We start from the raw sequence: 57,671 nt of genomic DNA, 5'->3' as shown, positions 1-57,671 counted from the left end.
AAGCGGCTATTTTGTCGGCCATGGTTGTGGAGAGATCGCGCTGGGCAGAACGCCTCCGGGGTCTTGATGACGCTTTTCCGGAAGGGCAATTGCGCTTGACTGCTATTCTGATGGAAACGAGCCATTCCGGCGGCGCCTTGCTGCTGGCGGGGGAGAGCAGCAGTCTCAGAGCGGTCGGTGACTTTATGGATAAGCTGAAGCGGCTGACCGGTTTTACAGAAGTAATGCTATTAGACGGAACCTACGGGCACAAAGGAGAAGTTCGCTTCCAAATTATGTGCCGGTTGCCCGTTAACCTGTCCCTCGCTGAATTTGCCAGCCCTTCAGACGAAGGCAGATAGGGGAAGGGAGGCTTTTTCGATGGGGGGACTTCTTAACTGGTTTGAAAAAAGAACTCGCCGCGAGCAGGTTCTCCTGCATATTACGCTGCTGACTGTTCTCACTGCTTCTGCCTACACGCTTTTTTGGGAGTCTCTGTGGCGGCAATACCAGGTGAACGCGGAACGGTTGAAGTCGGCGCAGGCGATGACAGAGCGGTTTCGTATGTCTCATGAAGAATCGGAGCGAGCAAAACACAAATCTGATTCCATTGGAGTGGATTCGCTCCGGACGATTACCGATTCGAATGATGCAAAGCAAGTGACAGCCATCGCCGAGGCGGCAGAGGCAACCGGGGTGACGATCCGCCGGGTTCGTGGCGAAGGCATCAAAGACCAGGCAGGGGCGAGCCGATTGCGCAAGGGTGGAATTACGGTTGTTATCGAAGGGGATTATCAGAAACTAAGCGACTTCTTGAGTGACTTGGAGAAAAGAGAACCCGGTCTTTTTGTAGAGTCCTTTGTCTGGCTTTCTCCCGAAGGAATTCGGCAAGAAGCGTTAGGCGCCGAGGGGCGCGGCGGCCAGTTGGGTAAGGCGCACGGGGCGGAGGCGGCAGCGCTGCTGCAGTTGTTGAGAGAGCACAGTCGAGATAAAGAAACAGCCTTTAACGGAAGCCTCGAAAGCGTCCCCGTAGACAGCGTCTCAGCAGATAGCTCGGCGCCGCCGGCGATGCTTGCCGGACTGCGGCTGTTTTTTTTCACGTTCAGCGACCGACAGGGATATGCCGCGACGAAAAATATACTGCAAGATTCAGGTCAAAAAACGATAAGGAACGTTGGCCATGAGTAAAGGCCTAACGATGACGGAAAAGGGAAGCATCTTAGCGGAGACGCTGATCGCCCTGTTGCTGCTGAGTATGACCGCCCTTCCCCTCTATGGCGTCATGACCGTGGCGGAACGGTTGGAGCGCCGGAGCGAACGGTTTGCCCAGATGATGATGCTGGCGCAACAGGTGCTCGAATCCAAACGAGCGCAGATCAAGGCGGATCCGACGCAGTGCAACAGCAGTCTCCCCCAGGGGTTGACCATATCGGAAGGCTTTCGCTGCGACCTGACGGTCCGGGATGCGATTGAGCCGGCAGAGCTGCATCTTAAGGAGGTATCTGTGATCCTATGGGATCAGGCGAGTTTCCCACAGGGAGAAGTGAGCGAAGGAACGGGGACCATGCTGCCGGAATCGCCGTCGCTAAAGGCGGCAGGAGCAAAGTGCGCCCTTGCGACACTGGTGGCGCTTCCGGCCAAGGGGAAGTAGGTTCCGGGTTGATCTATCTTTTTTTCATCATTGCCGCACTGGCGATGATGGCCGCGACGGTTACGGCGATGGGAAACCACGCATGGTCTTCTGTCCGGACACAGGCGCGGGCCGAACAGGTCCTCTACTGCGCCGAGTCGGGCATCGAGGCGGCTCTGGCTGTCACGGGAGAGTGGCTGCGCACCCGCCCGTCGCCGGAAGACCAACCGGCGCTTGTAAACCGGCCCGCGCTCGAAAACCAGGGTGAAAGCCGAAGCGACAGCCAGCCGGATGTGGAAGAGATGGTCAGCCATTTGGCCTCCAGGCTCCCGGGTCTTTCCCTGGGTGACGGGAGGGTCAAACTCACCTATCGAAGCGTACCGGAACGCCCCTTTGCCCTGGACATCATCTCGGCGGCGGAGGGGGACGGGGGGCGTTTCGTCATGATGGCCCGCGTAGATATAGAGAAATCGCCCGACGGTCCTTGGAAGATAGCCCTACTGGAAAGGGCGTCCCTTTTAAGCGGGTCCCGAGTTCCGTGACTGCTGTTGAAGTAATGGGGTACGTCATGCGGTAAATCATGGGGCAATCATGGGTATCAGTGAGGCGAGTCAGTGGTGAATGAGGAATAACGTTAGGAAGTCATGCTTATGGTAAGTCCATTCAAGCGGTGGATGTGCGCCGGCGAAACAAAAGAGGCGCTGGGGGTGTCAAAGGGGTCGGCAACGTTGATCGCGTTGCGGGAGTCCCATGGCGGCTACACACTCGTTGAGATCAGCTTGGTCCTTGCGCTGCTCGGCTTCCTACTGCTGGCAACCGGTCCTATTTTAAGCCGCTGGCATGGGCAGTTATCGCTGGAATCGGCAGCGCGTCAGGTGCAGGTCGATCTGCTGTCCGCCAGGGACAAAGCGGTGCTGGAACAACGGACTGTCGCTGTGGCCTTCACCATGAATAGCCCACAATACCGCATCACCTACAGCGATGATGAACGGACGAACGACTGGCGGTCCTTGCCGGGCGGCGTTGTTATTCAATCGACCAGCTTCAACCTGAGCTCTCTCTATTATAGAAACACCTTTATTTTTACCACCGACGGCAAGTCCGGCATGCCAACCATGGGGGGGACGGTCATGCTGCGGGGGATGAATGGACGTTGCCGCTATGTCATCGTATCCCGGAACGGTCGGGTGCGCATCGATTCGATGCCGCCGCCGAGCAGCGAGGTTCCATCATGAACACCGGCAGGACAGCGAAGATGACAGGTAAGGGTCCTTGCCGGGAGTTATGGGAGATTATCACGTAGGTTCGGTGAAAGGTCTGCCGGCTGAAGTGTTGGCGGGAAGGGGAAGCGAAGTGCCGTCGATTAGGGATGCGAAGCGTTTGCGAATAGGAGAGACGAAGCGTTGGCTGATAGGGGGGACGAAGCATTTGCAAAAGGGGGATGCGGGGATGACGCTGGTCGAGGTGGCGCTGGCCATGACCATCGCGGGCATCCTGCTCCTGATGGGCCAGCGCTTGCTCAACACGGGTATGTCTGTCGTCAGTGTGGAGAGCCATCGCATGGAGGGGAACAGCGGTGTTCGCTGGGTCTTGTCCTGGATGGCCAGGGATTTGCGCTACGGGCGCAACATCCGCATCTACGACGGCGGCAGTAGCGTGGACTGCCAGGTCTTCGTGGAGAAAAGTTCAGGGGGCTTTTTATGGAATGATGTGCGCTACACCCTGGAGGCGGGCACGATCCAGCGACGGGAAGGAGCCGACAAGAAGCCGCTCGCTTCGGGAATCGAAAGTTTGCGCGTCACACGGCTGACGGCATCTCCCGGTTCGGTCGAAGCGCCCATTCAAATAATGGTAAAGCAGGCCGGCCACAGGAGGAACTCTCGTTCCTTCGTCGAACTTTCTACCGTAGTCGTCCCTCGCGGCGTTGTTCCATAAGTTCCATAACGATTGAGCGAGCATCCCCAAAGAGCCCATCGCGGGCCCCGTTTTTGTGATTGCCCATACGATTTCCGGTGTGACCGGGGGAGGTACACGATGATTCACAATCTCATGGAAGGCGTCGTCGAAAACTTTCTTGACGATCTGCTGGCCCAGCATCCTGAAGTCTGCCGCTGCAGCCAATGCCGGATGGATATCATGGCAGCGGCATTGAACCGCCTCCCGCCACGGTATGTCGTCACCACCAAAGGGGAAGTCTATTCCAAGATCAATATGCTGGTCAATCAGTTCCGTGTCGATGTCATCGGCGCCATTGCCCATGGAATGATGCTCGTCGCCCAGAACCCCCGTCATCCGAGACCGGAGATCACCCTGGAGGCGGAGGAACGGCCCCGTGCGGGTGGCGACGAATAGGACTGGAGGGGGAAGCCCTTTGATTCATCGACCCGCTGTCGACGATCTGCGGGATGTGCTTCAGATCGCCCTGCGCCAGGGCGCTGATTTTGCCGATGTCTTCATCGAGAAGAAGTCGGTCAATGGGATCGGCTGCGAGGACAACAAGATTGAGCGGATCAATTCGGGAACCGATATCGGCGCCGGCATCCGCGTCATCGCCGGGGAGTCGACGGCCTACGCCTACACGAACGACCTCAGCCTGGAGGGCCTCAGCCATGCGGCCAAGGTGGCAAGTCACGCCGCACGCGGCGGGGCGGCGTCCCGTTCCATCGACCTGACGCGGCGAACATCACCGGTGGACCTGGTCATCGAATCGCGTCCCGATCAGGTGGCGATCGAAGACAAGGTGGAGCAGGTGATGCGGGCCAACCGCCATGCCCGCAACATCGATGACCGGATCAAACAGGTGACCGTCGGTTACGGCGATGTGGTCCAGCAGGTGACCATCGCCAACTCGGAGGGCGACTACATCGAGGATGAGCGGATCCGCACCCGCTTTGTCGTCCACGCCGTGGCGGCAGACGGGGCCGTCATCCAGACGGGCTATGAGGCCTTGGGCGGCGCGAAGGGTTTTGAGATTTTCAAGGAGCGCGATCCGGAGGCGTTGGCCCAGGCGGCCGTAGACCGGGCGTTGTTGATGCTGACGGCCAAACCGGCCCCGTCAGGGAAGATGCCGGTCGTCATGTCCAGCGCCGCCGGGGGCACCATGGTCCATGAGGCTTGCGGCCACGGCTTGGAGGCCGACCTAGTCCAGAAGGGGCTCTCTGTTTATGCCGGCAAAGAGGGGCAGGCGGTGGCGTCGCCGCTGGTGACGGTCATCGACGACGGCACCATCGCCGGCAAGTATGGAACCCTCCGTTTTGACGACGAGGGGACGCCGGGACAGAAGAACGTGCTCATCGAAAAGGGCATTCTCAAGGGGTTCATGCACGACCGCTTTACGGCGGGGAAGGATAAGCGTCCCCCTACGGGCAACGGCCGTCGCGAGTCCTACCAGCACAAGCCCCTGCCGCGCATGACCAACACCCTGATCGCTTCCGGCGACGAAATCCCGGAAAAGATCATCAAGGATACGAAGCGGGGTCTCTTCGTCAAGAAGATGGGCGGCGGCCAGGTGAATACGACCAACGGCGATTTCGTTTTCGATGTGGCGGAAGGCTATCTGATTGAAAACGGCGAGATCGCTGCGGCTGTGCGCGGCGCCACCCTGACCGGCAACGGGCCGGAGGTGTTGCGGCGGATCGACCGGGTCGGCAACGACCTCGGCTTCGCCATCGGCACCTGCGGCAAAGACGGCCAAGGGGCGCCTGTCTCGGACGCCCAGCCGACGCTGCGCATCACCTCCCTGATCGTTGGGGGAACGGGCGCTACGGAGCGCGACGATGACGATGGGCAGGCGGACGTGCCGGTCGGCGCGGGCGGCAACAGCGCCAATGGAGGTGGTGGCGCCGGTGGCGAACTGCGTCGCCTTTCCGCCTCGGAACTGCTGAACAATCCTAACGGCCGGATCCGGCGCCTGTAACACCCATGGGGCCATGCCCGTTTTCTGCGGGTGTGGCTTTTTTGCCGGGATGGCAAGGGATTTGCCCGAGTGGGCAAACTGACAACGGGGAGGTGTGGCGGTGAGTCAAGTTGCGATGCGGGAACTGGCCCGCCAGATGGTCGAAAAGGCCCAGGCGAAGGGCGCCAACCAGTCGGAAGCCTACGGCCTTGACTCCAAAGAACTGTCCATCGATGTCTCCAAAGGCATCGTGGAAACGATGAAGCTGGCCGAGGATCGCGGCATCGGCATCCGCGTCTTCCAGGGCGGCAAGATGGGCTACTCCTTTACGTCCGACCTTTCGGATAAGGCGCTGGAGGCGACGGTCGACCGGGCGCTGGCCAATGCCCGCTGGACTGCGGAGGATCGCTTCCGGGAGCTCCCCGGCAAGGCGGGCCAATATCCGGATGTTAGAACCTACGACCCGGCCATCGCCGGGATCCCGGTGGAGCAAAAGATCGAACTGGCCAAAACGATAGAGGCGACAGCCAAGGCCGTCGACCCCCGGATCAAGATCATCGAGCGTTCCAGCTACGCCGATGCGGAGTACACGGTGACGATCATTAACTCGCAGGGCGTCGACGTGGCGTACCAGGGCGCCTACTGCGGCGGATATGCCTACCTAGTGGCAGAGGAGAACGGCGAGAGCCAGACGGGCTTTTCCCTCTCCTACGGTTTGAGCTTCGACGGCATCGATCCCCAGAAGATCGGCAAGGAGGCGGCCGAAAAGGCGCTGCGCATGCTCGGCGCCAAGCCCGTGTCGTCACGGCGCGCGCCAGTCGTCTTCGACCCTTACGTGGCCACTCAGTTTCTCGGCGTATTGGCGCCCTCGCTGACAGCCGAGGCCGTCCAGAAAGGGAAGTCGCTCTTTGCTGGGAAAAAGGGACAGCCGATCGCATCCGCCGAGGTGACCGTCATCGATGACGGCCGCATGGAAGGGCGGATCCTCTCGGCGCCTTTTGACGGCGAAGGCGTCCCCACCTCGCGAACGGTCTTGATCGACAAGGGCACCCTCCAGGGCTACCTGCACAACACCTACACGGCGGCCAAAGAGGGGGCGGCGTCGACGGGCAACGGATCGAGAGGTTCTTTCCGGGGAACGCCCGAAGTGGGGACGACCAACTTTTACCTGCAGGCCGGCGACCGCCCGCCCAGCGAACTGATCGGCGAGATCGAGTCCGGATTCTACGTCACCGAGGTGATGGGCATGCACACGGCCAACCCCATCTCGGGCGATTTTTCTGTCGGCGCCGCCGGTCTCTTGATCGAGCAGGGCCAGTTAACCCGGCCGGTCCGGGGCGTGGCCATCGCCGGCAACCTCCTCGACTGGCTGGGGGGTATCGACGGCGTGGGCAGCGATCTGACCTTCTTCATCGGCAAGGGGGCGCCGACGCTGCGCGCCAAAGAAATGGCCATCAGCGGCGCGTAACTCGTTGTTGCGGCCGGGGCTTTTGTGGTAAAATGCTGAAGGAAATGGGGGATCTCGCCTGAACGCGCGCATTTTGCTGCTCAACGGTCCGAACCTGAATCTGTTGGGTCGCCGCGAGCCGGCCCAGTATGGTACGACGACGCTGGCGGAGATCGAGGATGCCGTCAGCGCCCTCGGCCGGAGTTGGGGCTGGGAGGTTGTCTGTTTTCAGTCGAATCATGAAGGCGCATTGATTGACTGCATCCACAACGCCTTTGGGCGGGTCGATCTGATCATCATCAACCCCGGCGCCTACACCCATACCTCCATCGCGTTGCGGGACGCCCTCACCGGCGTCGCCATCCCGGTGATTGAGGTGCACCTCAGCAACATCCACGCCAGGGAAGAGTTTCGTCACCACTCCTTCATCGCCCCCATCGCCATCGGGCAGCTCGCCGGTTTCGGCGCTGACGGCTACCGGCTGGCCATGGAGGCGGCTCGCCATTACCTGACGGTCCGGAAGGGGGCCACGGCGTGACTCGCGACGAGCGGTCCCTGTGTGAGCGGCCCCTTGAAGCACAACCGTTTAAAGAGCGTTCTCTTCAACAAGACTGCCTGGAGCAACGCCAAGAATCGCAGGAGCGGGATGCCCAGTCCAGGATCACGCGACTGCGCCAGCGCTGGGATGACGGCATCGACGCCCTGCTGATCCTTTCACCAGTAAACCGCCGTTATCTCTCCGGCTTCACGGGAACGGCCGGCTTTTTGCTCGTCGACCGGGAGGGACAGTGGCTGGCCACGGATTTTCGTTACTGGGAGCAGGCGAGCAAGCAAACGCCGGATTGGACGCTCATCCGGCAAAAAGGCGCTTGGACGGAGGCGCTCCAGGAGGCTGTCGCCGACCGCGGCTGGCGAAACATCGCCGTCGAGAGCGACGTGGTCACCCTCGAACAGCAGCAGAAGCTGGAGACAGCGTTGCCTGCGATCCGCTGGGTTCCCCGTAAGGGGATGGTGGAGTCGCTCCGGGCCGTGAAAGACGAAGGGGAACAGGCGGCGATCGCCCGTGCGGCGGCGTTGGCCGACCGGGGGTTTCAACATATTCTGGGCTGCATGCGGCCGGGGATGGCCGAGCGGGATGTGGCACTGGAACTGGAGTTTTTTCTCCGTCGCGAGGGCGCCCAGGGTGTCTCCTTCGAGTTCATCGTCGCGTCGGGCGAACGGTCGGCGCTGCCCCATGGGGTCGCTTCCGACAAGACCATCGGGACGGGGGAACTGATCACCCTGGACTTCGGCTGCATCCTGGACGGCTACTGTTCCGATATGACCCGGACGGTGATCTTCGGCCAGCCGTCGGCAGAGCAGCGCAAGGTCTATGAGACGGTCCTCGAAGCCCAGGAACGGGCGCTGGCCGCCATCGCGCCGGGAAAGAGCGGGCGGGACATCGACCGGATCGCCCGCGATGTGATCGACCAGGCCGGTTACGGCGACCGCTTCGGTCACGGCCTCGGTCACGGCGTTGGGCTGGTCGTCCATGAAAACCCGCGCCTGTCCATCCTATCTGAGGATATCCTCGAACCGGGCCACGCGGTCACGGTGGAACCGGGGATTTACATTCCCGGTTGGGGCGGCGTCCGCATTGAAGACCTGGTCATCGTCACGTCCGGCGGCAACCGCAACCTGACGACGTCGCCGAAGGAACTGCTCGTCCTGTAAAGCGGTTTTTCATCTACAACGGTTTATATCTACAAAGGTTTTTTCGAAAAAAAGCTTTTTCCAATAAGAGGAGTTAAGAGGTCTTTTTCCAAAAGGAAAGTTGCCTGCAGCGGGAGCGTCTGCAAGACCGCTCCGGCGCGCAAGCTTTCATGATCATACATCATCCGACTGCCAGATTCGGCATCTAACAAGGGGAAGGAGCATTTTTCGTCCATGATCTCATCTAACGATTTCCGGACGGGTTCGACGATCGAATTGGACGGCGACGCCTTTGTCGTCATCGAATTCCAGCACGTCAAGCCTGGCAAAGGCGCCGCCTTCGTGCGGACGAAGCTGAAAAACATCAAGACCGGTTCCGTGGTGGAACGCACCTTCCGGGCCGGTGAAAAAGTGCCCAAGGCCCGCCTCGAACGCCGTCAGATGCAGTATCTCTACAGCGATGCCGACGAGTCCTACACCTTCATGGATGTAGAGAACTTCGAGCAGATCACCCTGCAGCGCAACCAGATCGAAGAGCAACTGCGCTTCCTGAAGGAAAACATGAACGTCCATGTGCTCACCTGGAACGGCAACCTGATGGGCGTCGAACTGCCCAACTCGGTCGAACTGAAAGTCGTCGCCACCGAACCGGGTATCCGCGGCGATACCGCCACCGGCGGCAGCAAGCCGGCCACTCTGGAAACGGGCGCCATCGTTCAGGTTCCTTTCTTCATCAACGAAGGGGAAATGCTGATCATCGACACCCGGACGGGGGCTTACGTTTCCCGCGCCTAAGAGAGTCAAATCGTGCCTAAGATCGATCCCTCCCGGAGATACTACGGATAGCCGATGGCAATCCGAAGGATCCGGGAGGGATTTTGTTTTGCAAAAGTTACGCCAGCGCATCTCCTACCTGCAAGGTTTGGCAGAGGGCATGAACGTGGGGGCCAGTTCCCGGGAAGGGCGCTTGCTCACCGAAATGTTGCAGGTGCTCGGCGACATGGCCGACACCATCGACACGCTGAAAGCCGAACAAGAACGCCTCGACGAGATTGTGGAGAGCATGGACGACGACCTCTTCCAACTGGAGCAGGACATTTACGAAGATGACGACGATGAGGATGATGAGGACATCGTCGAGATCGCCTGCCCGTCCTGCCAGGAAAACGTCTGTTTCGACGCCGAACTGCTCGATGACGACGACTACCTGGAGGTGACCTGCCCCTCCTGCCGTCAGGTGATCTTCGTCCAGGAAGGCGACGAGGATATGGAAGAACGGATTTTGACGGGCGGGGAAGAGGAATGCGGCTGCGACTGTGATGATGCGGCCCACCACCCGCACACCCATTAATCGCCACCCATTAATCGCACAACCATTAATCGCGCAGTATCCTGATATGAAAAGAGAAGGCCTCGCCGGATAAGGGCAGAGGCCTTCTCTTTTTGCATAATCCTGGCAGGAGGGCATATGTTTTTGTAGGGAAAGGGGGGACAAGAATGCGTTGGCGCCTTACGAGCGGTTCCGATGGTGTGGCTGTCCTTGATGAAAGGGGCTCCCGCAGGACGCTGCCGGATATGGTCGTTCCAGACAAGGCGGAAACGATGACGCTCGGGCCAAGCACGCCGAGTTTGCCGAATGCCCCGGGGGTTGATGCAAACTGGACGACCCGGCTGCTGCCCTACTTGGCGCCATCGCTCCGTTCCCTCCTGACTGAGTTATTGGTCGCCCAACCCAGGCTGATCGATGAGATAACGGAAATCCGGCTTCGCGCCGGGCGACCGCTGGCCCTCTGCGGCAGGACAGGCGATCAACTGTTGCGATCCGTCACCGAGGAAGAATTGATTCAGACGATTCATCTCATCGCCCATTGTTCCGTCTATGCGCTGGAACAGGAGTTCCGGCAGGGATTTTTAACGCTGCCAGGCGGACACCGGGTGGGACTGGCCGGCCGGGTGATCCTCGATGGGGGACGGGTGAAAACGATCCACCCTGTTTCCTCCTTAAATATCCGCATCGCCCGCCAGTTTCCCGGTGTGGCCGATCCCCTGTTGCCCCAACTGCTTGCCGCCGGCGAGGGGGTCTTTTATTCCACGTTGATCATCTCGCCGCCCAGCGGGGGGAAAACGACACTGCTGCGGGACATTATCCGGCAGATCAGCGCGGGACGACCGGAAATCGGTCTACCGGGCATGACCGTCGGATTGGTGGACGAGCGTTCCGAGGTGGCCGCCTGTTATCGCGGCTGTCCCCAAAATGACGTGGGTCCCCGGACCGATGTGCTGGACGGCTGCCCGAAGGCGGAAGGGCTATTGCGGCTGCTTCGTTCGATGGGACCGCAGGTGCTGGCCACAGACGAGATCGGCCGTGAAGAGGATGTGCTGGCTGTCGAAGAAGCGGTGCACAGCGGCGTCACCCTGCTGGCCACCGCCCATGGGCGGAACCGGGAAGAGTTGCTCACCCGGCCGGGGCTGTCGCGGATGCTGAAGTGGAATGTCTTTCAACGCCTGGTCGTCCTCAGCCGCCGGGAGGGACCCGGCACGTTGGAGGGCCTGTACGATGCCGACGGTAACCGTCTGGAGGAGGGAAGTGCATGGGGAAACTGGTCGGCGCGGCGCTGATCCTCGGCGCCTTCTCCGCCGGAGGGCTGATGACGTCAAGGGATCTTTCCCGCCGGAAGCAGATCCTGGCGTCGCTGCAATCGGCCTTGGGGATGCTGGCGACGGAGATCGCCTACAGGGCGACCCACCTGCCCGACGCGCTGGAGCAGGTAAGCCGGACCGCCAGCGCGCCTGTCAAATCGCTCTTTGCCGAAGCGGGCCGCCGTTTGCGCGAGGCGGAAGGACAGGCCGCGTCGGAGATCTGGCTGCAGTCGCTGGAGCTATGGCTGCCCGCCACGCCCTTGCAGCGGTCTGACGCGGAAGAACTGGCGCGGCTGGCCCTCGGCCTGGGCGCTGGGCCGCGAGAGGATCAACTGCACCGCATCGAAGAGGTGAAAAACCGCCTGGCCTGTTTAGAGAGTGAGGCGCGGGAGACGGAAACCCGGATGGCAAAAGTCTGGTCTTACGGGGGCGTTTTGTTCGGGGCTGCTGTTGTCCTGGCCATTTGGTGAGGGGGAGGACAAGAGAATGAACATGCTGCAGATCTTTCAGATTGCCGGCATCGGCATCGTCGTCGCCATTTTTTATTCCATACTGAAAGAAGCGAAACGGGAAGAATTGGCGCAACTGTTGGCCATCAGCGGTGTGGCGCTGGTGACGCTCATGGTCCTTCGCCTGATCAGCGATCTCTTTGACCAGGTCCGGTCGGTCTTCTCCCTCTATTAACCGCTATGTCATGAATCCAATACCTACTTGTCAGGGATCTGATCTCGATGAACGCAGCAGCCTAGCGCAAATTTTGCAGCATCTTGGGCGGAGCGAAGGTGGAGAGAGGAGGTGGGCCGTGGAGATTCTTCAGGTTGTCGGGGTGGGCATCATCGCGACCATCTTTCTGGTCATCGTGCGCAAGCAGCGCCCCGAACTGGCTGTCCAACTGAGCATCGCCGCCGGGGTGATCCTGTTCCTGTTCGTGCTGACCAAGATCTCCGCCGTCATTCAGGTCTTGGAGGACTTGGCCAACAAGGCGCAGATCAACCGCTACTACCTGACGACGCTGTTGAAGATTGTCGGCATCGCCTATATCGCGGAGTTCGGGGCACAGATCTGCCGGGACGCCGGCGAGTCGACGATCGCCTCCAAAGTGGAGATGGCGGCCAAAATTCTGGTGATGGTGCTGGCGCTTCCGATCCTGCTGGCCTTGATGGATTCGCTGATGGGCCTCTTGCCGCGAGGTGGCCCCTCATGAGGCCGGGTAGCTTTTTGCGACGATGGCTTGAATGGAAAGGCGCCAGGCGGGTATCCCGATGGGGCCTTGGATCCTTGATGGCGCTGTCGATGTCTGTCCTTTTGTTGTCTGGAACGCAGCCATCACAGGCGGCTGCCGAACCGGTGGCACCGATTTCCGTTGCGCCAGTTCAGACGGGAGCGCCACCGCTTGGGGTGGATGGCGTTTTCGGCGCCATAGCCAATACCGGCGCCAACGCTGCATCGAGCCCATCCGGTGCATCCACTGCTGTATCCATTAATGGAACTGCCGGCGACCCCTCCGGCAACGGCGACGGCGGTCAAGGCCCTGCCGTCGACCTCTCCGAATTCCAACGGGTCCTCGATGAACTGGAGCGGGACAAGGGGAAGTACCTGCCCTCCCTGAATCCCCGCACGATCATGGAGGACATCCGCAACGGCAATGTGAGCCTGTCCGTCGGCGAGGTCTTCCGGGGCGTCATGGGCTATCTCTTTCAGGAGGTGCTGTCCAACACGGCGCTGCTGGGGGAACTGATCATCCTGGCCGTCGTTGTCGCCGTCCTCAACCACTTCCAGTCATCCTTCGAATCGGGGGCGGTATCTAAGGTGGCCTTTGCCGTCGGCTACATGGTGTTGATCACCATCGCCATCCACAGCTTCCATACCGCCATCCAGACGGGCCGGGGCGCCATCGAAGACATGGTTCGCTTCATGCAGGCCATCCTGCCGGTCCTGCTCACCCTGCTGACAGCCATGGGCGGATTTGCCTCGGGGGCGCTCTTTCATCCTGTCATCTTCGGCACCATCACCCTGATCAGCACCCTGATCAAGGACTGGATTTTTCCGCTCATCCTCTTTTCCGCCGCACTGGGGATTCTCAACCACGTGTCTCCCCAGTTCAAGGTGAAAAATCTGCAGAACCTGATCAAGGACGGCTACAAGCTGGCCATGGGCCTCTTCATCACCGTCTTTCTCGGTGTCATCAGCATCTACGGCGCTGTTGGGGCCGTTGCCGACGGCGTGACCCTGCGGACGGCCAAATACGCCACCGACGCCTTGCTACCGGTGGTGGGCGGCCTCGTCGCCGACAGCTTCGAGGTCATCGTCAACTCGTCGCTGCTGCTCAAAAACGGCATCGGCCTCATCGGCCTCGTCATTATCGCCATCCTCTGCATCCTGCCGTCGCTGAAGATTCTGGCACTCGTCCTGATCTACCGGCTGGCCGGGGCGCTGCTCCAGCCCATCGGCGACAGCCCCGTGGCCGACAGCTTGGAGACGATCGGCGGCAGCCTCACCCTGATCTTCGGCGCCGTCGCCTCTGTCGGGCTCATGTTTTTCCTGGCGCTCACCATCGTCGTCGGAGCCGGCAACCTGACGGTCATGCTGCGGTAAAGGGGGGAAGCGGCCTGGACATCCTACGCCAGATCATCGAACAGGTGCTGTTGATCATCCTGGTGGGCACCCTGCTGGACATGCTCCTGCCCAACGGCCGTTTGCAGTCCCTCGTCCGGCTGGTGGCGGGATTGTTCATCATGGTCGCCGTGCTCAACCCGATCATGAGTTGGGTGAACAAAAACAACTGGGCCGCTACGCTGGGCGGGGACATGCCTGCCCAAGCGGTGTCCGGCTACGACGAGATCCGCCGCCGGGGAGAGGCCTTGCGGGAAGAGGGACTCCACCAGGCCCGGGAAGAGGCGAAGAGCCGCCTGCAACGCCAGGTGGAGGCGCTGGTCGGGCTCAAGCCGGGCGTGCAAGCGGCTTCGGCCCAGGTGGACCTGGGCGGCCAGGGGGAAGACAAGACGGCCATCGGGCAAATCACCGTCACCCTGCGGCCCGATGGGGCGGGAAAAGCAGGGAATGGAAGGAAAGAGGCGGTGGCGCCGGTGATGGTCGATGATGTCCACGTCCGGGAGCCTGCGAGTGCGCCGGGCGCTGCCCCTTCTAGCGCGCAAGGAACCGTTCCTTCTAACGCTCCAGGGGTAGTTCCTTCGCAAAATGAAGGGACGGACAGGGAGGCCACGGCCCAGGAGATCATCCGGACACTTTCCGGTTTCTACGGCGTCCCGCCGGAGCGAATCCGGGTGTTGTGGGAATAAGCAGACCGGTTTTTCAACAAAACCGGCGGAAACGGGGGGAGGATAACCGATGAACTGGCTCAAACAGCCGAAAGACAAGCTGTTGGCTGTAATCGCCGTCGTTGTTTTCCTGGGCGTCGCCCTGATGATGAATGAAGAACGTCCACAGGGTACGGGCATCTGGCCAGGTCAAGAGACGGCGCCGACGACAGCGACGCCGGCGGGAGAGGCGGCGAGGACAGGCCGGGGATCCGAACTGGCGGCCCAGGAGCGGCTGCTGAGTGAGCGTGTGTCCGGCGCCGTCTCCAAGATTGAAGGCGTCGGCGCGACCGAAGTGGTCGTCAGCCTCGCTCAGGGCACCCAGTCCGAATACGCCACCAACAGCAACGCCAACAACAAGAAGATCGAAGAAAAGGACAAATCCGGCGGTACCCGGGTGACCTCGGACAACACGGACAGCCGTACCGTCGTGGTGGTCAAAGAAAGCAGCGCCACCAAAGAGCAGCCGGTGGTCGTGCGGGAACTGCGCTACCAGGTGGCCGGCGTCCTCGTTGTCGCCGACGGGGCGAGAGACGCCAATGTGCGCCAGAACATCAGCCGGGCCGTCTGCACCCTCCTCGACATCCCAGCCCATAAGGTCAGCGTCTTTCCACGGGAGGAAAAGCGATGAAAATCCGGATCATCCGAAAACCGTCCTGGCTGCCTAGCCCGCCCCAGTGGCCGGTCCGCAAGGTCCTCGCCCTGCTGGCGGGCGTCCTTGTCACGGCTGTCGGATTCTTCGGCGTCTATTCCATGAGCGATCTCGTCTTTACGGTGGCTTTACGAGAGAGCGACCGGATCTTCGGGGACCCGGCGCCTTCCGGTCCGACGTCCTCCGGCCCGGCGTCCTCTGCTGCGCCGGCGGCCCCTTCCGCTCCGGCGTCTCCTTCCGCCTCAAAGACACCTCCCGTTGCGGCGGTTCCCTTCGGAAAATCGACTGGCGCGAATCCGTCTGCAACCGCTGCCTCTGACGCAACCTCCACCTCTGACTCCACCCCGACAGCCGGCCCGGCGCTGCCCAACCCCGGCCAGTTCCAGAACAAAGGGCAGGACTTTTTTTCCGAATACCGCATGGAGCGGGAACGCGTCCGCAGCCAGCAGATCGAAATCCTCCAGGAGATCGTCCGCAATGACCAGTCCTCCGGCGAGACGCGCAAGGAGGCCCAGAAAAAACTGCTCCAGATCAGCGAGCAGATTAAAAAGGAGATGGAGACGGAACGGCTGCTCATCGCCAACAGCTACCGCGACGCCGTCGTCCTGATCCAGCCCAACACCGTATCGGTGATCGTCGCCGCCAGGGAGTTGTCACCAGCCGAAAAGGGCAAGATCGCCGAACTGGTGGCTCGATCGACAGGCGTCAAGACAAATGAGGTATCGGTGATGAACCGGTAAGGTTACCGTCCGGAAGCGGCGAGCCCCCTGCCTACAGCCGGTTTTCGACAGAAGTCGTTTATTTGATGGGGAAAATCGGTTATTCTGTATACATGGAGAATCACGCCTTGCGTCTGAATCGTCCGAACTCTATAATATATGGTAAGTGTCTAGCATTGTCGCTAGCGAATAACTCAGGAGTTGTCACTCCAACAACGACCTGAGTTTCTATTTTGTCCGGAAGCGGCGGAACCAGGGAACCACGACGCCGTGCCGCTCGGAGAGACGGAGGGAATCAAGTGCAAGAGCAACGCAGGGTAAAAATCACCGAGACGACACTGCGGGACGGCCACCAGAGCCTGTGGGCCACCCGTATGCGCTTGGAGGACATGCTCCCAATCGTTGAAAAGATGGACAAGGTGGGCTATCACTCCGTTGAGGTTTGGGGCGGCGCCACTTTCGATGTCTGCATGCGCTACCTGAATGAAGATCCCTGGGAACGACTGCGCATCCTGAAAAAGCATTTTCGTCGCACCCCCCTGCAGATGCTCCTGCGGGGCCAATCCCTTGTCGGCTACACCCACTACCCCGACGACGTGGTGGAGGCCTTTGTCCACAAAGCCGTCGAAAACGGCATCGACATCATCCGCATCTTTGACGCCCTCAACGATATCCGCAACATGGAAGCGCCCATGCGCCACGCCAAAAAAGCCGGCGCCCATGTGCAGGCCTCTATCGTCTACACGATGAGCCCTGTCCACACGATGGAGCACTATGTGGAGACGGCCACCCAACTGGCCGAGATGGGCGCTGACTCCCTCTGCATCAAGGACATGGCCGGCCTCCTCCTGCCCTTCAAATCGCGGGAACTGGTCACCTTGATCAAGGAAAGGGTCAACCTTCCTTTGCAACTGCACACCCACTACATCGGCGGCATGGCCGTCGGCGCCCTCTTAAAAGGCGTTGAAGCCGGCGCCGACATCATCGATTGCGCCTCCCTGCCGCTCGCCTTCGGTCCCTCCCAGCCGCCTGTCGAGACGCTGGTGCGGGCCTTCAGCGACACCCCCTATGACCCGGGCCTCGACATCCACCGCATCTTCGAGATCACCCAGTACTTCGAGGACCTGCGCAAGCGCCTCGGCTACAAGCGGGGGATCACCGGCCTCAACGACATGCTCGTCTTCGACCACCAGGTCCCCGGCGGCATGATCACCAACCTGATCACCCAGTTGGAAGAGCAGAAGGCGCGCCACCGCCTGAACGATGTCTTGAATGAAATGCCCAAGGTGCGGGCCGACTTCGGCTACCCGCCCCTTGTCACCCCCACCAGCCAGATTGTCGGCACCCAGGCTGTCTTAAACGTCCTCACGGGCGAGCGCTACAAACTGGTGCCCGGCGAGGTCAAGGGCTATGTGAAAGGCCTCTACGGCAAGCCGCCGGCGCCGATTCGTCAGGATATCGTGACCAAAATCCTCAAGGACGATCCCCAGATCGAATGCCGTCCCGCCGACCTGCTGGAGCCGGCCATGGACCGCGTCCGCCGCGAACTGGGCCCGCTGGCCAAGAGCGAGGAAGATGTCCTGTCCTACGCCCTGTTCCCGCAAGTGGCATTAAAATTCTTCGAATACAGGAAAAACCCGCAAGCCCACGTGGTCGCCCCGGTCGTTCAGAACCAGGAAGACCCGCCGGCCCCTCAACCCGGGGGGAACCAGTCCGCTCCCGTCAGAGGGAACACGCAGAAGGAGGATACGAAGGTGAACGTCCAAGAAATCAAAGAACTCATCCAGGTTCTGAACGGTACGGACATCGCTGAACTGCAAGTGGAAAGCGATGGCGTCAAATTAGCGATCCGCAAGGGATCGGCCATCCATGCCCCCGCCGCCGCCCCTGCTCCCGTTATGGTCGCCGCCCCTGTAGCCGCAGCCCCCGCGCCTGCCGCTGAAGCCGCCGCGCCTGCGCCCAAACCGGCCGCCGATCTGTCCAAAAACCCGAACGTCGTCGCCATCACCTCGCCCATGGTGGGCACCTTCTACCGCGCCCCAGCCCCCGACGCCCGCCCCTACGTGGAAAAGGGCAGCAAGGTGGAAAACGGCACGACCGTCTGCATCATCGAAGCCATGAAATTGATGAACGAAATCGAAGCCGAGATCAAAGGAACCATCGTCGAAATTCTCGTGGAAAACGGCGCGCCCGTCGAATACGGTCAAACCCTTTTCCTCGTTGAAAAAGCCTAAGGGGGCGCCTCAATGGGACACCACAGCCTCTTTAACAAGATCCTGATCGCCAACCGCGGCGAGATCGCCGTCCGCATCATCCGCGCCTGCAAGGAACTGGGCATCCAGACCGTCGCCGTCTACTCGGAGATGGACAAAGACGCCCTCCATGTCAAGCTGGCCGATGAAGCCTACTGCGTCGGACCGGCGCCCTCGAACCGCAGCTATCTGAACATCCCCAACATCATCAGCGCCGCCACCGTTTCCGGCGCGGAAGCCATCCACCCCGGATTCGGCTTCCTCTCGGAAAACGCGTACTTTGCCGAGATCTGCGAAACCTGCAAGATCAAGTTCATCGGTCCCGGCTCCAAGGCCATCGAGTCCATGGGCTCCAAGGCCGTGGCGCGGGAGACGATGATCAAGGCTGGTGTCCGCGTCGTCCCCGGTTCCGAGTCCATCGTCACCTCTGAGGAAGAGGCCGAAAAGATCGCCGCCGAGATCGGCTACCCGGTCATGATCAAGGCTTCGGCTGGCGGCGGCGGGCGCGGCATGCGCATCGCCCACTCGGACAAGGACCTCTTCAACGCCCTCCAGACGGCCCAGACCGAAGCGGAAGCCGCTTTCGGCAACAAGGCCGTCTACATCGAAAAGTACATCGAAGAGCCCCGCCACATCGAGTTTCAGATCATGGCCGACCAGTTCGGCAACACGGTCTACCTGGGCGAGCGCGACTGCTCCATCCAGCGGCGGAACCAGAAGCTGCTGGAAGAAGCCCCGTCGCCGGCTCTCTCGCCGGAACTGCGCAAGGAGATGGGCGAACAGGCCGTCCTGGCCGCCAAGTCCGTCAACTACGTGAACGCTGGCACCGTCGAATTCCTGCTGGACAAGCACGGCCATTATTATTTCATTGAGATGAACACCCGCATCCAGGTCGAGCACCCTGTCACCGAGATGATTACCAACAAAGACCTGATCAAAGAACAGATCCGCATCGCCGCCGGCGAGCCCCTGGGCTACACCCAGGACGATATCGTCATCAACGGCCACGCCATCGAATGCCGGATCAACGCCGAAGACCCCGCCCGCAACTTCATGCCGAGCCCCGGCAAGATCACCGCTTACCATCCCCCCGGCGGACTGGGCGTCCGCCTCGACAGCGCCGCCTACGCCGGCTACACCATCCCGCCCACCTATGACTCGATGGTCGGCAAGCTGATCGTCTGGGGCCGTGACCGCAACGAAGCCATCGCCCGCATGCAACGCGCCCTCGAAGAGTTCGTCATCGAAGGCGTCAAGACAACCATCCCCTTCCAGCAAAAAGTGCTGGGCAACGCCTTCTTCCAGAAGGGTGAAGTCTACACGAACTTCATCCAGCGGCGGATGATGGGGGAATAGGGCGGGAGACCTTCTAACAACCGTAAATATGCATGAAACAACCCGGCCACATGTGTGGGCGGGTTGTTTTTTTCTTTCAAGGTGACATAGAGGGCTTGCTATGGTCTGCACATTCGGCTGGCAGCGTTTTATGCGCTGTCGGCTTTTTACTTAATCAATATATAAGCCATAGTATTTGTTCGAACCAGCTTTTTGATAAACTATTTTTTTCAATACATTAGCACATGTAATAATTAGTTACAAATAGATATATTGTGACATTTTTTAAATTTAGGGAGAAATATGTTCCTTTTGGGTACATTATGAAGGAATTTCATTTATATGGTCGTATTATCATTACAGAATTCCAATGATATGCGTCGATTGGTTGCAATCGAAACCATATTGCGGCTAACCAAAATTTTGATTTTCGGTTAGTGCTATACGAGGGGATATCTGCTCGGAAAGGGGGTGATAAAAAAGACACTGTTCCAGAACGTCAAATTGTAGAGTGGATTGTTTCATTTCATTGACACGAATCGTCAAAAGAAATCTGAGCTTGAAGGAAGATTACGGAAGGGGGACTACACTTGATCAAGGACAATCGTCTCTTAAAAATTGCTTCTGCGCTTACAATTTGCGCCTTTGTATCACTACCGGTTTATGCGAATGGCACAGATTCCAAGGTGGATGTAACGGGTAAAAGCAAAGCAGAAATTGCGCAAGCCTATCATGATCTATTCGATTTGGACGATAACCAAAAAAAGGAACTGAAAGAACGGGGTTTTAGCGAAACAGATATCGCTAACATGGATAACGATGATTTTAAAAAGTTAGAAGCGTCATGGAAACTATCGAAGAGGCAGCAAGAGTTGATCAAAGGAATCTACCCCGAACTCAGCGAGGCCGAGTATGCTAACTGGACAAACGCAGACTTTAACGCCTACTCGAACGCAAAAACGGAAAAAATCTATGCTCCTCGTTCTGAACAAGCGGAACAACTGCAAAAAAGAGGGATCTCGCTGGAAACAGCCCGTAAAATGCTCAAAGAATATCAATCTTACGACAATATCCTGACCCAACCCGATTCTGTTCTTAAAGAACTGACAGAGCAAATCAATGAAGCGGACAAACAGTATGATGAACATCTTGGTTATAAAAAGGCAATCAAAGCGAAACACCTGGAAAATCTGAAGAACTAGAGGTGATTAGAAATGAAAATTACAAAAAAGCTGGCTGTTGCTTTGAGCGGCGCCTTGATCTCCTTGACGATGTGCACGAGCGCTTTTGCTGTTATGCAGTACTATCCCGGGGATTATGTTAATTGCAATATGCCGGGGTACGGTAACGACTATTTTTGTAAAGCATCGGGCACTCCAAGTTCGGATGCCATTCGGCAGACCCAGTCGTATTATGCGGGCCGGATTTTTTCTAACGCCTTTAGAGATACCACGGCTACGCCTTACTATACGAACATGTGGGGAACCTATTCCTATTCTCAAAGAGGCGCCCATGAAGGGTTAGATATGATCAAAGGGACAACAGGGGAACCTGTTACTCATTGGGGGTCGCCTGGCTATGTGACCAAAGTGGACGCCACTGTGGGGTTGGTGGCTATTTATTGCTCTGACATTAACGAAACGATTTTTTACCGGCATATGAATTCGATTCAAAGCGGAATACAACAAGGATCCTATGTTTCCCATGGTCAACAGATAGGCACGGAAGGCTCTAAAGGCAACTCTAGCGGCACTCATTTACATTGTGGTGTCGAATGGGCAAGCAAAACGAGTGACGCCTCTGGCAGCGATAGCGACTTTACTTCGCAAAACATTTACTACGCAATGCAGTATTTTGGTTATTAACATTCGTCCACAATAATACGATAACCCCCGTATCAACTGATTGATAGGGGGGTTATCGTGCTGTTTAATGAAGAGTGAGAGGTGTTTTTATGAAGACGAAATCAATCGTACTTATCGCATTATTACTAACTCCGGCGCTGGCTGCTTGCAATACTTCAAATAAACCTGCGACTCCCGTAACTGAAAATGCCGTGAACATAAGAAGTCAAGAAAAAGGCCAGGAAATGTCGACACCGAGCCTTAAAATAAACAATCCCGGTTCCCAATACTATCAGGTTCTTAAAGAGAATAAACCAGAAGTCAGTAATGAATCGGGAAAGTTTAAGAACAAAGAGTTATTAGACTTAAATAGCAAAATTAAGTTCAAACCGATCAGTGGAATTGACTTTTTAGACAACAATAACATTATATTCTCGGTTCTTAACGGAAAAAACAATCCAGATGACAGCAGCGCCAATTGTGATCTCTATAAATACGATTTAAAAAATAACAAGGTGACTATGTTATGTGCCGAGTATACGCTTTATCCTGATGCATCCGTTAAGATCAAAGACCCGAACAGTTTCTCTATCATAAGAAATGATAGCGTTCTCTCGATTGAAAATAACGCCGTCAAGATGAAAAGGAATCTGATTAATGAGGTGAAAGAGAAGTTTCCGAACGTCAACGATGTATTTTTTAACGAAGAGAACTATAAACTGCTCATCCTTGAGAATGACTTTAAAACGAAAACCAGCGCCGTATACCTGACCGATAACAAACTTCTCTCTACAGAAAAATTGCCCTTTGTAAACGCATACCGAGCATATTGGGCCGATAAGAATCATGTGCTTGTGGCCTATAAAGAAGGCAACAAGAGCATACTGGCAAAGTATAACCTCGCAGATAAAAGCGCCTCACTGACGAATCTCCCAGATAACAATACCTTTTTGGATCCGCAGATTTCAAATGACGAGATCATTCGATTCTTTTATAAAGAACCGTCCGCTGAAAAACCGTGGGGTTTTCTCGATCTAGGCAAGAAGACGATCAAACGCGCTAATTTTGAAGAAAGCAATCCCGTGAGCAACGTGTGGAACGGCAGGATGGGAGGATTTACAGAATCCTCTTCTCGAGCCAAAAAACAGTTGTTCCTGTACGAAATAGCGTCTAACAAAATGATCATTAGAAGTGAAGATGTGGATAACCTTTATGCGTTAGCCGTATCTCCTGACGGGGAAAATATTATATTTGCTGTGTCCACTCCCAATGGTGAAACCAGACTTTATAGCAACAGGAAGCCGTAATTCTTATCGAGGCCGCGACCGCAACGAGTCCATCGCCCGCATGCAGCGCGCCCTCGACGAGTTCGTCATCGAAGCCCCCAGACTGTCGACAAAGGTCGTTGTCGGCAGTCTTTTTTTGTCCTGATGGCCCAAAAAACAATATTTAAGTGAGAATGTGGGCGCTCAATTTGGCTACGGGCTTAACTGGGATGGAAGCACAGCGCCGTCACACAAACCGTCTATGAAACGAAGAGCGATAAGAGTATGATTGCGACGATCAGTTCATCAAGTTCCGATGTGTTTAACTCAAACGGCAAGTTGTACATGCGCACGACAAGTTTAGCTCGACTGCTCGGCAAAACGGCTACGTGGAACAGACGCATGGGATCGAACGCTGCGAGTTATAAGAGAAAATGAATGAGTTGCCCCGCCACGAATTGGGCTATGATTGCGCAGAAATCGCAGAAGACCTTTATTATTCAGCAGGAGGTAAAGGAGAAATATTAAATATTACATCCTTGCATTAATCTCTAATTTTAACGGAAAAGCTTCCATTCTTCATGATTATTGAATTACCTATACTCGGCCGTATTTCTGCTGTAAATCTTCCTTCAGCATATCCCCCCCTGCCTTCCCATTTATCTATAATTAACCAAAACGCATAAAAAGACCTTTCCACTAAAGAATAAGAAATACCATTTTTCTCAGTATACATAAATGAAAATGATACTGGAACCGAACTTAAAGTTGATATTTGTCCATCCTCTGCCGAAAACGTATCACCAGTTTTAACATCAGAAGGTAATGATATATATATATGCTGTCCCGGCTATAAAAAAATATTGTCCAACTACTATTAATGCCTTTATTGTCAATTGGATTATTAGTAGAATAATTCTTATCAATGCCATTTAAATTAACCATAAGTGAACCCGCCATTTGAGGCTTATTAGATTTACTAATAGTTTGGTTAGTCTCAGTAGTGGCTTGTTTAACAGGTTCAGTTACTGATTGTTTCGAAGGCTCAGTAACGGTTTTTTTTAGGGACTCAGTAGATTGTTGAACAGTCTCAGAAACGGGTTCTTTAGTAGGAACCTTAACATCCGAGTCTGTTTTTTCTAAAGTGCCGGGTAAACCCAAATGGTCAATCTTAATTTTGTCTAAACCAGCATTTACAGTCCATGTGATTGCAGTAGTTAAAGCAGTGATTAATATTGTGTACAGTATTCCTTTTTTTCAGTAATGCTCATAGACTTCAAACCCCTTTTCTTTAAATGTAATAAAATTTTTAATAGCACTACATATTCGCTTTATAGATTTTTTGAGTAGTGACCTAATCACGGGTTATTTTTGTATTAAAATAAAAACTCAAATAAAAAAGAGATATAAGTTATTGATAAAACATATTGAATACCACACCGGTTAAATTGAAAAAAACACCATGGCAAACACGACCAACGACTTGTAATATTCGGCGTTTGATTTTTAAATCCTTGTGGATAAGACATACGTCCTACTATGCTTGAAGAAGTATTTACCCGATAACAAGTAGCCTTTTCTATTACTTTCGCATCTGGTATACTCTCCCTCCCTTTGGTACAATACTACATGATGGACACTCTCCATCGGAAATCCTCACCAGGGGGTGCCCGTACACATGGATACCATCACAACCAAGCAGGATATCGGCCACGTCCGTATCGCCCAGGAGGTCGTTGCGACCATCGCTGGCTTGGCGGCGACTGAAGTGGAAGGCGTCGCCGCGATGAGCGGCGGTTTGGGCGGCGGCATCGCCGAGATGCTCGGTCGCAAGAACCTGACCCGAGGCGTCAAGGTCGAGGTCGGTGAACGGGAGGCGGCCATTGACATGAACATCATCGTCAATTTCGGCAGCCGCATCCCCGAGGTGGCCAAGCGCGTCCAGGAAAATGTGAAGCGCTCCATCGAGAGCATGACCGGGTTGACCGTCGTCGAGGTCAATGTGCATATTCAAGGGGTGAACTTCCCCACGCCGGAAACAAAAGAGGATGACCGGGTGAGATGATCGAGGCCCCCCTGAGACCGACGGATCTCAGGGGGGTTTTGCCCGTCCGACCTGTTGCCGGGCAAACGAGCGGGGAGGGGTCAGGCATGGAAGGGCCGAGTCGTCCGCTGGCTTTTTTGGTGGCGTTGCCGCCGGCGGCGATTGCCATCATCATCGTGGCAGCCGCTTTTTCGGGCGGCGGCGGGGCAGACGCCGGCGGCGCTGATACTGTGGAAAGGTACTTGACCACCTGGCGGCAGGGGGGTGTTCGCGCGACCTGGGCTGTTGGGGCGATCTTCTATTTAATCTTGGCGGGGTGGTTTTTGTTCCGGGCCTGGCCTCGGCCGATGAAGGGCATGACGATATTGGCGCGCACGCCCCACGGGAAGGTGCAGATCTCCCGGTTGGCCATCGAGGGGCTGATCCGTGGCGCTGTGGCCGGTTTTGTCGGCATCCGGGGGTTGCGGGTACGCATCCACACTGTGTCTGACGGCATTACCATCGCGTTGCATGTGGCCTCTGATTTGAAGGTAGGGCTACCTGCCCTCGGGGAAAAGATCCAGCAGGCGACGCGCCATGTGCTCGAATCGTCGACCGGCATGGAGCCGAAGGAGATCCAGATCACCTTCGATCCCGTAGAGGAAGAGAGAAAAAGCCGTTTGCGGTAAGAATAATCATAAATACGGGGAGGGGCGAGACATTTGAGCAGGCGACAAGGGCGGGAAACTGCCTTGCAGACGTTGTTTATGGCTGATGTGGGCCGGATGGAACCGGCTGATGCCTTGCAGTACGCCAGTGAAGAATTCGGGATCAGCGAGGCGGCCGCCGCCTTTGCGCGGGAACTGGTCGAAGGGGCGGTGGCGAACCGGGAGACGATCGACGGGAACATTCGCCGCCTGGCTAAGGAGTGGAACCTGGAGCGGATGCCCCATGTGGACCGCAACCTGCTTCGCGTGGCTATCTTTGAGATGCTCTTTCGGAAGGACATCCCCTTGAACGCGGCCATCAACGAGGCCATTGAGTTGGCGAAGATCTACGCCAATGAGGAGTCGGCCAAGTTCGTCAACGGCATCCTCGGTCAACTGGCCCGGGAGATCCGCGAGTCGCGGGGTGAAAAGACTCCGGCGCAGGAAGGTGCGCCCGCCGCAGTGACGAACCCAGTGACGACCACGGTGATTCCAGAAACAGCGGCGAACCCGGAGACGCTTTCCATGGCCGAACAGGACGCTCGGCCGCCTGGTGTCAACGAGGTGTAGCCCATGGGGACTGAAATCATTCGCGGAGTTTTGGGCATCGACACGAGTTGCTATACGACCTCTGTCGCCTTTGCCAGCCTCGATGGAAGGCTGCTTGCCCAGAAACGGCAATTGTTGCCCGTGAAGCAGGGAGAAAGGGGTCTCCGCCAGGGAGACGCCTTTTTTTTGCATGGCCGGCAATTGCCGCATGTAATGGAAGCGTTGTTTGCTGAGTTGCGCCAGTTCGGGGAAGCGGAAGCCGGTAAAGAAGGTCTCCGGCAAGTCCGCGTTGAGGCCGTCGCCGTCTCCACCCGCCCGAGGCCGGAGGAAGGCGCTTATCTGCCTGTCTTTTTGGCTGGCGAGGCGGTTGGGCGGTCGGTGGCGGCGGCGCAGGGTATCCCCTTCTTCGCGACGACCCACCAGGAGGGGCACATCATGGCGGGGATCGCCTCTCTGGAAGACCGTGAACAGGCTGATGCGCTGCTGGAGAAGGGCTTTCTCTCCGTCCATCTCTCCGGCGGGACGACGGAACTGTTGCGGGTGCAGTTCGACGCGGCTGGGGCGGTTTTTTCCATAGAAAAGTTGGGCGCGACGACAGACCTGCACGCCGGGCAACTGGTTGACCGCGTCGGCGTGGCCTTAGGGTTGCCCTTCCCGGCGGGACCGCGCCTGGAGGCGCTGGCCGCCCAGTGCGACGGCGGGGGATGCGCCGCCGAAGGAGCGGCGGAAGGTTCAATCGAAGCTATCGAGGCGATTACCTTTCCCGCCTCGGTGAAAGGCTACAATGTCAGTTTTTCCGGCGCGGAGGCCCAGGCGCTGCGGCTCATCGATCAGTGGCGTAAAGCAAATGAAGCTGCCGGTGGCGATATGCTCGGCGACATCGCTACAAAAGCTGCGTCAGCGGCCATCGCCCGCGGCATCGAGCGCTGCCTGGCGTCGACGTTGGAGAAGATCCTACGCCGGGCCATCGAGGAGACGGGCTGTCGCGAGGTCCTCATCGTCGGCGGCGTGGCGGCCAACGGCTTTTTGCGGCGGCGCTTGCGGGAACGGTTGGAGCACCGCGCTGTCGGCGGCCGGCTCGCCTTTGCCACACCGGCCCTGTCAGGCGACAACGCTGCCGGCGTGGCTGTGTTAGGCGCCAAGTTTCTCTCCGCTTCCACTGCTTGCCGTTGACCGCAGTGGTTGTACGGTGTACACTGGATATTGTGTCATAAGTGTGCGGACAGGCTGGCGGCAGCATAAGCGCCGGGCTTTGTCCGTATTTTTTAAAACATGCCCTCCCCCGGTTTGCAGGAGATGGGCATGGGGTCACGAATCATAAAAATGGACTTTCAACTGTGCACAGGTGATTTACAGGTTTTGACGCCGGGTTTTTCAAAAAAAGTATAGATCTCTGTCTAGCAAAGCAGCTTTGACGTCCTTTTGCCGAAGCAGCGTTCGACGTCCCTTTATCGCAAGTATCGCAAGCCAAGGGTCGGCGTCCGGCTTTCGTAAGACGTTTTCGTTTGCGTAGTGCGGCAGTATGGCATAGAGGAGGCAGCAGGCGAATGTACCCGATCGTGCGGAAAGAGATCCTTTCCGCCAGTGTCAAGCTTTTCGATCTGAAAGCTCCGCTGGTGGCGGCCAAAGCCAAGGCCGGACAGTTTTTTATTCTTCGCTCCGATGAGAAAGGTGAGCGCATCCCGCTGACCATCGCCGACTTTGACCGGGAGCAGGGGACGATCACGGCCATCTTCCAGGAGATCGGCGCGGGCACCCGCCTGCTCGGCCAGTTGGAAGCAGGGGACGCGGTCCTCGATGTGGTCGGTCCACTCGGTGTGCCTTCCGAGATTGAGCGCTTTGACGGTCCTGTCGTGGTCGTCGGCGGCGGCGTCGGCATCGCTCCCATTTATCCCATCGCCCGTGCCCTGAAGGAGGCGGGCAACCGTGTCGTCTCCATCATCGGCGCCCGCAACAAGGAACTGCTCTTCTGGGAAGAAAAGATGGCTGCTGTCAGCGACGAGTTGATCGTCTGCACCGATGACGGATCTTATGGCCGCAAGGGCTTTGTCACCGACGCCCTGAAAGACTTCTATGAAGCGAACAAAGACCTGCAACGAGTCTGGGCCATCGGCCCCATGCCGATGATGCGGGCCATCGCCAACACGACCCGTCCCATGGGCGTCCACACCATCGTCAGCATGAACCCGCTGATGATGGACGGTACGGGCATGTGCGGCGCTTGCCGCGTCCTCGTCGGCGGCGAGACCAAGTTCGCCTGTGTCGACGGCCCCGAGTTTGACGGCCACCTGGTCGATTTCGATCTGGCCCTCAAGCGACTCACCATCTATCGCGATGAGGAGAAGCGCGCCTTAGCGGCGCTGGAACACCACCACGAAGGGGGGCGCTGCGGGTGTCATTAAAGGAAAAGATCCGTCAGGAGATGCCCTGCCAGGACCCCCAGGTCCGCCGCGCCAATTTTGACGAAGTCGCCCTCGGCTATACGGAGGAGCAGGCCGTCAAGGAAGCCGCCCGCTGCATCCAGTGCAAAAAGCCCAAATGCCGGGAAGGATGCCCCGTCGAGGTGCTGATTCCCGATTTCATTAAAGCCGTCGCCGAGCGCGATTTCGCCGGCGCAGCGGTGAAGCTGAAAGAGAAAAACGCGCTGCCCGCCATCTGCGGCCGCGTCTGCCCCCAGGAGAGCCAGTGCGAAGAAAAGTGCATCCTGGGCATCAAGTCGGAACCGGTCGCCATCGGGCGGCTGGAGCGCTTTGTCGCCGACTGGGAGATGGCCCAGGGCGCGAGCGCGACCGAAGCCGCCCCGGCCAAGGGCGCCAAGGTTGCTGTCATCGGCGCCGGCCCGGCCGGCCTCACCTGCGCCGCCGAGCTTGCCAAACTTGGCTACGCCGTGACCGTCTTCGAGGCCTTGCACACCGCCGGCGGCGTGCTTATGTACGGCATTCCCGAGTTTCGTCTGCCCAAGGCGATCGTCGATAAAGAGATCGCCAACCTGCGTCAACTCGGCGTGGAGTTGCAGTTTAACGTCGTCATCGGGCCGTCCATGACGGTGGAAGAACTGATGAACGAACAGGGCTATGCCGCCGTCTTCCTCGGCACCGGCGCGGGTCTGCCCAACTTCATGGGCATTCCCGGCGAAAACCTCTGCGGCGTCTTTTCGGCCAACGAGTTTTTGACGCGGACGAACCTGATGAAGGGCTTCCGCTTCCCCGAATACGGCACGCCCGTCAAACTGGGCCGCAAGGTGGCCGTCCTGGGCGCAGGCAACGTGGCCATGGACGCCGCCCGCACGGCTGTGCGCCTCGGCGCGGAAGAGGTCACCATCGTCTACCGCCGCTCCGACAAGGAGATGCCGGCCCGGGCCGAGGAGATCGAACACGCCCGCGAGGAAGGCGTTCAGTTCAAGCTCCTCACCAATCCCGTCGAGATCATCGGCGATGAGAACGGCTGGGTAAAGGCGATGAAGTGCCTCCGCTACGAACTGGGCGAACCCGACGCCTCGGGACGGCGCAAGCCGGTCGCGATCCCCGGCTCTGAGTTTGTCATGGACATGGACACGGTCATCGTCGCCATCGGCACGGGGCCGAACCCCTTGGCTACCAAGTCGACGGCCGGCCTGGAACTGAACCGTCGCGGCAACATTGTCGCCGATGAAGAAGGCCGCACTTCCATCCCCGGCGTCTTTGCCGGCGGGGACATCGTCACTGGCGCCGCCACGGTCATCCTGGCCATGGGCGCCGGCAAGAAGGCGGCCCAGGCCATCGACGCCTACATTACGGCGAAGGCGGCCGAGGCGGCGAACTAGAAGTAAGATATATGAAAAAGGCGCTGCGTTGCGGCGCTTTTTCCTTTTCAAGCCTCTGAGCGGGCGGTAAAATGGATACACTATTCGTTTTAGGGGAGCGCATGTTTTGCGATTGACACCGCTTGGCAGGATTTCCGGGGCGGTGTCGCGAAAAAATTTCGCAGGTGCGTCCATTACTTCCGCTCGCCCCATTCGGCTGCCTCTTTTGCCGAACTGTTTTGATGAATCCATTCCAGCGTAGCGTTGATGAGACACGCCAGCGCAGCGCATTGAGCCAAAAAGGGGGCCGCCGATGGACAAGATCTGGTCTGTCACCCAGTTGAATACCTACATCCAGGGGCTCCTTGAAAAGGCGCCCCGGCTGGCCGATGTGTGGGTGCAAGGGGAGATCTCCAACTACAAGCATCACACGTCTGGCCATATGTACTTCACCTTGAAAGACAGGGATAGCGTTGTCAAAGCCGTCATGTTTCGCGGCAAAAACCGCTACCTCTCCTTCCGTCCCGAAAACGGCCTGAACGTGATCGTGCGTGGGCAGGTGAGCGTCTATCCGCGCGACGGCATCTATCAGATCTACGCCGAAGAGATGGAGCCGGCCGGGCTGGGCGGCATCTTTCTTGCCCTGGAGCAGGCGAAAAGACGGCTCGAAGCGGACGGCCTTTTCGCCGCCGAACACAAGCGTCCCCTGCCGCCGCTGCCCCGCAAGGTGGGCATTGTGACGGCGCCGACCGGGGCGGCCATCCGAGACTTGTTTTCTGTGATTAAACGCCGATTCCCGGCCATGAACATCGCCTTCGCTCCAGCCGTCGTGCAAGGGGAAGAGGCCGTGCCGAGCCTGATCCGGGCACTGCAACTGATCGTCCGCGTGCCCGGTGTCGATGTGGTGATCATCGGTCGAGGCGGCGGTTCACGGGAGGATTTGTGGGCCTTTAACGATGAAGCCCTCTGCCGGGCCATCGCTGCCTGCCCTGTCCCGGTTGTGTCGGCGGTGGGCCACGAATCGGACGTGTCCCTCACCGATCTGGTGGCCGATGTGCGGGCCGCCACGCCGTCAGCGGCGGCGGAACTGGTCGTTCCCCTCTACAGCGCCTTGCACGGTCGTGTTGACGACCTGGCCTTGCAGTTGCAACGGGCCACGACGGTGCGCCTGGCCCGGGAACGGCGGGCGCTGTCGGCCCTGGCCGGACGGCCGTCGCTCAATAACCCGATGGTAAGGCTCCGCGTCCCGCGCCAGCGCATAGACCAGTTTGAGGAGCGGCTGCGCCGGGCCGTGTCGCTCAGCCGGGCGGCCCAACTGCGGGGACGGCTCAAGGAACTGGAGGTGCGTCTCCTTTCGGCGGCGTCGCCCCAGCGCCTGCGCCAGAAGCGGGACCGGACGGAAGACCTGAAAAACCGGCTGATCGCAGCCGTTCAAAAAGAACAGCAGAACCGGCGGCGGGAACTGGTCATGCAGGCGGGGCTGCTCGACGCCCTCAGCCCCTTGGCCGTTTTAGACCGTGGTTTTGCAATTTGCCTGGACCCGACTGGACACGTCCTTCGCGACAGTGCTGGCGTGGCGGAAGGGGAACGGGTGGATATCGTATTGCAGCGCGGCGAACTGACCTGCCGCGTGGAAGAGAGAAGGGAGAATCGGCGGTGGCAAATGGGAAAGCAAACCCAAATCTGACCTACGAAGCGGCCATCGGTCGCCTCGAAGAGGTGGTGCGGTCGCTGGAAACGGGCGATGCGCCCTTGGATGAATCCTTAAAGCTGTTTCAGGAGGGCATCGGCCTGGTCCGTCACTGCCATTCCCAGTTGGACGCCTACGAGGCCAAGGTGCAGCGGCTGATCGATACCCCTGACGGCGCGACCGTCGTCGAAGAGCGATTTGAGGAAGGGGAATAAGCGTGGACCTAAAGGCGGAAATGAAGCAACTGAACAGCAAAGTTGATGCGGCCCTGTCCCGCTACATGCCGGCGGAGGATGTGGCGCCGCCGGTGATCCATAAGGCCATGCGCTACAGCCTCTTTGCCGGGGGCAAGCGCCTGCGCCCCGTGCTGGTCCTGGCCGGCTGCCGCGCTGTCGGCGGCGATGAAGATGCGGTGATGGCCGCTGCCTGCGCACTGGAGATGATCCATACCTACTCACTGATCCATGACGACCTGCCGGCCATGGACGATGATGACCTGCGCCGGGGCATGCCGACGAACCACGTGGTCTTCGGCGAAGCCACCGCCATCTTGGCCGGTGACGGCCTGCTGACGCGCGCCTTCGGCGTCCTCGCCGAAGAGGGGCTCCGTTCCGGCCAATCGCCGGCCCTCGTCCTCCAGGTGATTGCCGAACTGGCCGAGGCCGCTGGGAGCCTGGGCATGATAGGCGGTCAAGTCGTGGACATGGAATCGGAAAACAAGCAGATCGATTTTGCCACCATGGAGTACATACACGCCCACAAAACGGGCGCGCTGATCCGCGCCTCTTTGCGCATCGGAGCCCTCCTCGGCGGCGGCTCTCCCGAACAGGTGGAGGCGCTTTCCCGCTACGGCGACCACCTTGGCCTCGCCTTCCAGATCACCGACGATTTGCTCGACATCCAGGGCGATCCGGAAAAAATCGGCAAGCCCGTCGGCAGCGATGAGAAGAACAACAAGGCCACCTACCCGGCGCTTTTGGGCCTGGAGAAGGCGCGCCAGGAGGCGGAGCGGGTCGTCCAGGCGGCCTTGGACAGCCTTGATGGGTTTGATGAGAAGGCGGAGTTACTGCGGGAACTGGCGCGGTATCTATTGGTGCGGGAAAATTAGTTGGACGATATAGGCCGTGACAAAGTGTTCCTGTTGTTTCACCCATGGTTTTTGGGCATAGATTAAAACGGCTCTCACCCATTCCTGAAAAGGATGGGTGAGAGCCGTTTTTTAACGCTAGACGGAGAATTTAGCTCAATTCATCTAACATTCATAGAAGATAGGCAGCAGACTTTGTCAGCAGACGAACGTCATTACATAAGAAACCCGGCCCTCGCTCATCCCCGAAAGGACGGCGAGGGCCGGGTTTTTTCGCTTAAGATTTAAGATTTCGAGAGACATGAAATACTGGAGTAGACGTTTTTTACTCGAACCGTAAAACGAAGGCGTTCCGCTGCCCCAGGTACACCTGATCGCCGTTCTGCAATGTCCGTGTCCCCTCCAGTCGCTCCCCAGCAGGAGAATCCAGGAAGGTGCCGTTCGTCGATCCCTTGTCGGTAACGATGATCGCTGTCTTATCGAGCGGGTCAGGGCCGACAAAGATGTGCTGCTTGGAGATGAAGGGGTCATCGAGCACGACTTGGCAAGTTAAGGGGTCGCGGCCGACGAGCAGTCCCTCCCGGGGGACGACCATCCGGCGACCGGTCAGCGGTCCGGAGATGAATTCGATGACCGGCTTGGCGTCTGCCTTCGGTGTCCGCCAGAGCGAGGCCACCTTGCCGGCGACCGACGGTTGCGACGGCGCCGGCAAGGCGTCGACAGCCGAATCGGAAGCAGCGGCCACCATGAGTCCCGGACGTTCCTTGTTCTCCTTCGCTTGGGCCGAAGGCTTGGAGGGGGCCGCAAAGGGAAACTCCAGCACATCGCCCATGGAAGGCGCCGGTGAGACGCCCGGTGCAGGCGCGGAAGAATCTGGCGGATCCTTGGGAATATAAAAGGAAATCGGTTTTTCCTTCGTCGCTGCGCTCTCGGCGGCGCTTCCGTCTCCTTCGGCCCCCCTGTCGGTCCCCTTCTTCGCCCCTAACCGGCTCATCAACCGTCTAAGCGCCGGTGGGAAAGCCGCCGGCCCGAGCTTGCGGTAGCGCAGCCCCATATATCCGCCGCCTGCGGCGATCAGCGCCAGGGTGATGCCGCCGTAGAGGGCCATGTCCGGCCAGTAGATGTTGTCATCGCCGGCCTCCTTGCGCTGGCGCGCTTCTGTCATCAGCGCTTTGGCCGGGCCGTGGTGGGGGCAGAGCTTGAGCAGATCCTCCAGGATGCTCATCGTCTTCGACATGTGGCCATTGCTGAACATGTCCAGGGCCGAGGCGTAGACACGCGTCGCTTCCGAGGGCTCGCTGGCGTTGCTAAGGCCTGACTTGCCCAGGGCCGCCAGGACCGCCTGGGTGTTGATCACCGGATAGACGCCGATGGCCCGCGCCGTCCGGCCAGCGAGTCCGATGATCTCGCCTTTGTCGGTGATGACCGGTCCGCCGGCGCCGGCGGGGCCGATGGTGGCCTCCACGTCGATCAGCGGCCCGTAGTTGGCGTTCATTTTTCCCGACTTGGTCGCCGTCACGCTGCCGGAGCTGACAGCCACGCTCATCAGGCTGGCCGGCGCGAGGAGCGCCGTCGCATCGGCATTGCCGGCGTAGCCGATGACGGTGGCTCTTTGACCCACATCGTCTTTGTCAGCCGCCATCAGCGGCAGGGAGGGAAGGTTGCTGGCGTTGATCTTGAGGACGGCCAATTCTTGGACGGGATCGAATTCCTTGTTGGCGCTGAGGGGAATGATCGGTTCAGGCGTCTGTTCCGGCTCTTTGACCGTGACGGGCTCCGTGATCACCGGAGAGACCCCTTCTCCGAGGTTCTCGACGCCCTCGCCGGTGACGGGACGCTGGATGCGGGGAACGGGGCGGGAGGAGTAGACGGGCGTGCTGGTCGTCAGCGCTTCCGGCGGCGGGGAGCCGGTCCACCGGATATCGAAGTCCACCGCCTGCCCGTCAGACAGGACGACCTGCTTGTACACCTTGACCTCTTCGATGAGCGTCGTGTTTTCGGCCACGCCAAGGCGCTCCGTCTCGCTCAGCCTGTGGCCCACCTGTTTTTGCACCTCGTTGAAGAAGCGCTCCGCCAGGGCGTTGCGGATGGCCGTATCATCCTTTTGCAGCAGTTCGATGATGCGCGATGAGGTGACCACGGCGCCGTCCGGATTGACAATGAAGCCCGAGGCAGTGCCGCCCACCGCCACCGGCCAGGCCCGGTCAGAGAAGCGGAAGGTGGCCGTGGCGCCGGCGCGTACCTGCACCACCGCCGGTTTCGCCAGTTCCACAACAGAGACATCCGGCGGCAGGGGATCAGCGGCATCGGCCACTGTTGTCAGGCTGGCCTGTCCGAGCAGCAGCGCGGCGACGACAAGGCCAACCCCTTTTCTTATTTTTTTCGATAAAATCATTGACGAACCTCCTGTCTGAACGGTCAACCGTTTCGACACGAAAGCGCCGATATCCTCCACCGCCTAGCTTAAAAAAGGTTCCACAATCTTTGATGGGACAGATTTTTCGTGATATAATCAGGGTCAGATATTTTTAGAGTCATAGCGATTATAGGGTTCTGCCGACAAGAGTCGTCAAAAAACATGTGACGGGAAACAGCGCCTGGATTGAACGCTGTAGAGGGAAGGTGACCCGATAGATGACGCAAATTCTCAGCCAGATTTCGAACCCCGGGGACCTGCAAAAGCTCACCGCAACGGAACTGGACCAATTGGCGAAAGAGATTCGTGAGGTCATCATTCAGACGACATCGGAAAACGGCGGCCACCTGGCGCCGAACCTTGGCGTCGTCGAGCTGACCTTGGCGCTGCACCTCGTCTTCCAGTCCCCGAAGGACAAGATCATCTGGGATGTGGGTCATCAGTCTTACGTGCACAAGTTGTTGACAGGACGGTACAACAATTTCCACACCCTGCGGCGCTACAAGGGGATGGCTGGTTTCCCGAAACGTTCCGAAAGCGAACACGATATCTTCAACACAGGGCATAGCTCCACCTCCATTTCGGCGGCCCTGGGCTTCGCCTTTGCCCGGGACCTGAAAAAAGAGGAGGGGGCGGTGATCGCCGTCATCGGCGACGGCGCCCTGACCGGCGGGATCGCCCTGGAGGCCTTGAACCACGCCGGCCACGCTGGGAACGACATGATCGTCGTTCTCAATGACAATGAAAAATCGATCGCTGACAACGTCGGCGCCATGTCTACATACCTGTCGCGCATCCGGACAGACCCGCGCTACTTCCGCAACAAAGAGGAAGTGGAGGAGATCGTCCGGCGCATCCCCTCTATCGGCAGCCATGTGCTGAAGGTCATGGAGAAGATGAAGGACGGCTTCAAGCACCTGGTTGTGCCGGGCATCCTCTTTGAAGAACTCGGCTTTTCCTACCTCGGCCCCATTGACGGCCACAACCTGGGCCAACTGCGGGAGGTTATGACCAACGCCTGCCGGCTGAAAGGCCCCATCCTCGTCCACGTGTTGACGAAAAAGGGCAAGGGCTACGCGCCTGCCGAGACCAACCCGAGCGTCTTTCACGGCGTCGGTCCCTTTGACGTGGAGACCGGCAAGGTCAAAAAGAACCCCGGGCCGCCCACCTATACACAGGTCTTTAGCGACACCCTGCTTCGTCTGGCCCGAGAGGACGAGCGCATCGTCGGCGTCACGGCGGCCATGCCTGACGGAACGGGGATGACGCCCTTCGCCCGCGCCTTTCCGTCTCGCTTTTTCGACGTGGGCATCGCCGAGCAGCACGCCGTCAACATGTCGGCGGCGCTGGCCTTGCAGGGGCTGCGGCCCGTCGTCGCCATCTACTCCACCTTCTTGCAGCGCGCCTATGACCAGGTCTTTCATGACGTGTGCCTGCAGCGGGCGCCCGTCGTCTTTGCCATCGACCGCGGCGGCATCGTCGGCGATGACGGCGAGACCCATCACGGCCTCTTTGACATCGCCTTCCTCCGCCACATCCCGGAACTGGTGATGATGGCCCCGAAGGATGAAAACGAGTTGCAGCATATGCTCCACACGGCGCTGGAGTACGAAGGCCCTGTCGCCGTCCGCTACCCCCGGGGGACGGGCGTCGGCGTCACCTTGGATGAAGAGTTGACAATGGTGCCCATCGGTAAGGGGGAATTGCTGCGGCAGGGGAGCGATTTGACCATCGTGGCCATCGGCGCCATGGTCGGTATCGCCGAGGAAGCGGCTGATCTGCTGGAGGCCGAAGGCATCCGGGCGGCTGTCGTCAATGCCCGTTTCGTCAAGCCCCTCGATAAGGAACTGATCGTAAAGCAGGCCCGGGAAACGGGCAAGATTGTCACTGTCGAGGAGCATGTGCTGGCCGGCGGCTTCGGCAGCGCGATCCTGGAATTGCTCGAGATGGAGGGTGTTCACTGCTCCGTCCGGCGGATCGGCATCCCTGACGAATATGTGCAGCATGGCACCGTTTCCGTTTTGCGGGAAGATTATGGCTTGACGGCGTCCAATGTGGCCCGTGTCGCCCGTGAACTGGCTGATACGGACCGATCCTGGGCCAGTATCCGCAAGGCGCCGCCGGCGCCGATCAAGATCGCTTTTCGTGGAGAATCACGGTAGTGGAGAATCACAATACATGACATCAAAAAAACGGCTCGATGTCCGTCTCGTCGATGACGGGCTCTCGCCGACAAGAGAAAAGGCGCGCGCCGCCATCCTGGCTGGGCTCGTCCAGGTCGACGGCCAACGGGTGGACAAGGCGGGGACCCTCATCGCGGACAGCGCTCACGTCACCGTGACGGGAGAGGCCTGCCCCTACGTAAGCCGCGGCGGCTTCAAACTGGCCAAGGCCTTGGAGGTCTTTCCCCTCGACCTGACCAGCCTGACGGTCATCGATGTGGGCGCCTCGACAGGCGGATTCACCGACGTGGCGCTGCGCAACGGCGCAGCGCGGGTGATCGCCGTCGATGTGGGCTACGGCCAGTTCGCCTGGTCGCTGCGCAACGACCCGCGGGTACGCTGCCTGGAACGGACCAACATCCGCCACCTCACGCCGGAGGCGCTCGGAGAAAAAGCCCAGGCTGCTGTCATCGACGTGGCCTTCATCTCTCTGGAGAAGGTGCTGCCGGCAGTGGCGGGGCTTCTGGAAGATCCGGGCCATGTGATGGCCCTGATCAAGCCCCAGTTTGAGGCCGGACGGGAAAAGGTGGGCAAAAAAGGGGTCGTCCGCGATCCCCAGACCCACCGCGAGGTCATCGAACGGCTGGTGCGCTGGGCCGCCGAGCGGGGTTGGAAGGTGCTTGGCCTCGACTACTCGCCCATCACCGGTCCGGAAGGGAATATCGAGTACCTGTTCTTTTTGCAGAAACCGGACACTCAAGGGGAGGCGGCCTCAGTCACCCCGGATTCAATCGCCGCCTTAGTCCGTCGCGCCCATGAAACAGTGGGCAACCAGAACTGAGAATACCTGATCGATGAAGGGACCCGGCGGGGTCCTTTCTTTTTCCGTTCCCCTGCCGGTGAAGGCAGGACTCGTTTCGTGGCATGTAGAACACTTTGGTTTGATGGGAGGGTCGTCGTTGCCTGATTCCTTTACACTCGACTGGACCCTCTTGGCCGTCGTCATTGCTGTCGCCGTCATCGCCGGCGCGCTCCTTTTTTCCTATCTATATAGGGCGTACCTGCGCTGGCTTGCCTGGTGGCGCCAACGCGCCGGACGCATCGGCGAGCAACAGGCGGCCAAATTGCTCAAACGCGAGGGGTACGCCGTCATCAAGGCCCAGCCGCCGGCCCGCATGGTGATGCGCGTCGACGGAGCGCCCGTCAACATTCATGTGCGCGCCGACTACCTGGTGCAGCGGGGCGGCAAGACTTATGTGGCGGAAGTGAAAACAGGCGAACGGGCGCCGCGCCCGACCAACGGCGACACGCGGCGGCAACTGCTGGAATACTCGCTGATCTATAGGGCCGATGGGGTGTTGCTGGTCGATATGGCCGCCCAGAAGATTCACCGCGTCGAGTTCGAGTTTTCTCAATAAGCAATGCTCAAGGGCAATGATGCTTCTTTACATGGAAGGCCTTTTTTGCTGGAAGTTTCCTGAATTGCCATTTGCAAAAAGAAGTTTCTGCCGGCGCGCGCCGCTTTGTGGACGATAGGATTACGCGCTGTCAGGATTGTTTTCACAGGAGTGAGGAGGGGTCTCGTGCCAACGGTAGGCGTCGTTCTCAATGACGACAAACCGCAAGCCCTCGAGGTGGCCGGTCAGATGGCCGAGTGGCTGTCACAGCGGGAAGTGCCCATGGGGATCCCGCTTACGCGCGTGGCCGAGTTGGTCCATTCGCCGTCGCCGGAACTGCGAGACCGCCTGCGCCAACTCGATCTGATCGTTGTTCTCGGGGGAGACGGGACGCTGTTGAATACGGCCCGGCTCGCAGCGCCCTACGGCATCCCTGTCGTCGGCGTCAACCTGGGTCGCCTCGGCTTTCTGACCGAGGTGGAGGTGTCAGACCTTTTTCCCGCTTTGGAACGGATCATCTCCGGCGACTACCGCATCGAAGAGCGGATGATGCTGGAGGCGCGGCTCGTCCAGGACGGCGTGGAGCAGCCGCCTTATTTCGCCCTCAATGATGTCGTCGTGACCAAGGGCGACCACCCGCGCATGATCCGGGTGGAGGCGGCTGTCGGCGACGAGGTCGTTTGGACGTACTCCGCTGACGGTTTGATCGTCTCGTCGCCGACGGGATCGACGGCCTACTCCTTATCTGCCGGCGGACCCATCGTCTCGCCGGAACTGCACGCGCTGTTGATCACCCCGATCAGCCCCCACGCGCTCGATGCCAGGCCCCTCGTCATCCCGCAGGATCAGGCCGTCCGCTTGACCGTCATCTCCTCTCACAGCCACGCCGTGGTGACTGTCGATGGACAGCCGGGGCAACCGATGGTCTGTGGGGACAGCGTCCTTGTCCAGAAGGCGTCTGTCGCTTGTCGATTGATCCGTCTGGGCGAACGCACCTTTTTCCGCATCCTGCGGGAAAAAATGCAACAGGGGAGGTAAAGGATGAACTCCCTCACATCGGCGGTGGAATGGTCCCGCCGTTTTCTCGCTGAAGTCCTCACACCCGGCGATTTCGCCATCGACGCCACCGCCGGCAACGGCCATGACACCCTGTTTCTGGCCCAGCGGGTGCTGCCCGGCGGCGACCTGTGGGCCTTCGACATTCAAGAAGCGGCCATCGACGCCACGGCCCGGCGGCTTACAGAAGCTGGATTTGAAGATCGGTTCGAAGTCGACGAGCCCCTTTCGGCCCAAAAAGCAGCGTCGAAAACAGTGGGGCTGACCGTTTTTGAGAAGACGGTGTCTCCCGAACAAGCGTCTCCGCCAGAGAACGCGGCGGCGACTGTTCCCGAGCGTCCGATTCGCTTGATCCACAGCGATCACAGCCAAATGGGATCGCTGCTCCATGGATATACGAAAAAGCCCAAGGTTGCCGTCTTCAACCTTGGCTACCTTCCCGGCGGCGATCACGCTCTGGTTACCCGAGCCGAATCGACGGTCAGCGCCCTTGACGCCTTGGCGGCGGCGCTGGCAGAGGGCGGCCGACTGGTCGTTGTCGTCTATGTGGGACATGCCGGCGCGGAGGCGGAAGTGGCAGCTGTGGACACGTGGTGGCGGCAGTTGCCGCCGCAGCGCTGGGACACGGTGTCCGTCCAGTTTCCCAACCGGACAGGCCGTCCGCCCTATGTGCTCGTGGCGGAGAAAAAAGGCGTTCAAAGGCGGGTGCCAACAACGTGAAAAGCAGGCGTCAACGAGCGATACTGGAGATCATCGGCGCCGAAGTGGTTCGCACACAGGATGAACTGGCCCAGCGCTTGCGCGAGCGGGGCATGGAAGTCACCCAGGCCACCGTTTCCCGGGATATCAAGGAATTGGGCCTAATCAAGGTCCCTGTCAGCAAGGATGAATCACGCTATGCGCCGCCGGCGGAAGCCGCCCAGGTTCCGCAGGCGCAGGAGCGGTTGCGCCGTCTGTTGCGGGACACGGTGACCCATGTCGATTCCAGTTTGAATATCGTCGTCATCCGGACGCTCCCGGGACATGCCCACGCGGTGGCCGGCGCCATCGACCACAGCCACTGGCCGGAGGTGCTGGGCACTGTGGCCGGCGATGACACCATTTTTATCGTCGTCAAACCGGTCGAGGCGGTGGAGGTGTTGATGGACAAGGTCCGGGGATGGGTCGAGTGAGCGGTTGGCAGGCAAAGGGGGGAATGCAGTGCTTGAACGGCTGCGTGTGGAGAATTTCGCGCTGATCGAAGAGGCGGAATTGGAGTTGTCGCCGGGGATGAATCTCTTGACCGGCGAGACCGGCGCCGGCAAGTCGCTGGTCATCGACGCCGTGGGGCTGCTGATCGGCGGACGGGCCACGGCCGATGTGGTCCGCGCCGGCGCCGACAAAGCCCGCATGGAGGGGCTTTTCCGGCTGCCGGAAGGAGACGGCGGCAAATTGCGCCGGGAATTGGAGGAGCTGGGTGTCGAGGTCGAGGAGGACGACAGCCTGCTTTTGACGCGGGAGATCGCCCGGGGCGGCAAGAGCGTCTGCCGGATCAACGGCCGCAGCGCCCCGCTGTCCCTCTACCGGGAGGTGGGCGGTCGGCTGATCGACCTGCAAGGGCAGCATGAGCAGCAGTCGCTGATGAATCCGCGCAAGCACCGGGTACTCCTGGACAGGCTGGCTGGGAGCGACGGCGAGAAGGCGCTGGCGGCCGTGGAAGCGGCCTACCGGGCGCTCGACGCCGTTGAAAAGGAACGGGAGCGCCTGCAGCAGGGGGAGCGCGACCGGATCCAGCGCCAGGACATGCTTGCCTTCCAGGTGAAAGAGATCGACGGTGTCCAGTTGGTCGAGGGCGAGGAAGAGGAACTGGATCAGGAGCGCAAGCGCCTGCTGAACATGGAAAAGTTGATGGACAAGACCAACGCCGCCTACGATGCCCTTTTCGGCGGTCAGGCCGGCGGCGCTTTGGAACTGCTCGACCGGGCGCGGACCGCCGTCGAGGAAGCGGCCGCCTTTGACCCAGCCCTTTCCGCGCTGGTTCAGAACCTGGAGGCGGCCTACTACCAGGCGGAAGACGCCGCCGAGCGGCTGCGCGACTACCGGCAGGATCTGGAGTACCAGCCGGACCGTCTGGAAACGGTGGATGACCGCCTCGACGCGATCCGGCGGCTGAAGCGCAAATACGGCGGTTCGATCGGCGAAATCCTGGCCTACCGCGAAGAGATCGCCCGGGAACTGGAGGAACTGGAACACCGGGACGAACGGATCGCGGAACTGCAGGCCGAAGCGGAGCGGCGGCGGAAAACATACCAGGATGCGGCGGCGAAGCTGTCGGCGCTGCGCAAGAAAATGGCGGCCAAGTTGGAAACGTCTATGGCCAAAGAACTGGCTTTTCTCGGCATGAACCGGGCCAAGCTGGCCGTTCGCTTAGACGAGCGTCCCGAGCCTTCCGCCGCCGGCGCCGAAGAAGTGGAGTTTCTCTTCACGCCGAACCCAGGCGAACCGCCCAAGCCGCTGGCCAAGATCGCCTCCGGCGGCGAGACGGGGCGGATCCTGCTGGCCTTTAAGACACTTCTGGCTCGCGTGGAGGGCATCCCGTCGCTGATCTTCGATGAGATCGACGCCGGCATCGGCGGACAAGCCTTGCAGGCAGTGGCCCAGAAGATGGCCGAGGTGGCCGAAGCCGTCCAGGTGATCTGTGTCACCCATGCGCCTCAACTGGCCGCCTACGCCGACAACCATTTCCGGATCATGAAAACGGTTCGCGGCCAGCGGACGATTACCCGGATCGAGGCGCTGAACGAGGAGGAGCGGGTGAAGGAACTGGCGCGGATGCTGGGTGGAGATCGGGCCAGCACATTGACCCACAGCCATGCCCGTGAAATGTTCGCCCAGGCCAAGAAGAGTTCCTGAAACGAATCAGGTTCGAATCGAAGATAAGCCCCTTAGAGCGAACGAAATGACAAAAGTCACAGGAAAGTCGAAGAAAGTTTTCCAATAACGAAAATATTTTCTTTAAAACGGGGGCGGCCCCGCCGGAAGAAGGCGGGGCCGCTTTTTTCGCGCCTGTCGGCTGGTCGTCCTGGCAAGGGGATGACGGGATACCCAAGGGTTTTCGGCATACCCACGGCTTAGCGGGATACGGTCGGCTTATCGGGGAGAAAGTAGAGACGCCCCAATGAAAAAGCGCTCCAGAAACCGGGAGTGGATCGACGGGCGATGTCCATGCCGAAACGGCGACGCCCTGAAAAAATGACTTGAGGAGGTGGCGGATGGCAAGAGAACGGTTGAAACGGTGCATCGGTCTGCTCCTGGCCCTGTCCTTGATTGCCGGAAGCCTCACCGAGGAGGCGCTGAGCCTCTGGCTGACCCCATCGCGCTTGCGCACGACGGTCGGTGAGGAAATACCCATCAACAGCATGTTTCCCCAAAACATGTTGCGACATGTCTCCCTAGCATTACAGCGGTCACCGGAATGGACCCCTCACGAGTTTCCCGGCGCCATCCCCGTCACTCCGGCCAATGCAACCGAACAGCCTGGCCGGCTCGACATCAACCTGCGACTGTTGGGCTGGATTCCCCTGAAACACATCGTCGTCGACGTGCTTCCGCCGATGCAACTGCTGGCTGGCGGCCACTCCATCGGGGTGCTCCTGCACTCCCAGGGGGTGATCATCGTCGGACAGGCGCCCATTACCGATGAACAGGGCGCCAAACACTACCCTGGGAAGGATGCCGGTCTCCAGGTGGGCGACGTGATCCACAAGGTGAACGGCCAGCCCATCAAGAGCGACGCCGAACTGGCCCGCGCCATCGATGAGGCGGGCCGGGCAGGAAAAAAGCTGGAGATCGAGACCTCGCGCAACGGTCAGACGAACAAGGTCACCGTCGAACCAGTCCGCTGCGCCGAAACAAAGCGCTTTCGCGTGGGCCTCTATGTCCGTGACCGCGCTTCCGGCGTCGGCACGCTCACCTTCTTCGAGCCGAAGAGCAAAACCTACGGCGCCCTCGGGCATGTGATCAATGACGCCGATACGAACCAGCGTATCGATGTGGCCGAGGGGCGGATCATCCCGGCGCTGGTCAAATCGATTCAACAAGGCAAACGGGGCGCGCCGGGCGAGAAGGTCGGCGTCTTTCAGGAGGAGGATCCCCCTTTTACAGGCACCATCCAGCAAAATACCACCGTCGGCATCTTCGGCCGCCTGGAGGGCAAGCTGAACAACCCCCACTACCCCGACCCCCTGCCGATCGCCCTCTCGGCGCAGGTGCAGGAAGGTCCCGCCGAAATCATCACCGTTGTCGAAGGGGACCGCCTGGAACGGTTTCAGATCATCATCGACCGGGTGATGCCCCACCGCACTGACGGGAAAGGCATGGTCATCCGGGTCACCGACCCACGGTTGCTGAACATCACCGGCGGCATCATCCAGGGCATGAGCGGCAGCCCCATCGTCCAGAACGGAAAAATCGTCGGCGCTGTCACCCACGTCTTCATCAATAGCCCAAGCACAGGCTACGGGGTGCTCATCGAAAAGATGTTGGAGGAAGCAGGCTTGTGGAAACCGGGAAATCAACAGGTAGGTGCTCTGCCGAAAAGGCAGGGCATTCTTTCTTCATAAATTGTTGAGGTTATAATCGCCAAGATCCGCATCGATCTTCTGCGTTCTTGATTTTTTTCAGAGGCTTTTATTCAGATTCAAACGAGAATCAGATGAGTTCCCTCATTTTCCGAAAAACAATCACACAGACGTTCAATCGGCATGGTAATAAATGTCAAAATTAACCGTTTTATTGCGAACGATTTTACCGTTGGGTCAGAAGGATATCCAACCGGCTTGTCGAAAAGCTAAGTGCAGTGAAAATGCTGGGAGGCGGGACAAAAAATGTTAAAGAACATTCGATTGATTATCGCTGATGATAACAAAGAATTCTGTGATATTCTTCGAGACTACATATCTCAACAAGAAGACATGGAACTGGTCGGCGTGGCCAACAACGGCCAGGAAGCGCTGAAGCTGATTCAGCAGGAAGAGCCGGACCTGATCATCCTCGACATTATCATGCCCCATATGGACGGCATCGGCGTTCTGGAGTGTATGGTCAGCATGGCCTTGGCCAAGCGGCCACGGATCATCATCCTCACTGCCTTCGGTCAGGAATCAATGACCCAACGGGCGGTCCAGTTGGGGGCCGACTACTTTATCCTCAAACCCTTTGATCTGGAGATCCTCGGCAACCGGATCCGTCAACTCACCAACGGAAGCGCTCCTGCCAGCACCCCCCAACCCGCGCCGCCGCCCCTCATCCGTCCGCGCAACATGGACGTGGAAGTGACGAACATCATCCACCAGATGGGTGTGCCGGCCCACATCAAAGGGTACCAGTACCTTCGCGACGCCATACTGATGGTAATCAACGAGGTCAGCCTGCTTGGCGCCGTTACCAAGGAACTCTACCCGATGATCGCTCAGAAGTACACGACAACCCCCTCACGGGTGGAACGGGCAATCCGTCATGCTATCGAATTGGCCTGGGATCGGGGCAATGTGGAGATGATGTCCAAGTTCTTCGGGTACACCATCAATCTCGAACGGGGCAAGCCCACAAACTCCGAGTTCATCGCCATGGTGGCCGATAAGCTTCGGCTTGGGCAGAAGGTCGGGTAAGGCATCAACAGGGGCCTGTAGATTTTTTACTTACTTAGGCATTATTTCGTATTATTAAAATCTTTATGTAATAAAATCGAAAAAATTGCAGATTTTTTTACGATCAAGCGGGTCACAAAATTAGACCCGCTATTTTCATTTATAGACCGGCTTTGCACCTGACTTTGTGAAAAATGAAGAAGGAGAAAAAAATTCCACGGCGAATAAAAGATTTATCAAAGATTCGAAAAAGCTGACTAATCGGACATCATTGAGGGAGGTCTGCCGCCGCTATGTACAAACGACTGAAGTTGGCCCCAAAGTTCATCTTGGGTATGGTCCCTTTGCTGGTGGTGATGGCTGTCGCGATTACCATCTTGCCTGACTTATTCGTCAAAGCGGCCGAACACACCAAGATTCAGGAATCCAAAGCGATCGCAGAACGACAGGCCAATCTGCAGACCTTCCTGGCCAAACATATCACGGGAGAACGCCCTGAAGACCCCAATTTCACCATCAAATACACCTCTGACAAATACCGCAACGCCAAGGACGCTCCCGACGCTTGGGAAAAACAAATGCTCCAGAAGTATGTCCAAAACCCCAAACTGGCGGAATTCTCCGAGGTGCTCGACTCGAACGGCGCGCGCGTTTTGCGCTACAGCAAGCCGCTCTTTATCCAGGAGGCCTGTCTGGCTTGCCACGGCGAACCGAAAGGTCAGAAGGACCCTTTCGGACATGAGAAGGAAGGCTACAAGGTGGGCGAGTTCAGGGGCGCCATCAGCGTGGCGGCGACGATGGATGGGCTTTCCAAAGAGAAGGTCGCCCTGATCAACACGGCCGTCACCCTAGTTGCGTTATTGTTGACAGTGATCGTCATGTATATTATGGTGCAGAAGTTCATCGGCAGACCCCTTGAAGACATTGTTGTCTCTGTCAAGGGATTGTCCGAGGGTGACCTGACGACGCGGGTCAAAGACAACGGCAGCGCCGATGAGATCGGAGAACTGACCGCGCTGTTTAACCAGATGATTGAAAACCAGGCCAAAATGGTCGGCACCGTTCATAAAACGGCGGTGGAACTGGCCGCCTCCTTCGAAAAAATCGCCACATCGAGCGACCATGTGTCCAGAGCGGCCTCCGAGGTCGCCGACAACATCCAGCATGTGGCCCGCGACGCCAGCACCGGCAATGAATCGATCGCCGACGCGGCCCAGATGCTCCGTGATCTCTCGCAACTGATCGGCGCAGCCAAAGAGCAGGCCCTGGCAGCAGCGGAAAAATCGAGGTTGACATCACAGGCGGCTGAAACCGGCAAGGATACGATCAATGAAACCGTCGTCTGTATGGACAAAATTAAACATAAAACGATGGAGACAGAGGATCACATCGGCACCCTCAGCGAGTACTCTCAGCAGATCGGCATGATCACCGACACCATCACGAGCCTTGCGAACCAGACGAACCTGCTGGCGCTGAATGCGGCTATCGAGGCCGCCCGCGCCGGAGAGATGGGCAGGGGCTTCGCCGTCGTCGCCGATGAGGTGCGCAAGTTGGCAGAGCAGTCCAACCGGGGCGCCGGAGAAGTGGCCGCTCTCGTTCGAAAGATCGCTGAAAGCACCGCCGCAGCCGTGAAGGCGATGCAGCAGAGCCGCTCAGAGGTGGAGCAGGGCGCCTGCGTCGTCAACAAGGCGGGCGATGTCTTGGAGGACATCCTCAAGGCGGTTACCGATACGGTTCAAGATGTGGAGGCTATCGCCGCCATGACCGACCGGGAGGTGGATAACTCGACGCGAATGGTTGAGGTGATCCATTCTCTGCATCAGATAATCGAGAATACGGCTGCCAACGCCGAGGAGGTCGCAGCGTCAACAGAAGAGACTTCGGCGGCTATGGAGACGATCGCGAACAGCGCCGAAAAAGCCAATGCCATGGCCGAAGATTTGAAAAAGACAGTCAGCAGGTTCAAGATCTGATCACAAACGGAGATGATGAAGGCAACCGGGAATAAGCTCCCGGTTGCCTTTTTACAGGGGATTAATCTATGTTAACTTTGTTGTATAATGGAAGATGAATATCGGGGATTGTACATCCCCAGGCATGGAGTGAATCGGTTGGAAAGGCGATTGGCTGCGATCATAATCGTCCTTTGTTTTCTGCTCAGCGGGTGCGGTTACGGGGGAAAACCTGTCTCTCCTCCGGCGGAGAAGACAGGGAGCGCCGTTCGTTCCATCGACGGAGTGAGTGGAGATAGTGCGACGGCCAAACCGGAGGTTTCTCAGGAAGTGGAGAGGTTGCTGACTTATTTTTCCTTTATCGATCAGGTCATCGTTTTGATCGACAACCGCCTCGAACGGGATGTATCTCTCTACACCCACCGAGAAAATGCCCTCTGGTTTTCCGATGAACTGCTTCCACTGGTGCAGGACAGGAAAGACCGCCTTTTGCTGGAACTGGTTTCCCCAGAAACAGAGGGGAACCGGCAGTCTCTCGAAGCGCAACTGGACAGGACGGAAGCGGCAGTTCGCGCCTTTTCTGCAGCTTTTGCGCAAAAGGATGATGTCCTATACAGCCGGGCAAGTCAAATCCTGCAGACGTTGAAGCATGAACAGGGGCGGCTTGGAAGGGAATGGTCAAGCCTTAGATGAAGCAGCGCCGCAGAAAAGGGAAACGAGTACCAGACGGCGAAAGATCGTACGAAGGCACAGGGTTTGATCTTCCCCGGTATGGGGAGGGGGCGGGAGGTACATATGCGCGATAGGCATCCCGGATATTCCCTTTATGCGCTCCTCCGGGCCGGCGCAGTGACAGTTGCGCTGGTTTGGGCCGGTTTTCATCCCGATCCGGCGATTCGCCGGACACTGTACCAGTTGCTCTTGCTCTTCGCCTTCTACAGCGCAGGATTGTACGTCCTGTTCTACCGGATGCCTCGACAGATGAACAGGCTGTTTGCCAGCGCCACAGTGGTCGATCTCCTGAGTGTCACTGCTTTTATCTATCAGACGGGTGGGGAGTCGGACAACCTATTTTACCTCGCCTATATCCTGCTCGTCGCCGCCCGCAGTGTCCAGTTCGGATTACGCAGGGGGCTCATGACAGCAACCGCTGCCATCGTCCTCTTTTTTTCTGTCACCCTTCCGTCGCACAGCTACTGGGGCGATCTGTTCCTGCAAGGGAGCATGTTGTTGGCGACGGCCTTCATGGCCGGCAGCTTGGCCGATCACATGCGGCAGACCCACCGGGAACTGGAGCGGAAGGCTGACGAACTGACGGCGTTGACGGAAGTGACCCGCACGGTCAATTCATCGATCGAACTGCCGCAGGTCCTGCCCGCCGTGCTGGAACTGTCGGCCACGGTAATGAAGGTGGACGCCTGCGCCGTCCATATCCTCGACGAGCAAGGAAGTTTGCAGGCCGTCGCCAGCCAGGGTTTTCCGGCGCTCGAACAGGAGCGGCTGCCTGTCGATCAGTGCTTCATGGGGAAGGCGATCCGGACGGGCGCGCCTATCCTCTATTATGTGGAGCAACAGGCCGGCGACGCCTGTGAACCCTTTTTTCGCGACCAAGGTTTTGCCTGCGCCCTGTCAGCGCCACTCAACAGCGGCAGCCGGACGATGGGTGCCCTGACTGTCTTCGCCGCCGAATCGAATGTCTTTGCCTATGATGATATCGAACTGATCTGCGTGCTGGCGACGCAGGTGGGCAATGCCATTGAAAACGCCACCCTTTATAAAAAACAAAAAGATCTCTACCTGGCCGTGGTGCAAGCCTTTGTGGCGGCCATCGACGCCAAAGATTCCTATACGCGCGGTCATTCAGAGTATGTCCACCGATATGTCCGTCGCATCGCCGATCGAATGAACGTGCCGGATGATCAGTTGGAACGAATCGCTACCGCCGCCCTGTTGCATGATATTGGGAAGATCGGTGTGAACAGCAATATTCTGCGCAAACCGGGCGCGCTGAACGACGAGGAGTATGCCGAGATTAAGATGCATGTCACCATCGGCGAACAGATCATCTCCCAGGTCACCGATTTTCGCGATTTGGCCCCCATCGTGGCGGCCCATCACGAGTGGTATAATGGCAAGGGATATCCGGAGGGGTTGGCTGGCGAGGCGATCCCCCTCGGCGCCCGGATCATCGCCGTCGCGGACGCCTTTGAGGCGATGACGGCCAACCGCGTGTATCGCCGCGCAATGTCGAGGGAACGGGCGCTGGCGGAGATTAACCGGTGCAGCGGCGTTCAATTCGATCCTGCTGTAGTTGAAGTTTTTCTCCAACTAGCGGAAGAAGGAAAGCTGGATGAGCCGATTGAGGCGATAGAAAGTATAGAAGGGGAGCGTGTGGGATCTTGATCCAACGCGAACGCATTGTCAAGGAAGTCATGGAGCTCTGCGCCATCTCGTCGCCAGGCGGCGGAGAGCGGCAGATTGCCGACCGGTTGACAGCGACGCTGCGGGAGTTGGGAATGACGGTCGTTGAGGATGACGCCGGCGCAAAGATTCCCGGCAACGCCGGCAACCTCTATGCCCGGCTCGAGGGAACCGTTCCTGGCAAGGCGCTCTTTTTTAGCGCCCATATGGACACGGTCGTTCCCTGTGAGAACGTCCGTCCCGTCATTCGCAACGGGTCGATCTACTCCGATGGGACAACAGTGCTGGGCGGTGACGACAAGGCGGGGATCGCCGCCATCCTGGAGGCGTTGCGTGTGATCGTACAGACGGGAGAGCAGCGCCCCACCATTGAGGTGATCTTCTCTGTTCAGGAAGAGGGCGGTCTCAAAGGGGCCAAGGTCTTTGACACGAAGCGCCTGGAGTCGCCCATGGGCTATGTTCTGGACGCCAGCGGCCCCGTCGGCCATATCATCAACGCGGCGCCCTTTCAAAACAACATTGAAGCCATCCTTCACGGACGGACGGCCCATGCCGGTTTTTGCCCTGAGGAGGGGGTCAGCGCCATCAAAATCGCCTCCCGGGCGATCCATAAGATGAAACTGGGGCGGATCGAAGGGGAAACGACAGCCAATATCGGCACGATCAACGGCGGCACGGCGACGAACATTGTTCCCGAACGGGTTGTCATCGCCGGGGAGGCCCGCAGCATTGATGAAAAAAAACTGACCTTCCAGACGCGCCATATGGTTGACTGTTTTGAACAAGCCGCCCAGGAGTTGGGCGGAAGGGCCGAGGTTAAGGTGACGCGGGTCTATCCCGGGTACCGCCTCCATGAGTCCGATCCGGTGGTTGCCCTCGCCTTGAAGGCGGCTGGGGCCATGGGGCTGCAGCCCCGGCTGCAGCCGACAGGCGGCGGCGCTGACGCCAACATCTACAACGGCGCCGGATTGCCGACGGCCAACCTGGCCATCGGCATGGAGAAAGTGCATACGAAAGAGGAGTTTATCCCCATCGATGCGCTGTTGGGAAGCGCCCGCTTCGTGCTGGAGATCATCCGCCAGGCGGTAAAGTAAGCGTTTTATCGGTAAGTCTCGAAAGGAGAAGGCATGGAACACCTGAAAGAAAAGACCCTGGAAAGTGAGCGCATTTTTGACGGCAACTTCATCCGCCTGCGCAAGGATCGGGTCGTGCTTCCCAACGGCGCCACATCGACGCGGGAGGTGGTGGAACACCCCGGCGCGGCGGCCATCGTCCCCTTGACGCCGCGCAAGGAGGTCGTCCTGATTCGCCAGTGGCGACATCCGATCAAAGAGGTGTCCATCGAGATTCCGGCGGGAAAGCTCTCGGAAGATGAAGACCCTCTGGAGTGCGCCAAACGGGAACTGTCAGAAGAGACGGGCTTCTCGGCCCGCCGATGGGATCCGCTCATCCAGTTCTACGCCTCCCCCGGTTTTTGCGATGAGGAGATGCACCTGTTCATCGCCCGCGATCTCTACGTTTCCGATGGCCGCCCCGATGAGGATGAGTTCGTGGAGCCCCTGGTGGTTCCCCTCGAAGCGGCGCTGGAGATGATCGAGACGGGCGAGATCATGGACGCCAAGTCGATTATCGGTCTGCTGAAGGCGGCTCAATTTTTAGAGATGGAAAAGGCGTAAATGCACACCCTTTACGGCGATTTTCACGTCCACCTGGGCCGCTCCGCTGACGGGCGGCCCATTAAAATTACGGCGGCCAGGGGGCTGACCCTGGAAGCGGCCCTCCGGGAGGGGCAGCAGCGCAAGGGTCTCGATCTGATGGGCATTGTCGACGCCGCCTGTCCGCCTGTCCTGGCCGATCTGGAGCGCCTAATCGAAGCGGGAGAACTGGAGGAACTGGCCGGAGGCGGCTTCCGCTTTCGTGGCGGCCTCGTCTTTTTGGCCGGGGCGGAGGTGGAAACGGAGGAACTGCGTGGACCGGCCCATTTTCTCGCCTTCTTTCCCACGCTGGAGGCCTTGAAACACTTTTCGCGACGGCTGGCCGGCTGGGTGACCAACCCAAACCTGAGTTCTCAGCACTGCCGCTGCCGCGCCGCTGATATCCTGGAAGCGGTGACAGCCCTTGAAGGGGTCTTCCTGCCCGCCCACGCCTTTACACCCCACAAGGGTTTGTTCGGCCAGGGTGTCGATGACCTAGCAGAGGCCTTTACGGACCGGCAGATCGCGCAGATACCGGCGATGGAACTGGGACTGTCATCGGATACGGCGCTGGCCGACCGGATCCCCGGGTTGGGGAGCTTCACTTTTCTCTCCAATTCAGACGCCCACTCCCTGCCCAAAATCGCCCGCGAGTACAATGCATTGGAACTGGCGGAGGCGAATTTTCGCGAATGGGAGATGGCCCTCCGCCGCCGGGAGGGACGGCGGGTGGCCGCCAATTACGGCCTCGATCCCCGCCTGGGCAAGTATCACCGCAGCGCCTGCGCCCTTTGCGAGACCATCGCAGAGGTCCCGGCCCCCTTTTTCGGCCCTTGTGCCCGTTGCGGCGCCGCTCAGTTGACGCCGGGCGTGCTCGACCGCATCGAGTTGCTGGCCCAGCATGGCGACCGGCCGCTTTGTCCAAACCGGCCGCCCTATATCCACCAGGTTCCCCTCGAATTCCTCCCCGGCATCGGCCCAAAGGCGATGCAGCGGTTGCTCGACCGCTTCGGCACCGAGATGAATCTGCTCCACCGGGCAACCGATGAGGAGATCGCCGCTGCCGCTGGGCCGAAGCTGGCCAAGATCCTCCTCGCTCACCGCCGTGGAGACATCGACTGGGTCCACGGCGGCGGCGGACGCTTTGGCCGGGTGGCGGTTCGGAACGACTGACGCCCCGGTCTCGATAAGTGAGAAGCACCAAATAAAAAAGCTGACCTCGCTCGCTAGGAGGGTCAGCTTTTGTTTTTTATTTTTATCAATGTAGTGAAATGAAAAGAAAAGACCCCCGAACCAATACCGGTCGGGGGGAAGCGTAGGTGCTTCCAGATCCATAGGGAGTAATTTGATTGTAGCATCGTTCCCTTGTTTGTGCAAGAAAGAACTATCAAAAGCGAGCGGTGATGAGGCACCAAAATCATGATCATCGACGATGGAAGTCGGTGGGCCTAATCTCCGTCGAATAAAAAATGCAACCATAATTTGTAATGACCAGGCCCATGCAACCATAAGCATGAAATATCTTCGTATATTTCATATCTTCGTATGAGGAAGGAAGGCTGGCTAAGGTGGCGATCCTGTTCCAACGCGGCGCGATGGGTGGGGTGGGACAACGACATCTGCATGCCCATTGGGGTCTCTATGCGCTGGCCCTGGCGCTGATCGCCTGCGGAACCGCCACCGGCGCCCTATCGGCCAAGCACCTGCCGGCAGGCCAGGCAGAGGAAATGCAATCAAGGATTTTTCAAGCCTTCCAGGGGATTAAGGGAGGCGTCGATTATTATGCCCTTTTGCAACCGGCAGTGGCGCGCAACCTGGAGACACTCGGACTGATCCTCCTGCTTGGCTTGACGGTGCTGGGGATCCCGCTGATCGCCGCCTTTCTCTTTTTTCGCGGCTTTGTGCTTGGTTTCGCCGCCGGATTTTTGCTGTTGTCACGCCCGGTGGACGGTTGGTTCATCATTTTGCTCGCCCTGGCTCCGCCCAGCCTTGTCTTGTTGCCGGCTCTTGTTTTGTCGGGCGGGATGGCCTTGGCCTTCTCCCTCTGGCTGGTTCGGGGACGCCCCTATCGCGTCGTGCCCTTGCGTCGCGCCCTCTTCATGTATGCCGCTGCCGGCGCAGGGACATTGGTGTTGGGGGCCGGCGCGGGATTGATGGACGCCTACATAACACCGGGGCTGTTACGCCTGTTTTTGCTCTAAAACGACAAGACCACCGGAAAGCTTTCTTTCGCGGTGGCCGGGAAAGGGAAGGCAGGCGTGGGCAGGATCATTCCCCGGGGTAAATCTCCCAGGTAGGACGGATGCTTCCGTAGAGTCCTCTTTCGGCGCCAGTCATGTTCGGCTTGCCATAATCGGGCAGGTTTTGCTGCAACCCCTCGACAAACTGGGCGTTGTGTGTGGTGGCGGCCGTGGAGGAGGTGGCGGCGTTGGTGTTCGTCATCGAGCGGGCGACAATGTAACGGCGTCGGGCCATAAAAGTCCCTCCTTTCAACAGGTCGACTAAGGGTAGTTTGGCCTGGCAGCGCCGCGGCTACACGGAAACGGGAGAAAAGAAAAGCCTTGGAGGAGGTATTGAAGATGATGCTCGTGCTCGTCACGAAGGTGCGGCGCCGGATCCGGACGATCGTCCGGGTGCTGGTGGCGCTGCTTCTGCTGGGGCTGCTCGTGCCGCCCTTTTTGAATTACGCCGAACAGACGGCATCCACGACGCCGAAGGAGGAACGACCGACGGGACAGCCGCTGCGGGTAGAGCTACAGGAAACGCCGCTGATGGAACAGTTTGTGATGAAATGGAAGGAATGGACGGCAAAAAAGCCCTGAGAGGCAAGACCGGTCTGAGGGACAAAGCCTGCAAAAAGGGGTGGCGCCATGGCCGGTGATGAGTTTTTTACCTTTCGCGAGTACATGAAAAAAGAAGAGGATTGCCTCACGGCTTCGATGGAGGATTACCTGGAGATGATCTACCGGCTCTGTCAGGATCAAGGCTTCACACGCATCCACGACCTGGCGGCGGCGCTCAATGTGCAGCCGCCATCAGCGACCAAGATGGTCCAGAAACTGGCCGAGGCGCTCTGGGTGAAATACGAAAAGTACGGGATCATCGTGCTTACGGACAAAGGGCGGGAGACGGGGCGGTTTCTGCTGCGCCGGCACAACACGATCGAGCGCTTTCTGCGCCTCATCGGGTTGCCTGAAGAGGTGCTACAGGAGACGGAAAAGATAGAGCACACGGTCGGTGAAAAGACCTTGGTCTGTCTAACTGATTTCGTCGAATTTTTGAAAACCAGACCCGACATCATGCATGATTACGAACAATTTCGCCGCTTCCGGCGGGAAAAACAATCATTATAATTTATTTAAACAAAGGTTTTTCAAAATAGATGGCGAAGTAAGGAGGGACAAGAATTAGGGGTGGTTTGACGTGAGCGAGTGGATGAGCCCCACAGGAGAGCAGGGCGGTGGAATCAAAGAGGACTACCGGACGGCAATCCGGTTTTTCCTCCGGTTAGGTTCGGCGGGTTACCTGCTGCTGACGCTGCTGGCCGCTATCAGTGTTGCGGCTATTGTCAGCGGGTGCATGGCAGCGTCCGAACCGGTGACGTGGCGCCATTATACAGGGCTGTTCACGGCGGCGCTGGGCGCCGGTACGATCGCCCTTTGCCTGCCCATTGCGCGGGCCTTTCAACTGACCTGGGAGGTCGAACGGTTGATCGCCCAGGACCAGATCCGCATCATCTATGACAGCGGTCCCTGGCGCCTCGCCGTCGGTACGCTGTTTCATACAAGACAGGCGCGGCTTCCTCTATGGATGGAGGCATCCATCGGTCATGCCGCTTCAGAATATGCCGGCGATTTTTACCTTTCCGCCGAATCGCTCCAGCGGCGTCTGGAAGCGGTGGCCCGGCAGGCGCTGGCTGAGTAAAACTATCATGACCTGTCAGGTCACGAGCGACGATGAAAATGTTATTATAAAAAAGGCAAAAAAGCAGAAAAGAGAGCAAACCGGGCCGGCCTCCAGCGTCGGGCGCGGTTTGCTTTTTTCTTTCTGGAGGAAAGAACCGGATAAAAGTCGAAAACAACGCCAAAGGGGTTGAGGGCGATGCGCCACGGCGATGCCTTTCTCGCTCACCTGGCAGTCGAACGGGGGCTGTCGGGAAACACCATCGAAGCCTACCGTCGCGACCTGGCCGATCTGGCCGCCTTTTTGGCGGGACGGGGCATTAGCGATCCGGCTGATGTAACCCGTCCTGATCTTCAGGACTATCTCTACCACACCCACCGGCGCGGCTTGTCGGCGGCTACGCGTGCGCGGCGGCTGGCGGCCATCAAAGGGTACTTCGGATTTTTATTTGACGAGGGCATCAGCCGGGACGATCCGACCGAGTTGATCGACGGTCCCCGGTTGCAGCGCCCCCTTCCCGATGTGCTCAACGTGGAGGAAGTGGCGGCCTTGTTGCAGGCGCCGCCCCGGACGATCGTGGGCCTGCGGGATCGGGCTATGTTGGAAACCATGTACGCCTGCGGTTTGCGGGTGAGTGAACTGATCGCCCTTACGCTCGATCAGGTCCGCCTCGATCTGGGGCTGGTGCGGGTGCTGGGCAAGGGGATGAAGGAGCGGATCGTGCCGCTGGGTGGTCTTGCCGCCGCCGCCATTGAAGAATACCTCTCCCGGACGCGCGGGACACTAACGGGACATACGGCGGAAAAGCATCTGTTTCTGAACCAGCGGGGCAAGCCACTGACCCGGCAGGGTTTTTGGAAGATCCTCAAGGCCTATGCCGCTGAGGCGGGCATCGCGAAGGAGGTCACGCCCCATACGCTGCGCCATTCCTTCGCCACCCACCTGCTGTCCAACGGCGCCGACCTGCGCGCCGTCCAGGAGATGCTCGGTCACGCCGATGTGTCGACGACCCAGATCTACACCCATTTGACAACGGGACGGTTGCGAGAGGTCTATGATCGCAGCCACCCCCGAGCACGTCTTGCGGTCAGGTCGCAGCGCGAGGAGCGAGGAACTGGGCAAGGAACATAGAAAAAAAGTTGGCGGAAAAGGGGAAGAGGGATGAAAAAGCGCGTCATTCTCATCGTCCTGGACAGTGTAGGCATCGGTGAACTGCCGGACGCAGACCGCTACGGCGACCGGGGCAGCCACACCCTGGGCAACATCGCCCGGGCTGTCGGCGGTCTGCGCCTGCCTCATCTGGCCAAACTTGGTCTCGGCAACATCGACGCCATCGACGGTGTGGCGCCGGTGGAACGGCCGGAGGGCGCTTTTGGCAAGATGGCCGAACGGGCGCCCGGCAAGGACACCACGACGGGTCACTGGGAATTAGCTGGCGTCGTGCTGGATAAGCCCTTTCCCGTCTACCCGGACGGCTTCCCGCCCGAGGTGATGGAGGCCTTTGAAAAGGCTATCGGCCGCAGCACCCTCGGCAATGTGGCTGCCTCGGGGACGGAGATCATCGAGCGCCTCGGCGAAGAGCATATGGCGACAGGTGCGCCCATCGTCTACACCTCGGCCGATTCGGTCTTCCAGATCGCGGCCCACGAAGAGGTCATTCCCCTGGAGGAATTGTACCGCTATTGTCAAATCGCCCGTGACATCCTGCAGGGCGACCATGCCGTAGGCCGCGTCATCGCCCGTCCTTTCGTCGGTGTGCCGACGGCGTTTCGGCGGACGACGAACCGCCATGACTACTCGCTGAAACCGCCGGGCCGGCTGGCCTTCGACGTCATCCGCGAGGCCGGTCAGGAGGTCGCTGCTATCGGCAAGATTTACGACATCTACGCCGGCCAGGGCTTCTCCCGTCATGTGTCAACCCGGTCCAACATGGAGGGTGTCGACCACACCCTCGCCTACATGCGGGAGGTGGACCAGGGGCTGATCATGACCAACCTGGTCGACTTCGACATGCTCTACGGCCACCGCAACGACCCGGAAGGCTATGCCCAGGCGCTGCAAGACTTTGACGCCCGCCTGCCGGAAATCCTGGCGGCGCTTGCGCCGGAGGACCTCCTGATCCTGACGGCGGACCACGGATGCGACCCTACCACGGCATCGACGGATCACTCCCGCGAGTATGTGCCGGTTTTATTGACGGGACGCGAGGTACAGCATGGCGTCGATGTAGGGGTCCGTTCAACATTCGCTGACGTCGGCGAAACGGTCCTCGCCTGGCTTGGCCTGCCGTCGCTCGGCGTGGGGCAGGTGATCGAGGAGGTGCGCCATGCGGGCCTATGATATCATCGCCAAGAAACGCGACGGCGGTGAATTGACGGCGGAAGAGATCCGCTTTTTCATCCACGGCTTCGCCAAGGAGAAGCCGGTCGTCAATCAAGCGGCCGACGCGCTAAGTTCGGGTGACGAGGAATCTCTCGATAACGGTGAGCGCCGATGTGTAACAGATTACCAAGCGGCTGCGTGGGCGATGGCCGTC

60 protein-coding genes (2 of these 60 cut by a window edge) are annotated in these 57,671 nt (G+C 58.9%); 57 read left to right on the top strand and 3 right to left on the bottom strand.

What is annotated here, in order from left to right; translation table 11 throughout:
- From GTO91_RS01925 to GTO91_RS01795, 26 genes are all read left to right on the top strand, one after another.
- Positions 1 to 341, top strand: the 3' portion of a protein-coding gene (locus GTO91_RS01925; protein WP_161253975.1) for a PilN domain-containing protein. The gene continues 241 nt to the left of window position 1, outside the view; only the last 341 of its 582 coding nucleotides appear in the window; the start codon falls outside the window, past its left edge; it ends in the stop codon at positions 339 to 341.
- Between the two features lie 19 nt (positions 342 to 360).
- A complete protein-coding gene (gene gspM, locus GTO91_RS01920; RefSeq protein ID WP_161253972.1) occupies positions 361 to 1,167 on the top strand; it encodes a type II secretion system protein GspM in 807 nt (268 codons plus the stop codon).
- The gene (locus tag GTO91_RS01915; RefSeq protein ID WP_161253969.1) at positions 1,160 to 1,630 is read left to right on the top strand and encodes a type IV pilus modification PilV family protein; all 471 of its coding nucleotides are present in this window, start codon (positions 1,160 to 1,162) and stop codon (positions 1,628 to 1,630) included. Before gspM ends, GTO91_RS01915 begins: the two co-directional genes overlap by 8 nt.
- 8 nt (positions 1,631 to 1,638) lie before the next feature.
- Positions 1,639 to 2,151, top strand: coding sequence for a hypothetical protein (locus tag GTO91_RS01910; protein WP_161253966.1), 513 nt, complete (start codon positions 1,639 to 1,641; stop codon positions 2,149 to 2,151).
- Positions 2,152 to 2,259: 108 nt separating this feature from the next.
- Entirely contained in the window at positions 2,260 to 2,844 is a 585-nt protein-coding gene (locus GTO91_RS01905; protein ID WP_161253963.1) for a GspH/FimT family protein, read from the top strand.
- A gap of 193 nt (positions 2,845 to 3,037) precedes the next feature.
- Entirely contained in the window at positions 3,038 to 3,544 is a 507-nt protein-coding gene (locus GTO91_RS01900; protein ID WP_161253960.1) for a PulJ/GspJ family protein, read from the top strand.
- A 99-nt stretch (positions 3,545 to 3,643) separates the two neighbouring features.
- Positions 3,644 to 3,961, top strand: a complete 318-nt coding sequence (locus tag GTO91_RS01895) for a late competence development ComFB family protein (protein ID WP_161253957.1) — start codon at positions 3,644 to 3,646, stop codon at positions 3,959 to 3,961.
- A 19-nt stretch (positions 3,962 to 3,980) separates the two neighbouring features.
- Complete coding sequence (locus GTO91_RS01890) at positions 3,981 to 5,525, top strand: TldD/PmbA family protein (RefSeq protein WP_161253953.1); 1,545 nt, start codon at positions 3,981 to 3,983, stop codon at positions 5,523 to 5,525.
- A gap of 100 nt (positions 5,526 to 5,625) precedes the next feature.
- Positions 5,626 to 6,972 carry a TldD/PmbA family protein gene (locus GTO91_RS01885; protein ID WP_328793710.1) on the top strand — a complete coding sequence of 449 codons (1,347 nt, stop codon included), beginning with the start codon at positions 5,626 to 5,628 and terminating at the stop codon, positions 6,970 to 6,972.
- 70 nt (positions 6,973 to 7,042) lie between these two features.
- Complete coding sequence (aroQ, locus tag GTO91_RS01880) at positions 7,043 to 7,489, top strand: type II 3-dehydroquinate dehydratase (RefSeq protein ID WP_456318571.1); 447 nt, start codon at positions 7,043 to 7,045, stop codon at positions 7,487 to 7,489.
- Positions 7,486 to 8,664, top strand: a complete 1,179-nt coding sequence (locus GTO91_RS01875; protein ID WP_328793709.1) for a M24 family metallopeptidase — start codon at positions 7,486 to 7,488, stop codon at positions 8,662 to 8,664. The genes aroQ and GTO91_RS01875 overlap by 4 nt, the downstream gene beginning before the upstream one ends.
- 213 nt (positions 8,665 to 8,877) lie before the next feature.
- On the top strand, positions 8,878 to 9,438 hold the full coding sequence (efp, locus tag GTO91_RS01870; protein WP_161253950.1) for an elongation factor P: 561 nt from the start codon (positions 8,878 to 8,880) through the stop codon (positions 9,436 to 9,438).
- 88 nt (positions 9,439 to 9,526) lie between these two features.
- Complete coding sequence (locus GTO91_RS01865; RefSeq protein ID WP_161253946.1) at positions 9,527 to 9,994, top strand: CD1247 N-terminal domain-containing protein; 468 nt, start codon at positions 9,527 to 9,529, stop codon at positions 9,992 to 9,994.
- A 146-nt stretch (positions 9,995 to 10,140) separates the two neighbouring features.
- A complete protein-coding gene (spoIIIAA, locus tag GTO91_RS01860) occupies positions 10,141 to 11,262 on the top strand; it encodes a stage III sporulation protein AA (RefSeq protein ID WP_235918866.1) in 1,122 nt (373 codons plus the stop codon).
- Complete coding sequence (locus GTO91_RS01855; protein ID WP_161253943.1) at positions 11,235 to 11,753, top strand: stage III sporulation protein AB; 519 nt, start codon at positions 11,235 to 11,237, stop codon at positions 11,751 to 11,753. The genes spoIIIAA and GTO91_RS01855 overlap by 28 nt, the downstream gene beginning before the upstream one ends.
- 16 nt (positions 11,754 to 11,769) lie before the next feature.
- Positions 11,770 to 11,967, top strand: coding sequence for a stage III sporulation protein AC (gene spoIIIAC, locus GTO91_RS01850; RefSeq protein WP_012281657.1), 198 nt, complete (start codon positions 11,770 to 11,772; stop codon positions 11,965 to 11,967).
- Positions 11,968 to 12,085: 118 nt separating this feature from the next.
- Positions 12,086 to 12,487: a stage III sporulation protein AD gene (gene spoIIIAD, locus GTO91_RS01845; RefSeq protein WP_161253938.1), complete on the top strand. Its 402-nt coding sequence runs from the start codon at positions 12,086 to 12,088 to the stop codon at positions 12,485 to 12,487.
- Between the two features lie 143 nt (positions 12,488 to 12,630).
- Complete coding sequence (spoIIIAE, locus tag GTO91_RS01840) at positions 12,631 to 13,878, top strand: stage III sporulation protein AE (protein ID WP_328793708.1); 1,248 nt, start codon at positions 12,631 to 12,633, stop codon at positions 13,876 to 13,878.
- 44 nt (positions 13,879 to 13,922) lie between these two features.
- Positions 13,923 to 14,582, top strand: coding sequence for a stage III sporulation protein AF (locus GTO91_RS01835; protein WP_161253935.1), 660 nt, complete (start codon positions 13,923 to 13,925; stop codon positions 14,580 to 14,582).
- A 49-nt stretch (positions 14,583 to 14,631) separates the two neighbouring features.
- Entirely contained in the window at positions 14,632 to 15,231 is a 600-nt protein-coding gene (locus GTO91_RS01830; protein ID WP_161253932.1) for a hypothetical protein, read from the top strand.
- On the top strand, positions 15,228 to 15,992 hold the full coding sequence (locus GTO91_RS01825; protein ID WP_161253928.1) for a SpoIIIAH-like family protein: 765 nt from the start codon (positions 15,228 to 15,230) through the stop codon (positions 15,990 to 15,992). The genes GTO91_RS01830 and GTO91_RS01825 overlap by 4 nt, the downstream gene beginning before the upstream one ends.
- A 278-nt stretch (positions 15,993 to 16,270) precedes the next feature.
- Positions 16,271 to 18,205: an acetyl-CoA carboxylase biotin carboxyl carrier protein gene (gene accB, locus GTO91_RS01820; protein WP_161253925.1), complete on the top strand. Its 1,935-nt coding sequence runs from the start codon at positions 16,271 to 16,273 to the stop codon at positions 18,203 to 18,205.
- Between the two features lie 12 nt (positions 18,206 to 18,217).
- A complete protein-coding gene (gene accC, locus GTO91_RS01815; RefSeq protein ID WP_161253921.1) occupies positions 18,218 to 19,579 on the top strand; it encodes an acetyl-CoA carboxylase biotin carboxylase subunit in 1,362 nt (453 codons plus the stop codon).
- A 569-nt stretch (positions 19,580 to 20,148) separates the two neighbouring features.
- Positions 20,149 to 20,760 carry a hypothetical protein gene (locus tag GTO91_RS01810; RefSeq protein ID WP_161253919.1) on the top strand — a complete coding sequence of 204 codons (612 nt, stop codon included), beginning with the start codon at positions 20,149 to 20,151 and terminating at the stop codon, positions 20,758 to 20,760.
- A 12-nt stretch (positions 20,761 to 20,772) separates the two neighbouring features.
- Complete coding sequence (locus tag GTO91_RS17735; RefSeq protein ID WP_170294039.1) at positions 20,773 to 21,423, top strand: M23 family metallopeptidase; 651 nt, start codon at positions 20,773 to 20,775, stop codon at positions 21,421 to 21,423.
- A gap of 89 nt (positions 21,424 to 21,512) precedes the next feature.
- Positions 21,513 to 22,709 carry a hypothetical protein gene (locus GTO91_RS01795; RefSeq protein WP_161253911.1) on the top strand — a complete coding sequence of 399 codons (1,197 nt, stop codon included), beginning with the start codon at positions 21,513 to 21,515 and terminating at the stop codon, positions 22,707 to 22,709.
- Positions 22,710 to 23,429: 720 nt separating this feature from the next.
- On the opposite strand, the gene GTO91_RS01790 is transcribed toward GTO91_RS01795, so the two are convergent.
- Positions 23,430 to 23,828 (bottom strand): hypothetical protein, encoded by a 399-nt coding sequence (locus tag GTO91_RS01790; protein WP_161253908.1) that lies wholly within the window; start codon positions 23,826 to 23,828, stop codon positions 23,430 to 23,432.
- A 517-nt stretch (positions 23,829 to 24,345) separates the two neighbouring features.
- Here GTO91_RS01790 and GTO91_RS01785 point away from each other — a divergent pair.
- From GTO91_RS01785 to GTO91_RS01745, 9 genes are all read left to right on the top strand, one after another.
- Positions 24,346 to 24,732 (top strand): Asp23/Gls24 family envelope stress response protein, encoded by a 387-nt coding sequence (locus GTO91_RS01785; protein ID WP_161253905.1) that lies wholly within the window; start codon positions 24,346 to 24,348, stop codon positions 24,730 to 24,732.
- 86 nt (positions 24,733 to 24,818) lie between these two features.
- Entirely contained in the window at positions 24,819 to 25,379 is a 561-nt protein-coding gene (gene amaP, locus GTO91_RS01780) for an alkaline shock response membrane anchor protein AmaP (RefSeq protein WP_161253902.1), read from the top strand.
- A 33-nt stretch (positions 25,380 to 25,412) separates the two neighbouring features.
- Positions 25,413 to 25,967, top strand: coding sequence for a transcription antitermination factor NusB (gene nusB, locus GTO91_RS01775; protein WP_161253897.1), 555 nt, complete (start codon positions 25,413 to 25,415; stop codon positions 25,965 to 25,967).
- A gap of 3 nt (positions 25,968 to 25,970) precedes the next feature.
- Positions 25,971 to 27,119, top strand: a complete 1,149-nt coding sequence (locus GTO91_RS01770; protein WP_170294038.1) for a Kae1-like domain-containing protein — start codon at positions 25,971 to 25,973, stop codon at positions 27,117 to 27,119.
- 374 nt (positions 27,120 to 27,493) lie between these two features.
- The gene (locus GTO91_RS01765; RefSeq protein ID WP_161253894.1) at positions 27,494 to 28,348 is read left to right on the top strand and encodes a sulfide/dihydroorotate dehydrogenase-like FAD/NAD-binding protein; all 855 of its coding nucleotides are present in this window, start codon (positions 27,494 to 27,496) and stop codon (positions 28,346 to 28,348) included.
- Between the two features lie 20 nt (positions 28,349 to 28,368).
- The gene (gltA, locus tag GTO91_RS01760) at positions 28,369 to 29,748 is read left to right on the top strand and encodes an NADPH-dependent glutamate synthase (RefSeq protein ID WP_170294062.1); all 1,380 of its coding nucleotides are present in this window, start codon (positions 28,369 to 28,371) and stop codon (positions 29,746 to 29,748) included.
- Between the two features lie 292 nt (positions 29,749 to 30,040).
- Entirely contained in the window at positions 30,041 to 31,414 is a 1,374-nt protein-coding gene (gene xseA, locus GTO91_RS01755) for an exodeoxyribonuclease VII large subunit (RefSeq protein ID WP_161253888.1), read from the top strand.
- Complete coding sequence (xseB, locus tag GTO91_RS01750) at positions 31,384 to 31,632, top strand: exodeoxyribonuclease VII small subunit (protein WP_328793707.1); 249 nt, start codon at positions 31,384 to 31,386, stop codon at positions 31,630 to 31,632. Before xseA ends, xseB begins: the two co-directional genes overlap by 31 nt.
- A gap of 2 nt (positions 31,633 to 31,634) precedes the next feature.
- Positions 31,635 to 32,525 (top strand): polyprenyl synthetase family protein, encoded by an 891-nt coding sequence (locus GTO91_RS01745; RefSeq protein WP_161253885.1) that lies wholly within the window; start codon positions 31,635 to 31,637, stop codon positions 32,523 to 32,525.
- 304 nt (positions 32,526 to 32,829) lie between these two features.
- Here the strand turns inward: GTO91_RS01745 and GTO91_RS01740 are convergent, their stop codons facing one another.
- On the bottom strand, positions 32,830 to 34,899 hold the full coding sequence (locus tag GTO91_RS01740) for a trypsin-like peptidase domain-containing protein (RefSeq protein ID WP_161253882.1): 2,070 nt from the start codon (positions 34,897 to 34,899) through the stop codon (positions 32,830 to 32,832).
- A 239-nt stretch (positions 34,900 to 35,138) separates the two neighbouring features.
- Here GTO91_RS01740 and dxs point away from each other — a divergent pair, with 239 nt between their 5' ends.
- From dxs to spoIIM, 16 genes are all read left to right on the top strand, one after another.
- Positions 35,139 to 37,082, top strand: a complete 1,944-nt coding sequence (dxs, locus tag GTO91_RS01735; protein ID WP_161253879.1) for a 1-deoxy-D-xylulose-5-phosphate synthase — start codon at positions 35,139 to 35,141, stop codon at positions 37,080 to 37,082.
- A 16-nt stretch (positions 37,083 to 37,098) separates the two neighbouring features.
- Entirely contained in the window at positions 37,099 to 37,923 is an 825-nt protein-coding gene (locus tag GTO91_RS01730) for a TlyA family RNA methyltransferase (protein ID WP_161253876.1), read from the top strand.
- A 118-nt stretch (positions 37,924 to 38,041) separates the two neighbouring features.
- Entirely contained in the window at positions 38,042 to 38,500 is a 459-nt protein-coding gene (locus GTO91_RS17730) for a PD-(D/E)XK nuclease family protein (RefSeq protein ID WP_170294030.1), read from the top strand.
- Positions 38,501 to 38,665: 165 nt separating this feature from the next.
- On the top strand, positions 38,666 to 39,517 hold the full coding sequence (locus GTO91_RS01725; RefSeq protein WP_161253872.1) for an NAD(+)/NADH kinase: 852 nt from the start codon (positions 38,666 to 38,668) through the stop codon (positions 39,515 to 39,517).
- A 3-nt stretch (positions 39,518 to 39,520) separates the two neighbouring features.
- Positions 39,521 to 40,255, top strand: coding sequence for a class I SAM-dependent methyltransferase (locus GTO91_RS01720; protein WP_161253870.1), 735 nt, complete (start codon positions 39,521 to 39,523; stop codon positions 40,253 to 40,255).
- Positions 40,252 to 40,707 carry an arginine repressor gene (gene argR / locus GTO91_RS01715; RefSeq protein WP_161253867.1) on the top strand — a complete coding sequence of 152 codons (456 nt, stop codon included), beginning with the start codon at positions 40,252 to 40,254 and terminating at the stop codon, positions 40,705 to 40,707. Before GTO91_RS01720 ends, argR begins: the two co-directional genes overlap by 4 nt.
- A 28-nt stretch (positions 40,708 to 40,735) precedes the next feature.
- On the top strand, positions 40,736 to 42,427 hold the full coding sequence (gene recN, locus GTO91_RS01710; protein ID WP_161253864.1) for a DNA repair protein RecN: 1,692 nt from the start codon (positions 40,736 to 40,738) through the stop codon (positions 42,425 to 42,427).
- Positions 42,428 to 42,786: 359 nt separating this feature from the next.
- The gene (gene spoIVB / locus GTO91_RS01705; protein WP_161253861.1) at positions 42,787 to 44,136 is read left to right on the top strand and encodes a SpoIVB peptidase; all 1,350 of its coding nucleotides are present in this window, start codon (positions 42,787 to 42,789) and stop codon (positions 44,134 to 44,136) included.
- A 264-nt stretch (positions 44,137 to 44,400) separates the two neighbouring features.
- Positions 44,401 to 45,183: a sporulation transcription factor Spo0A gene (gene spo0A / locus GTO91_RS01700; protein ID WP_161253858.1), complete on the top strand. Its 783-nt coding sequence runs from the start codon at positions 44,401 to 44,403 to the stop codon at positions 45,181 to 45,183.
- 272 nt (positions 45,184 to 45,455) lie between these two features.
- Positions 45,456 to 47,138: a methyl-accepting chemotaxis protein gene (locus tag GTO91_RS01695; protein ID WP_161253854.1), complete on the top strand. Its 1,683-nt coding sequence runs from the start codon at positions 45,456 to 45,458 to the stop codon at positions 47,136 to 47,138.
- Between the two features lie 138 nt (positions 47,139 to 47,276).
- Positions 47,277 to 47,810, top strand: a complete 534-nt coding sequence (locus GTO91_RS01690; RefSeq protein ID WP_161253851.1) for a hypothetical protein — start codon at positions 47,277 to 47,279, stop codon at positions 47,808 to 47,810.
- 102 nt (positions 47,811 to 47,912) lie between these two features.
- Positions 47,913 to 49,520: an HD domain-containing phosphohydrolase gene (locus tag GTO91_RS01685; RefSeq protein ID WP_161253848.1), complete on the top strand. Its 1,608-nt coding sequence runs from the start codon at positions 47,913 to 47,915 to the stop codon at positions 49,518 to 49,520.
- Entirely contained in the window at positions 49,517 to 50,632 is a 1,116-nt protein-coding gene (locus GTO91_RS01680) for a M20/M25/M40 family metallo-hydrolase (RefSeq protein ID WP_161253846.1), read from the top strand. Before GTO91_RS01685 ends, GTO91_RS01680 begins: the two co-directional genes overlap by 4 nt.
- A gap of 33 nt (positions 50,633 to 50,665) precedes the next feature.
- A complete protein-coding gene (locus tag GTO91_RS01675) occupies positions 50,666 to 51,214 on the top strand; it encodes an NUDIX domain-containing protein (protein WP_161253843.1) in 549 nt (182 codons plus the stop codon).
- Positions 51,215 to 52,405, top strand: coding sequence for an endonuclease Q family protein (locus tag GTO91_RS01670; protein WP_161253840.1), 1,191 nt, complete (start codon positions 51,215 to 51,217; stop codon positions 52,403 to 52,405). It abuts the gene before it with no gap.
- Positions 52,406 to 52,800: 395 nt separating this feature from the next.
- Complete coding sequence (gene spoIIM, locus GTO91_RS01665; protein ID WP_161253837.1) at positions 52,801 to 53,433, top strand: stage II sporulation protein M; 633 nt, start codon at positions 52,801 to 52,803, stop codon at positions 53,431 to 53,433.
- 67 nt (positions 53,434 to 53,500) lie between these two features.
- On the opposite strand, the gene GTO91_RS01660 is transcribed toward spoIIM, so the two are convergent.
- Entirely contained in the window at positions 53,501 to 53,707 is a 207-nt protein-coding gene (locus GTO91_RS01660; protein ID WP_161253834.1) for a hypothetical protein, read from the bottom strand.
- A 104-nt stretch (positions 53,708 to 53,811) separates the two neighbouring features.
- On the opposite strand from GTO91_RS01660, the gene GTO91_RS01655 reads away from it, so the two are divergent.
- The 6 genes from GTO91_RS01655 to GTO91_RS01630 form a co-directional block, all read left to right on the top strand.
- Positions 53,812 to 54,054: a hypothetical protein gene (locus GTO91_RS01655; protein WP_161253831.1), complete on the top strand. Its 243-nt coding sequence runs from the start codon at positions 53,812 to 53,814 to the stop codon at positions 54,052 to 54,054.
- A gap of 48 nt (positions 54,055 to 54,102) precedes the next feature.
- Positions 54,103 to 54,585: a transcriptional regulator MntR gene (gene mntR / locus GTO91_RS01650; protein ID WP_161253828.1), complete on the top strand. Its 483-nt coding sequence runs from the start codon at positions 54,103 to 54,105 to the stop codon at positions 54,583 to 54,585.
- 70 nt (positions 54,586 to 54,655) lie between these two features.
- Positions 54,656 to 55,156: a hypothetical protein gene (locus GTO91_RS01645; RefSeq protein WP_161253825.1), complete on the top strand. Its 501-nt coding sequence runs from the start codon at positions 54,656 to 54,658 to the stop codon at positions 55,154 to 55,156.
- 177 nt (positions 55,157 to 55,333) lie between these two features.
- The gene (xerD, locus tag GTO91_RS01640) at positions 55,334 to 56,266 is read left to right on the top strand and encodes a site-specific tyrosine recombinase XerD (RefSeq protein ID WP_161253822.1); all 933 of its coding nucleotides are present in this window, start codon (positions 55,334 to 55,336) and stop codon (positions 56,264 to 56,266) included.
- Between the two features lie 30 nt (positions 56,267 to 56,296).
- Positions 56,297 to 57,475: a phosphopentomutase gene (locus GTO91_RS01635; RefSeq protein ID WP_161253818.1), complete on the top strand. Its 1,179-nt coding sequence runs from the start codon at positions 56,297 to 56,299 to the stop codon at positions 57,473 to 57,475.
- Positions 57,462 to 57,671 carry the 5' portion of a thymidine phosphorylase gene (locus tag GTO91_RS01630; protein WP_161253816.1) on the top strand. Its footprint extends 1,209 nt past the window's final position, so only the first 210 of its 1,419 coding nucleotides appear in the window; it begins with the start codon at positions 57,462 to 57,464; the stop codon falls past the right edge of the window. Before GTO91_RS01635 ends, GTO91_RS01630 begins: the two co-directional genes overlap by 14 nt.

Source organism: Heliomicrobium undosum (assembly GCF_009877425.1).
Lineage (GTDB): Bacteria > Bacillota > Desulfitobacteriia > Heliobacteriales > Heliobacteriaceae > Heliomicrobium > Heliomicrobium undosum.
This window is presented reverse-complemented; position numbering and strand designations above follow the sequence as displayed.

Bases quoted from the DNA above. Each gene is read 5' to 3' on its own strand.
- gspM (WP_161253972.1), top strand. From the start codon at position 361: ATGGGGGGACTTCTTAACTGGTTTGAAAAAAGAACTCGCCGCGAGCAG.
- GTO91_RS01915 (WP_161253969.1), top strand. From the start codon at position 1,160: ATGAGTAAAGGCCTAACGATGACGGAAAAGGGAAGCATCTTAGCGGAG.
- GTO91_RS01905 (WP_161253963.1), top strand. From the start codon at position 2,260: ATGGTAAGTCCATTCAAGCGGTGGATGTGCGCCGGCGAAACAAAAGAG.
- GTO91_RS01895 (WP_161253957.1), top strand. From the start codon at position 3,644: ATGATTCACAATCTCATGGAAGGCGTCGTCGAAAACTTTCTTGACGAT.
- efp (WP_161253950.1), top strand. From the start codon at position 8,878: ATGATCTCATCTAACGATTTCCGGACGGGTTCGACGATCGAATTGGAC.
- spoIIIAA (WP_235918866.1), top strand. From the start codon at position 10,141: ATGCGTTGGCGCCTTACGAGCGGTTCCGATGGTGTGGCTGTCCTTGAT.
- GTO91_RS01855 (WP_161253943.1), top strand. From the start codon at position 11,235: ATGGGGAAACTGGTCGGCGCGGCGCTGATCCTCGGCGCCTTCTCCGCC.
- spoIIIAC (WP_012281657.1), top strand. From the start codon at position 11,770: ATGAACATGCTGCAGATCTTTCAGATTGCCGGCATCGGCATCGTCGTC.
- GTO91_RS01830 (WP_161253932.1), top strand. From the start codon at position 14,632: ATGAACTGGCTCAAACAGCCGAAAGACAAGCTGTTGGCTGTAATCGCC.
- GTO91_RS01825 (WP_161253928.1), top strand. From the start codon at position 15,228: ATGAAAATCCGGATCATCCGAAAACCGTCCTGGCTGCCTAGCCCGCCC.
- accC (WP_161253921.1), top strand. From the start codon at position 18,218: ATGGGACACCACAGCCTCTTTAACAAGATCCTGATCGCCAACCGCGGC.
- GTO91_RS17735 (WP_170294039.1), top strand. From the start codon at position 20,773: ATGAAAATTACAAAAAAGCTGGCTGTTGCTTTGAGCGGCGCCTTGATC.
- GTO91_RS01795 (WP_161253911.1), top strand. From the start codon at position 21,513: ATGAAGACGAAATCAATCGTACTTATCGCATTATTACTAACTCCGGCG.
- GTO91_RS01785 (WP_161253905.1), top strand. From the start codon at position 24,346: ATGGATACCATCACAACCAAGCAGGATATCGGCCACGTCCGTATCGCC.
- amaP (WP_161253902.1), top strand. From the start codon at position 24,819: ATGGAAGGGCCGAGTCGTCCGCTGGCTTTTTTGGTGGCGTTGCCGCCG.
- GTO91_RS01770 (WP_170294038.1), top strand. From the start codon at position 25,971: ATGGGGACTGAAATCATTCGCGGAGTTTTGGGCATCGACACGAGTTGC.
- GTO91_RS01765 (WP_161253894.1), top strand. From the start codon at position 27,494: ATGTACCCGATCGTGCGGAAAGAGATCCTTTCCGCCAGTGTCAAGCTT.
- gltA (WP_170294062.1), top strand. From the start codon at position 28,369: ATGCCCTGCCAGGACCCCCAGGTCCGCCGCGCCAATTTTGACGAAGTC.
- xseA (WP_161253888.1), top strand. From the start codon at position 30,041: ATGGACAAGATCTGGTCTGTCACCCAGTTGAATACCTACATCCAGGGG.
- GTO91_RS01740 (WP_161253882.1), bottom strand. From the start codon at position 34,899: ATGATTTTATCGAAAAAAATAAGAAAAGGGGTTGGCCTTGTCGTCGCC.
- dxs (WP_161253879.1), top strand. From the start codon at position 35,139: ATGACGCAAATTCTCAGCCAGATTTCGAACCCCGGGGACCTGCAAAAG.
- GTO91_RS01730 (WP_161253876.1), top strand. From the start codon at position 37,099: ATGACATCAAAAAAACGGCTCGATGTCCGTCTCGTCGATGACGGGCTC.
- GTO91_RS01720 (WP_161253870.1), top strand. From the start codon at position 39,521: ATGAACTCCCTCACATCGGCGGTGGAATGGTCCCGCCGTTTTCTCGCT.
- spoIVB (WP_161253861.1), top strand. From the start codon at position 42,787: ATGGCAAGAGAACGGTTGAAACGGTGCATCGGTCTGCTCCTGGCCCTG.
- spo0A (WP_161253858.1), top strand. From the start codon at position 44,401: ATGTTAAAGAACATTCGATTGATTATCGCTGATGATAACAAAGAATTC.
- GTO91_RS01695 (WP_161253854.1), top strand. From the start codon at position 45,456: ATGTACAAACGACTGAAGTTGGCCCCAAAGTTCATCTTGGGTATGGTC.
- GTO91_RS01685 (WP_161253848.1), top strand. From the start codon at position 47,913: ATGCGCGATAGGCATCCCGGATATTCCCTTTATGCGCTCCTCCGGGCC.
- GTO91_RS01675 (WP_161253843.1), top strand. From the start codon at position 50,666: ATGGAACACCTGAAAGAAAAGACCCTGGAAAGTGAGCGCATTTTTGAC.
- GTO91_RS01670 (WP_161253840.1), top strand. From the start codon at position 51,215: ATGCACACCCTTTACGGCGATTTTCACGTCCACCTGGGCCGCTCCGCT.
- GTO91_RS01660 (WP_161253834.1), bottom strand. From the start codon at position 53,707: ATGGCCCGACGCCGTTACATTGTCGCCCGCTCGATGACGAACACCAAC.
- GTO91_RS01655 (WP_161253831.1), top strand. From the start codon at position 53,812: ATGATGCTCGTGCTCGTCACGAAGGTGCGGCGCCGGATCCGGACGATC.
- mntR (WP_161253828.1), top strand. From the start codon at position 54,103: ATGGCCGGTGATGAGTTTTTTACCTTTCGCGAGTACATGAAAAAAGAA.
- xerD (WP_161253822.1), top strand. From the start codon at position 55,334: ATGCGCCACGGCGATGCCTTTCTCGCTCACCTGGCAGTCGAACGGGGG.
- GTO91_RS01635 (WP_161253818.1), top strand. From the start codon at position 56,297: ATGAAAAAGCGCGTCATTCTCATCGTCCTGGACAGTGTAGGCATCGGT.